At 55.1% G+C, this 53,772-nt stretch carries 64 protein-coding genes and 1 tRNA gene (2 of these 65 only partly in view); 34 read left to right on the forward strand and 31 right to left on the reverse strand.

All coding sequences use genetic code 11. The features are described from left to right. From TEU_RS10775 to TEU_RS10795, 5 genes are all read left to right on the forward strand, one after another. Nucleotides 1-240, forward strand: the end of a protein-coding gene (locus tag TEU_RS10775; RefSeq protein ID WP_050003781.1) for a DUF63 family protein. The gene continues 570 nt to the left of window position 1, outside the view; 240 of the gene's 810 nt are visible here — the last part of the coding sequence; the start codon falls outside the window, past its left edge; its stop codon occupies nt 238-240. Between the two features lie 5 nt (nt 241-245). Further along, nucleotides 246-1,016 (forward strand): bifunctional fructose-bisphosphatase/inositol-phosphate phosphatase, encoded by a 771-nt coding sequence (locus tag TEU_RS10780; protein WP_050003782.1) that lies wholly within the window; start codon nt 246-248, stop codon nt 1,014-1,016. Further along, on the forward strand, nt 1,006-1,620 hold the full coding sequence (locus TEU_RS10785) for a rhomboid family intramembrane serine protease (protein WP_050003783.1): 615 nt from the start codon (nt 1,006-1,008) through the stop codon (nt 1,618-1,620). Before TEU_RS10780 ends, TEU_RS10785 begins: the two co-directional genes overlap by 11 nt. Nucleotides 1,621-1,683: 63 nt before the next feature. Continuing rightward, nucleotides 1,684-1,791: transfer RNA gene (locus TEU_RS10790), tRNA-Met, on the forward strand. Nucleotides 1,792-2,320: 529 nt separating this feature from the next. Beyond that, complete coding sequence (locus tag TEU_RS10795) at nt 2,321-2,683, forward strand: hypothetical protein (RefSeq protein ID WP_050003784.1); 363 nt, start codon at nt 2,321-2,323, stop codon at nt 2,681-2,683. Here TEU_RS10795 and TEU_RS10800 read toward each other — a convergent pair. Further along, nucleotides 2,670-4,592, reverse strand: coding sequence for a helicase C-terminal domain-containing protein (locus TEU_RS10800; protein WP_050003785.1), 1,923 nt, complete (start codon nt 4,590-4,592; stop codon nt 2,670-2,672). The genes TEU_RS10795 and TEU_RS10800 overlap by 14 nt on opposite strands. A 46-nt stretch (nt 4,593-4,638) precedes the next feature. Here TEU_RS10800 and TEU_RS10805 point away from each other — a divergent pair, with 46 nt between their 5' ends. Next, the gene (locus TEU_RS10805) at nt 4,639-4,896 is read left to right on the forward strand and encodes a hypothetical protein (RefSeq protein WP_050003988.1); all 258 of its coding nucleotides are present in this window, start codon (nt 4,639-4,641) and stop codon (nt 4,894-4,896) included. On the opposite strand, the gene TEU_RS10810 is transcribed toward TEU_RS10805, so the two are convergent. Together TEU_RS10810 and TEU_RS10815 are read right to left on the reverse strand one after the other, a co-directional pair. After that, nucleotides 4,846-5,547, reverse strand: coding sequence for a hypothetical protein (locus tag TEU_RS10810; RefSeq protein WP_050003786.1), 702 nt, complete (start codon nt 5,545-5,547; stop codon nt 4,846-4,848). The two genes, TEU_RS10805 and TEU_RS10810, sit on opposite strands and share 51 nt — an antisense overlap. Nucleotides 5,548-5,628: 81 nt before the next feature. Further along, nucleotides 5,629-6,675, reverse strand: coding sequence for a M42 family metallopeptidase (locus TEU_RS10815; RefSeq protein ID WP_050003787.1), 1,047 nt, complete (start codon nt 6,673-6,675; stop codon nt 5,629-5,631). Nucleotides 6,676-6,784: 109 nt separating this feature from the next. Between TEU_RS10815 and sfsA the strand changes: the two genes are divergently transcribed. From sfsA to xerA, 3 genes are read left to right on the forward strand one after another with little or no spacing between them, the layout of a single operon-like run. Then, on the forward strand, nt 6,785-7,501 hold the full coding sequence (sfsA, locus tag TEU_RS10820; protein ID WP_050003989.1) for a DNA/RNA nuclease SfsA: 717 nt from the start codon (nt 6,785-6,787) through the stop codon (nt 7,499-7,501). Nucleotides 7,502-7,550: 49 nt separating this feature from the next. Beyond that, nucleotides 7,551-8,438, forward strand: a complete 888-nt coding sequence (locus tag TEU_RS10825; protein ID WP_050003788.1) for a toprim domain-containing protein — start codon at nt 7,551-7,553, stop codon at nt 8,436-8,438. Between the two features lie 10 nt (nt 8,439-8,448). Beyond that, nucleotides 8,449-9,288: a site-specific tyrosine recombinase/integron integrase gene (xerA, locus tag TEU_RS10830; RefSeq protein WP_050003789.1), complete on the forward strand. Its 840-nt coding sequence runs from the start codon at nt 8,449-8,451 to the stop codon at nt 9,286-9,288. On the opposite strand, the gene TEU_RS10835 is transcribed toward xerA, so the two are convergent. The 3 genes from TEU_RS10835 to TEU_RS10845 form a co-directional block, all read right to left on the reverse strand. Then, a complete protein-coding gene (locus TEU_RS10835) occupies nt 9,266-10,555 on the reverse strand; it encodes an ATP-binding protein (protein ID WP_050003790.1) in 1,290 nt (429 codons plus the stop codon). The genes xerA and TEU_RS10835 overlap by 23 nt on opposite strands. Before the next feature lie 87 nt (nt 10,556-10,642). Next, nucleotides 10,643-12,025: an ADP-specific phosphofructokinase gene (gene pfkC, locus TEU_RS10840; RefSeq protein ID WP_050003791.1), complete on the reverse strand. Its 1,383-nt coding sequence runs from the start codon at nt 12,023-12,025 to the stop codon at nt 10,643-10,645. Nucleotides 12,026-12,110: 85 nt separating this feature from the next. Then, nucleotides 12,111-12,824 (reverse strand): maleate cis-trans isomerase family protein, encoded by a 714-nt coding sequence (locus TEU_RS10845; protein WP_050003792.1) that lies wholly within the window; start codon nt 12,822-12,824, stop codon nt 12,111-12,113. A 98-nt stretch (nt 12,825-12,922) separates the two neighbouring features. Between TEU_RS10845 and TEU_RS10850 the strand changes: the two genes are divergently transcribed. From TEU_RS10850 to TEU_RS10885, 9 genes are all read left to right on the forward strand, one after another. Next, nucleotides 12,923-13,531 (forward strand): nitroreductase family protein, encoded by a 609-nt coding sequence (locus TEU_RS10850; RefSeq protein ID WP_050003793.1) that lies wholly within the window; start codon nt 12,923-12,925, stop codon nt 13,529-13,531. Between the two features lie 62 nt (nt 13,532-13,593). After that, nucleotides 13,594-13,917 carry a hypothetical protein gene (locus TEU_RS10855; protein WP_050003794.1) on the forward strand — a complete coding sequence of 108 codons (324 nt, stop codon included), beginning with the start codon at nt 13,594-13,596 and terminating at the stop codon, nt 13,915-13,917. A 4-nt stretch (nt 13,918-13,921) separates the two neighbouring features. Then, nucleotides 13,922-15,064, forward strand: coding sequence for a tRNA uracil 4-sulfurtransferase ThiI (gene thiI / locus TEU_RS10860; RefSeq protein ID WP_050003795.1), 1,143 nt, complete (start codon nt 13,922-13,924; stop codon nt 15,062-15,064). A gap of 9 nt (nt 15,065-15,073) precedes the next feature. Further along, nucleotides 15,074-15,625, forward strand: coding sequence for a DUF998 domain-containing protein (locus TEU_RS10865; RefSeq protein WP_050003796.1), 552 nt, complete (start codon nt 15,074-15,076; stop codon nt 15,623-15,625). Between the two features lie 78 nt (nt 15,626-15,703). After that, nucleotides 15,704-15,889, forward strand: coding sequence for a hypothetical protein (locus TEU_RS11670; protein ID WP_144244859.1), 186 nt, complete (start codon nt 15,704-15,706; stop codon nt 15,887-15,889). 42 nt (nt 15,890-15,931) lie between these two features. Next, nucleotides 15,932-16,522, forward strand: coding sequence for an adenine nucleotide alpha hydrolase family protein (locus TEU_RS10870; RefSeq protein WP_050003797.1), 591 nt, complete (start codon nt 15,932-15,934; stop codon nt 16,520-16,522). A gap of 159 nt (nt 16,523-16,681) precedes the next feature. Continuing rightward, the gene (locus TEU_RS10875; RefSeq protein ID WP_050003798.1) at nt 16,682-17,500 is read left to right on the forward strand and encodes a cysteine synthase family protein; all 819 of its coding nucleotides are present in this window, start codon (nt 16,682-16,684) and stop codon (nt 17,498-17,500) included. Then, entirely contained in the window at nt 17,497-17,823 is a 327-nt protein-coding gene (locus tag TEU_RS10880) for a hypothetical protein (RefSeq protein WP_050003799.1), read from the forward strand. Before TEU_RS10875 ends, TEU_RS10880 begins: the two co-directional genes overlap by 4 nt. A gap of 183 nt (nt 17,824-18,006) precedes the next feature. After that, nucleotides 18,007-18,981, forward strand: a complete 975-nt coding sequence (locus tag TEU_RS10885; RefSeq protein WP_050003800.1) for a Kelch repeat-containing protein — start codon at nt 18,007-18,009, stop codon at nt 18,979-18,981. Between the two features lie 131 nt (nt 18,982-19,112). On the opposite strand, the gene TEU_RS10890 is transcribed toward TEU_RS10885, so the two are convergent. The 4 genes from TEU_RS10890 to TEU_RS10905 all read right to left on the reverse strand — a co-directional run bounded on the left by TEU_RS10890 (nt 19,113) and on the right by TEU_RS10905 (nt 23,339). Beyond that, the gene (locus TEU_RS10890; protein ID WP_050003801.1) at nt 19,113-19,838 is read right to left on the reverse strand and encodes an acetate--CoA ligase family protein; all 726 of its coding nucleotides are present in this window, start codon (nt 19,836-19,838) and stop codon (nt 19,113-19,115) included. A gap of 28 nt (nt 19,839-19,866) precedes the next feature. Next, nucleotides 19,867-21,285 (reverse strand): acetate--CoA ligase family protein, encoded by a 1,419-nt coding sequence (locus TEU_RS10895; protein ID WP_050003802.1) that lies wholly within the window; start codon nt 21,283-21,285, stop codon nt 19,867-19,869. Nucleotides 21,286-21,375: 90 nt separating this feature from the next. Next, entirely contained in the window at nt 21,376-22,149 is a 774-nt protein-coding gene (locus TEU_RS10900) for a sugar phosphate isomerase/epimerase family protein (RefSeq protein WP_050003803.1), read from the reverse strand. Next, nucleotides 22,146-23,339, reverse strand: coding sequence for a magnesium transporter (locus TEU_RS10905; RefSeq protein WP_050003990.1), 1,194 nt, complete (start codon nt 23,337-23,339; stop codon nt 22,146-22,148). Before TEU_RS10905 ends, TEU_RS10900 begins: the two co-directional genes overlap by 4 nt. A 110-nt stretch (nt 23,340-23,449) precedes the next feature. Between TEU_RS10905 and TEU_RS10910 the strand changes: the two genes are divergently transcribed. Genes TEU_RS10910 through TEU_RS10920 form a run of 3 tightly spaced genes read left to right on the forward strand, consistent with a single transcriptional unit; the run spans nt 23,450 to nt 25,411 of the window. Beyond that, entirely contained in the window at nt 23,450-24,055 is a 606-nt protein-coding gene (locus TEU_RS10910; protein ID WP_050003804.1) for a potassium channel family protein, read from the forward strand. Next, nucleotides 24,048-24,629 (forward strand): potassium channel family protein, encoded by a 582-nt coding sequence (locus tag TEU_RS10915; protein ID WP_050003805.1) that lies wholly within the window; start codon nt 24,048-24,050, stop codon nt 24,627-24,629. Before TEU_RS10910 ends, TEU_RS10915 begins: the two co-directional genes overlap by 8 nt. Before the next feature lie 47 nt (nt 24,630-24,676). After that, complete coding sequence (locus TEU_RS10920; protein ID WP_144244860.1) at nt 24,677-25,411, forward strand: hypothetical protein; 735 nt, start codon at nt 24,677-24,679, stop codon at nt 25,409-25,411. Here the strand turns inward: TEU_RS10920 and TEU_RS10925 are convergent. Both TEU_RS10925 and TEU_RS10930 read right to left on the reverse strand, forming a co-directional pair. Next, nucleotides 25,408-26,133, reverse strand: coding sequence for an endonuclease III domain-containing protein (locus TEU_RS10925; RefSeq protein WP_050003807.1), 726 nt, complete (start codon nt 26,131-26,133; stop codon nt 25,408-25,410). The two genes, TEU_RS10920 and TEU_RS10925, sit on opposite strands and share 4 nt — an antisense overlap. Then, nucleotides 26,099-26,530, reverse strand: a complete 432-nt coding sequence (locus TEU_RS10930; protein ID WP_050003808.1) for a DUF6849 domain-containing protein — start codon at nt 26,528-26,530, stop codon at nt 26,099-26,101. The genes TEU_RS10925 and TEU_RS10930 overlap by 35 nt, the downstream gene beginning before the upstream one ends. A 95-nt stretch (nt 26,531-26,625) precedes the next feature. Here TEU_RS10930 and TEU_RS10935 point away from each other — a divergent pair, with 95 nt between their 5' ends. The 3 genes from TEU_RS10935 to TEU_RS10945 are packed head-to-tail and all read left to right on the forward strand — an operon-like array spanning nt 26,626 to nt 28,853. Continuing rightward, nucleotides 26,626-27,102: a PadR family transcriptional regulator gene (locus TEU_RS10935; protein WP_050003809.1), complete on the forward strand. Its 477-nt coding sequence runs from the start codon at nt 26,626-26,628 to the stop codon at nt 27,100-27,102. Continuing rightward, a complete protein-coding gene (locus TEU_RS10940; protein ID WP_050003810.1) occupies nt 27,095-28,078 on the forward strand; it encodes an ATP-binding cassette domain-containing protein in 984 nt (327 codons plus the stop codon). The genes TEU_RS10935 and TEU_RS10940 overlap by 8 nt, the downstream gene beginning before the upstream one ends. A gap of 4 nt (nt 28,079-28,082) precedes the next feature. Then, a complete protein-coding gene (locus TEU_RS10945) occupies nt 28,083-28,853 on the forward strand; it encodes an ABC transporter permease (RefSeq protein WP_050003811.1) in 771 nt (256 codons plus the stop codon). A gap of 44 nt (nt 28,854-28,897) precedes the next feature. On the opposite strand, the gene TEU_RS10950 is transcribed toward TEU_RS10945, so the two are convergent. Then, nucleotides 28,898-30,145: a phosphoglycerate kinase gene (locus tag TEU_RS10950; protein ID WP_050003812.1), complete on the reverse strand. Its 1,248-nt coding sequence runs from the start codon at nt 30,143-30,145 to the stop codon at nt 28,898-28,900. 124 nt (nt 30,146-30,269) lie between these two features. Between TEU_RS10950 and TEU_RS10955 the strand changes: the two genes are divergently transcribed. After that, nucleotides 30,270-32,393 carry a restriction endonuclease gene (locus TEU_RS10955; RefSeq protein WP_050003813.1) on the forward strand — a complete coding sequence of 708 codons (2,124 nt, stop codon included), beginning with the start codon at nt 30,270-30,272 and terminating at the stop codon, nt 32,391-32,393. On the opposite strand, the gene TEU_RS10960 is transcribed toward TEU_RS10955, so the two are convergent. From TEU_RS10960 to TEU_RS10980, 5 genes are all read right to left on the reverse strand, one after another. Continuing rightward, nucleotides 32,394-33,005, reverse strand: a complete 612-nt coding sequence (locus TEU_RS10960; RefSeq protein WP_050003814.1) for a hypothetical protein — start codon at nt 33,003-33,005, stop codon at nt 32,394-32,396. It lies immediately after the preceding gene. A 284-nt stretch (nt 33,006-33,289) separates the two neighbouring features. After that, nucleotides 33,290-35,434, reverse strand: coding sequence for a hypothetical protein (locus tag TEU_RS10965; protein WP_144244861.1), 2,145 nt, complete (start codon nt 35,432-35,434; stop codon nt 33,290-33,292). 4 nt (nt 35,435-35,438) lie between these two features. Beyond that, nucleotides 35,439-36,227, reverse strand: coding sequence for an ABC transporter permease (locus tag TEU_RS10970; protein WP_050003816.1), 789 nt, complete (start codon nt 36,225-36,227; stop codon nt 35,439-35,441). Beyond that, the gene (locus TEU_RS10975) at nt 36,224-37,156 is read right to left on the reverse strand and encodes an ABC transporter ATP-binding protein (RefSeq protein WP_050003817.1); all 933 of its coding nucleotides are present in this window, start codon (nt 37,154-37,156) and stop codon (nt 36,224-36,226) included. The genes TEU_RS10970 and TEU_RS10975 overlap by 4 nt, the downstream gene beginning before the upstream one ends. Nucleotides 37,157-37,266: 110 nt before the next feature. Then, complete coding sequence (locus tag TEU_RS10980) at nt 37,267-38,955, reverse strand: acyl-CoA mutase large subunit family protein (RefSeq protein WP_050003818.1); 1,689 nt, start codon at nt 38,953-38,955, stop codon at nt 37,267-37,269. 225 nt (nt 38,956-39,180) lie between these two features. On the opposite strand from TEU_RS10980, the gene TEU_RS10985 reads away from it, so the two are divergent. The 5 genes from TEU_RS10985 to TEU_RS11005 all read left to right on the forward strand — a co-directional run bounded on the left by TEU_RS10985 (nt 39,181) and on the right by TEU_RS11005 (nt 43,825). Beyond that, the gene (locus TEU_RS10985; RefSeq protein ID WP_050003819.1) at nt 39,181-39,468 is read left to right on the forward strand and encodes a hypothetical protein; all 288 of its coding nucleotides are present in this window, start codon (nt 39,181-39,183) and stop codon (nt 39,466-39,468) included. Between the two features lie 30 nt (nt 39,469-39,498). Continuing rightward, a complete protein-coding gene (locus TEU_RS10990) occupies nt 39,499-40,356 on the forward strand; it encodes an MBL fold metallo-hydrolase (RefSeq protein ID WP_050003820.1) in 858 nt (285 codons plus the stop codon). 93 nt (nt 40,357-40,449) lie between these two features. After that, on the forward strand, nt 40,450-40,935 hold the full coding sequence (locus TEU_RS10995; protein WP_050003821.1) for an Hsp20/alpha crystallin family protein: 486 nt from the start codon (nt 40,450-40,452) through the stop codon (nt 40,933-40,935). A 193-nt stretch (nt 40,936-41,128) separates the two neighbouring features. Beyond that, complete coding sequence (locus tag TEU_RS11000; protein ID WP_050003822.1) at nt 41,129-43,519, forward strand: CDC48 family AAA ATPase; 2,391 nt, start codon at nt 41,129-41,131, stop codon at nt 43,517-43,519. A gap of 60 nt (nt 43,520-43,579) precedes the next feature. Beyond that, nucleotides 43,580-43,825 carry a hypothetical protein gene (locus TEU_RS11005; protein ID WP_050003823.1) on the forward strand — a complete coding sequence of 82 codons (246 nt, stop codon included), beginning with the start codon at nt 43,580-43,582 and terminating at the stop codon, nt 43,823-43,825. Nucleotides 43,826-43,834: 9 nt separating this feature from the next. On the opposite strand, the gene TEU_RS11805 is transcribed toward TEU_RS11005, so the two are convergent. Together TEU_RS11805 and TEU_RS11810 are read right to left on the reverse strand one after the other, a co-directional pair. Next, nucleotides 43,835-43,984: a hypothetical protein gene (locus TEU_RS11805; RefSeq protein ID WP_169741394.1), complete on the reverse strand. Its 150-nt coding sequence runs from the start codon at nt 43,982-43,984 to the stop codon at nt 43,835-43,837. Nucleotides 43,985-44,167: 183 nt separating this feature from the next. After that, entirely contained in the window at nt 44,168-44,317 is a 150-nt protein-coding gene (locus tag TEU_RS11810; protein WP_169741395.1) for a hypothetical protein, read from the reverse strand. A 64-nt stretch (nt 44,318-44,381) separates the two neighbouring features. Here TEU_RS11810 and TEU_RS11010 point away from each other — a divergent pair, with 64 nt between their 5' ends. Next, nucleotides 44,382-44,918, forward strand: coding sequence for a M67 family metallopeptidase (locus tag TEU_RS11010; protein ID WP_081947247.1), 537 nt, complete (start codon nt 44,382-44,384; stop codon nt 44,916-44,918). Here TEU_RS11010 and mobB read toward each other — a convergent pair. Then, nucleotides 44,905-45,639, reverse strand: a complete 735-nt coding sequence (gene mobB, locus TEU_RS11015; RefSeq protein ID WP_050003824.1) for a molybdopterin-guanine dinucleotide biosynthesis protein B — start codon at nt 45,637-45,639, stop codon at nt 44,905-44,907. The two genes, TEU_RS11010 and mobB, sit on opposite strands and share 14 nt — an antisense overlap. A 9-nt stretch (nt 45,640-45,648) precedes the next feature. Next, the gene (locus tag TEU_RS11020; protein WP_081947248.1) at nt 45,649-45,870 is read right to left on the reverse strand and encodes an LSm family protein; all 222 of its coding nucleotides are present in this window, start codon (nt 45,868-45,870) and stop codon (nt 45,649-45,651) included. A gap of 218 nt (nt 45,871-46,088) precedes the next feature. Here TEU_RS11020 and TEU_RS11025 point away from each other — a divergent pair, with 218 nt between their 5' ends. Beyond that, a complete protein-coding gene (locus tag TEU_RS11025) occupies nt 46,089-46,916 on the forward strand; it encodes a hypothetical protein (RefSeq protein ID WP_050003826.1) in 828 nt (275 codons plus the stop codon). Here TEU_RS11025 and TEU_RS11030 read toward each other — a convergent pair. Beyond that, nucleotides 46,900-47,634 (reverse strand): 6-hydroxymethylpterin diphosphokinase MptE-like protein, encoded by a 735-nt coding sequence (locus TEU_RS11030; RefSeq protein WP_050003827.1) that lies wholly within the window; start codon nt 47,632-47,634, stop codon nt 46,900-46,902. The two genes, TEU_RS11025 and TEU_RS11030, sit on opposite strands and share 17 nt — an antisense overlap. A gap of 32 nt (nt 47,635-47,666) precedes the next feature. After that, nucleotides 47,667-48,128 (reverse strand): DUF5615 family PIN-like protein, encoded by a 462-nt coding sequence (locus TEU_RS11035; RefSeq protein WP_050003828.1) that lies wholly within the window; start codon nt 48,126-48,128, stop codon nt 47,667-47,669. Nucleotides 48,129-48,192: 64 nt separating this feature from the next. Between TEU_RS11035 and TEU_RS11040 the strand changes: the two genes are divergently transcribed. Beyond that, nucleotides 48,193-48,942 (forward strand): MBL fold metallo-hydrolase, encoded by a 750-nt coding sequence (locus TEU_RS11040; protein WP_050003829.1) that lies wholly within the window; start codon nt 48,193-48,195, stop codon nt 48,940-48,942. A 132-nt stretch (nt 48,943-49,074) separates the two neighbouring features. Here the strand turns inward: TEU_RS11040 and TEU_RS11815 are convergent, their stop codons facing one another. The 4 genes from TEU_RS11815 to TEU_RS11060 all read right to left on the reverse strand — a co-directional run bounded on the left by TEU_RS11815 (nt 49,075) and on the right by TEU_RS11060 (nt 51,872). After that, nucleotides 49,075-49,932: a hypothetical protein gene (locus TEU_RS11815; RefSeq protein ID WP_174412701.1), complete on the reverse strand. Its 858-nt coding sequence runs from the start codon at nt 49,930-49,932 to the stop codon at nt 49,075-49,077. Next, a complete protein-coding gene (locus TEU_RS11050; protein WP_050003830.1) occupies nt 49,922-50,716 on the reverse strand; it encodes a hypothetical protein in 795 nt (264 codons plus the stop codon). Before TEU_RS11050 ends, TEU_RS11815 begins: the two co-directional genes overlap by 11 nt. A gap of 39 nt (nt 50,717-50,755) precedes the next feature. After that, on the reverse strand, nt 50,756-51,100 hold the full coding sequence (locus TEU_RS11055; RefSeq protein ID WP_050003831.1) for a PDDEXK family nuclease: 345 nt from the start codon (nt 51,098-51,100) through the stop codon (nt 50,756-50,758). A 148-nt stretch (nt 51,101-51,248) separates the two neighbouring features. After that, the gene (locus TEU_RS11060) at nt 51,249-51,872 is read right to left on the reverse strand and encodes a hypothetical protein (protein ID WP_050003832.1); all 624 of its coding nucleotides are present in this window, start codon (nt 51,870-51,872) and stop codon (nt 51,249-51,251) included. Between the two features lie 182 nt (nt 51,873-52,054). Between TEU_RS11060 and TEU_RS11065 the strand changes: the two genes are divergently transcribed. After that, entirely contained in the window at nt 52,055-52,615 is a 561-nt protein-coding gene (locus tag TEU_RS11065) for a nitroreductase family protein (RefSeq protein ID WP_050003833.1), read from the forward strand. Here TEU_RS11065 and TEU_RS11070 read toward each other — a convergent pair. Then, nucleotides 52,602-53,054 carry a protein-tyrosine phosphatase family protein gene (locus TEU_RS11070; protein WP_050003834.1) on the reverse strand — a complete coding sequence of 151 codons (453 nt, stop codon included), beginning with the start codon at nt 53,052-53,054 and terminating at the stop codon, nt 52,602-52,604. The two genes, TEU_RS11065 and TEU_RS11070, sit on opposite strands and share 14 nt — an antisense overlap. Nucleotides 53,055-53,106: 52 nt before the next feature. Further along, nucleotides 53,107-53,772 (reverse strand): carbon-nitrogen hydrolase family protein, encoded by a 666-nt coding sequence (locus TEU_RS11075; RefSeq protein ID WP_050003835.1) that lies wholly within the window; start codon nt 53,770-53,772, stop codon nt 53,107-53,109. Then, nucleotides 53,769-53,772: the 3' portion of a class I SAM-dependent methyltransferase gene (locus tag TEU_RS11080; protein ID WP_050003836.1), read on the reverse strand. The gene runs 605 nt beyond the window's last position; only the last 4 of its 609 coding nucleotides appear in the window; its start codon lies beyond the right edge, outside the window — the gene reads right to left on this strand; the stop codon is at nt 53,769-53,771. The genes TEU_RS11075 and TEU_RS11080 overlap by 4 nt, the downstream gene beginning before the upstream one ends.

Below are 53,772 nucleotides of genomic sequence, written 5' to 3' on the forward strand. Positions count from 1 at the left end.
GGAATCCAGTTCTTCGGGTTCTGGGAACAGCACGTCCTCGCGAGGACCTTGATGAACCTGCTTGGAACGCCCGCCGTTATGTACCTGGAGAAGCTCGCCGTAATAACCATCGTCGTTTACGTCCTCGATAAATTTATGACTGACGAAGACCCCGAGCTTATTAACTTCGTCAAGCTGACAGTCTTCATTCTCGGGTTCGGGCCCGGGACGAGGAACGTGCTCATAACTCTCCTGGGGTGATACGTATGGAGTTTGCCTGGAACGAAATCGCATTTACTATGGCAAAGGACTTGGAGAAGACAATAATGCCGCTGTTCGGCACGAAAAAAGCGGGTGAAAACGTAGGAACCAACGTGAGCGGTGACGTGACCAAGTACATAGACAGGGTTGCGGAAGACATCATCATAAGGCACCTCAAGCCCCTCAGCGTTAACATAGTGAGCGAAGAAGTCGGCGAGATTGACAACGGGAGCGACTACACAGTGGTAGTTGACCCCCTGGACGGCTCCTACAACTTCTCAGTCGGCATTCCGATATTCGCGTTCAGCTTTGCGGTCTTCAAGGAAAAGGAGCCCGTCTATGGGGCGATCTACGAGTTCTTCCCAAAAGCATTCTACGAAGCGATTCCAAGAAAGGGGGCGTACCTTAACGGAAGACCAATCCACGTCAGCGACCCCCAACCAGGAAAGGAAGCGATAAGCTTCTACACGCGCGGTAGGGCCCTTGGGCTGGTAAATAAGGTCAAGAGAGTCCGAGTCCTGGGAGCAATAGCGGTGGAGATGGCCTACACGGCCAAAGGCTCTCTCGACGGCGTCTTTGACATCAGAAACTACGTGAGGCCGACGGACATAGCCGCCGGAGTAATGCTCGTGAGGGAAGCTGGGGGCATCGTGACGGACGAAGGTGGCAAGCCCCTTGAGCTTGAGCTGAGCGCAGAGGTGAACACGAACGTTATAGCCGCCGCAAACGAGAGAATACTCAGAATAATCCTGGAGGCGCTGGAGAATGAGCCTTGAGCACTACCTCCACCGCTACGGGCGGGCGACATTTACCCTCTTCCTGATAAACGTCGCGGTCTATGCAGTGGAGGCAGTTATGAGTAAAAATCCTTTCTGGATTAGTGGGGACGTCCTGGCTACACTAGGTCAGTGGAACTACGCCGTTCTTCACCTCGGGGCATGGTGGCAGCCGTTCACGGCGATGTTCGTCCACGTCAACATAATCCACGTCCTCTTCAACGCCTATTTCCTACTCTCACTGGGCAGCCAGCTCGAAAGACTCATTGGACCCAAGCGGGTCGTGATCGTTTACATTGTCTCGGGCCTGACTGGAAACCTGCTAACACTGTTCCTCACGCCACCCAACCTCGTCAGCGCAGGTGCCAGCGGGGCGCTGTTCGGTATCGCGGGGACGCTGATAGCAATAACCGGCGTCATTGGCGGGAACATGCAACTGGCCCTCTTGAACGCCTTCGTGCTCTTCCTCGTCAACAGCATCCTGCCAAGGGTCAACGCCATAGCCCACTTCGGCGGCATGGTAGTGGGCATCCTGATGGGCTACTACTACGGAAAGGCCATAAAGAGAAGGCTCACCTGGGCCTACACGTACGACTACTATTAGGCAACCACCAGCGAAAGATTTAAAAACGCCCACCGAAAGGTATAGGTCGAGCGCTCGGGTCGTGCCGGGGTAGCTTAGCCTGGTCAGAGCGCTCGGCTCATAGGGCCGCTCCCCTTCGGGGGAGCCTGAGAAACCGAGAGGTCCGGGGTTCAAAGCCCCGCCCCGGCACCATAAGAAACTTTTCTGGCGAAAAGTTTCATCAAAACCCGTAGCTCCTTCAAAAGGAATCACAAACTTTGATGAAACTTTGCCGGGCAAAGTTTCAGCGCTGGCGGAAGATTAAGTGCCTTTTGAATTGCTAAATTTTAGAATTTTAGAGTGAGTTTCTATTGGATTTGCTCTTTTGCAAGTATTTCACTATGAGAAGGCGCCCGGAGGGCGCCAGAGTAAGTTTGAAAGTGCTTGAAAGTGGATTTTTGAGGTTAAACTCACTTGAGAACTGCCAAACCAATTAGTGCACGACTGACTTTTACCCGTTGATACGAAAGGGAATTCTTTAGATCAAACAGATTAAACTTTTCTCAAAAGTTTGTTGCCAAGCAAAGGTTTCATCAAAGTTGACAGCTCATTCTTGAAAGTTCAATTTGAGCAAGTTTCCCGTTTGGATAAAAAAGCCTTCCCGAGCACACCCAGATATCGAAACCAGCCAAAACACCCCGCAACCGGAAAGTTTTTCTGGAAAAACGCCAAAATCGGCTTGATGAAGATAGTAAAAGTTCCCTCCAAGGACAGGGTTGGGATCATAAACGTCGGCGCACCACCGGAGGTCGAGCTCGACATCGACGTCAAGCCCCGGAAGGGAGAACTCGTCGTCTGGATAACGAACCCAAACACCTTCAAGGTCGAGACGGACAACGAGATTGAGCTCTACGAGTACGTCGGTTTCTGGCAGAGGCTTGACCCAGGGATAGTGTTTCTAAACCGCAAAATCGTCCTAATCCCCGGTGAAACGATAGAGCAAAAGTTACCGGTGGAGCTCACGCCAGGGAGATACAAGGTCGTCAAGGTGGCCTACGTGAACGGGGCCAAGGTTAGAGTTGAAAAGGAGTTCACAGTCCGCTGAGCCAGAAGCGTTTCAAGTAAAGCCTCATCCTCGCCAGGTCAACGGGCCTCATGGTTTCCACCATCCAGTCCGGAAAGTCCTTCCTGACGTTCCTCCAGAGAACGCGGTAGTCGAGGATTATTATCGAGCCCTTCTCCTCCGCCGAGCGGTGAACCCTTCCTGCCGCCTGAACCAGTTTCCTGTGAGCGGGGAGGTAGTAGCCGTAGTAACGGCCCTTCCCAGGAAACTTCCACTCGAAGTACCTTATCTGGGCCTGAACGCGCGGAGTTGGCCTCGCGTATGGAATCCCGACCAGGATGACCCCGTTCATCTCGTCGCCAGAGTAATCCTGTCCCTCACTGTTCCTCCCACCCATGACACCGAGCAGAACCGCCCCGTTGCCCTTTGCGTGGGCCTTAAAGCTCGCCACCATCGCGTCGTTCTCGGCCGAGCTTACTCCCTGCCTCTCGATGAAGACGGCCTTTCCGGTTCCCTCAAGTCTAACCTCAAGGTTGGCCGAGAGAAGGCCCTGGAGAACCTCATACGAGGCCGTAAACACGCCGACGTTCTTGGGGATTAGCTTGACCGCCTCAACTATGTAGTCCACCATCTTCCTGTAGACCTGGAGCGAGCGCTCCTCACCGCGCGTCGAGACGTCTTTGGCGACCAGAACCTGCGCGTTTTCACGCTTCACCATCCTCGGAAACTTCTTCAGCCTGGCATTCTCGATGCCCATGACGTCCCTGAAGGCCTCGAGGGGCGTAAGGGTTCCGGAAATGAAGAAGGCGCTGTGGACGTCACGCAGGAAGGTTAGAGCTTTCGACGGGTCAAGGGCAACTAGCTCAAGGCTCAAACCCTTCTCCCTGCTGAGCAGGAAGAGGTAGTCGTCCCTGCCGATGAGCGAGAACCATAGGAGCAGAAACTCGCCGACGCGGCCGATGTAGCTCCTCGGCGGCTTGCCCTTCTCGATTCGGTCTTCCCTAATTGCCTCGCCGATTGAGACCATCTCGTTCAGCGTTTTGACGAGCCAGCGCTCGCTTATCCCGAGTGTTCTCATCAGGTGAACGAAGACCAGCTCTGGCTGAATCGGCGTTTCCTGGATTTCCCTGTCGGCGAGCTTCTCACGGAAGAGCAACTCAAGGCCCCTGCCGAGTATGCTCAGGAAGTTGGCTATCTCGTTCTCCCTGTACTCGTCGGCCTCCTTGATGGCCCTGTTGAGGGTGTGTATGCTCAGCCTGTCGCTCAAAGCCGAGATGGCCTGGTCCGGCAAATTGTGGGCCTCGTCGAAGACGATTATCAGGTCTGAGTAATCCACGCCGAGCGAGCTTATCAGGCTCTCCCTTATGCTGGGGCTTATCGCGTAGAGGTAGCTGGCAACGATGACGTCCGCCTTCTCGGCTATTTTTTTCGTGAGGTCGTAGGGGCAGAGCTCGAGCGTCTCCGCGTAGCTCAGGATTTCAGAGGGGTGGGACGGACTCTCGAGGAAGAAGTTGATAAGCTCGTTGAACTCGGCCTTTTTCTTCTTCTCGTTCTCGTAGAAGGGGCACTTTCCAAGCTTCTTCAGGTTCTTGCAGACGACCATGGCGGTGTAGGCGTCGCTCGTGAACTGGGTGAGGTAGTTGTGGAGGCACAGCTCCTTCCTGCTCCTGAGCTCAACCCCGGAAACCCTTGCCTTCCTGTTTATCGCCTTGAGTTCCTCTATAACGCGGTCCATCTGCCTGTGCGTTCGGGCCAAGTAGAGAACCTTGAGGCCGAGCTCTTTGGCTATTGGAAGAACTCCCGCCAGAACGCTCACTGTCTTACCGAAGCCGGTAGGTGCCTCGATTATGGCGTTCTCTCCCCTCTCGGCAGTTTCGCGCACGAGCTCAATGAACTCCGCCTGATTGGGCCTGAGGGTGTCGTAGGGAAAGTACTGGAGGTCTGGTTGCATGGGAAGAGTTTTTAACGGGCCACTTTTAACCTTTCCCGTGGTGGAGATGGAGGAGCGAGAGAAGAAGCTGGTCGAATACGGCATCGAAGCCCTGATTGTAGCGTGGCTTGGCTACCTGTTCCTCTACCAGAACTACCTGCTCCACAAGTGGCACAGGGGGCTCCCACTGCCAGAGAAGTGGCCCTTTGCCCTGGGGGGAATCGCAATGGGGCTGGCTTTTCTGCTCTACGAGATGTGGAAGCTTGAGAAGAAGTCACCGACGGAGAACACTGAGGAAGTACTCTCCCCCGAGCTCGAGGCCTGAGAAGTCCTCCTCACCGACGTCAAGCAGGGGCTTATTAACCTCGACTATCGCGCTTCCACCCGAGCTCTCGTGCTCGAGGTTTTTAACCACGTCGTTCTCGACGGTTATCCTGAACTCCTCGCCCTCTCCACGTCCCGCGAGGGAAAAACTCCCGTTTCCAAGGCTGAAGCGGAGGTATCTGAGGAGGTGGGGGAGATCCTCAGAGGCCAAGTCCCGCACGTAGAACTCCCCCTTCCCCGTTGGAAGGATTTTTCCAACGATTCTCCGGTAGCTCTCAGAGAAGCGGCAGATGGACAGCCCAAACCCCTTTGCAAGCTCCTCAAGCTTCCGGCCGAGAAAGCGCTCGACGAGGTCGGCAGAGGCCCTTGACACAAGCCTGCCCTCCCCAGCAGAGATCGAGAGGATGAGGAGTCCCTTCGTGCCCTTCATTATGTAGGTGGCAGTCGAATCGGCGAAGGCAATGTTCATCTTTCCCCGGAACTCAAAGCTGAACAGCCGTTTTCTCAGGTGTATCCTGACATCGAAGGGTTCTTCCCCCGAAATCTCCGCCTCGAATGGCAGTGACAAGAAGAGCTCCCCCGATCGTGATACAACCCACTTCACGGCTTCCCAGTCCGCTGAGAAGGGCATCTCTGCCACTCTTGATTCCATCGCTGGACACCTTTGGGCGTCCGCTACCTGTAGAATATCCAAAATCCATTTTTAAAGTTGGCGGAAGAAAAGAGGTGAAAATCAGAGCTTGAGCTCCGGAATCTCTTCAAGAACCTTGACGGTCAGCTTGACCGCGGCATCGACGTCGCGCTCGTCAACGACCTCCGTGTTGGAGTGAATGTAGCGCGCCGGGATGCTTATTCCTCCGCTTGGGACGCCGGCCTTGTTGAGGTGTATGGCTCCTGCGTCCGTTCCTCCACCGGTAAGGATGTCCCACTGGTACGGAATCTCGTGCTTCTTGGCAAGCTCCTCCATCCACCTAACTATGGTCGGGTGGCAGATGACGGAGCGGTCCATTATCTTAATCGCGACGCCCTTTCCGAGCTGGGTTATCTGCTTGTGCTCCGGCGTTCCCGGAACGTCGGCGGCGATGGTAACGTCGAGGGCGAAGCCATAGTCGGGGTCAATGCCGAACGCTGAAACCTTTGCACCGCGGAGGCCGACCTCCTCCTGAACGGTCGCGACGAAGTAGACATCTGCGTCAGTCTCGGCCAACTGTCTCGCGGCCTCGACGAGGATGTAAACCGCTATCCTGTCGTCGTGGGCTATGCTGACGAGCCTGTGCTTTCCGAGCCTCTCAAGCCTTCCGTCCCAGGTGATGACGGTGCCTATCTTTACGCCCATCTCCTCGGCCTCTTCCTTGCTCTCGGCGCCTATGTCTATGAATACCTGCTCCCAGGTTGGAGCCTTGCTCCTCTCCTCTGGCTTCTGGATGTGTGGCGGGACGCTTCCACCGACACCGTAGATGAACTCGTTCGGGCCGACCCAGACCTTGAAGCGCTGGGCGATGAGCGTCCTCGGGTCAACACCTCCAACGGGCGCAACGCGGAGGAAGCCGTTCTTCTCGATGTGGGTCACCATGAGGCCAATCTGGTCCATGTGCCCCGCGAGCATGACCTTCGGGCCCTTACCCTTCTTGTGTGCTATAACGTTGCCGAGCTTGTCAACCTTAATCTCGTCGACGTAGGGCTTGAAAGCCTCGATTACAACGTCCCTGACGCCGAGGAACTCGTAGCCGGAAACACCAGGGGCCTCAACAATCTTCTTGAGCAGTTCAAAGTCCACCATCACAACCACCTCTTTCGTTAAGATTTTCATCTAAATGCTCATGGCTGGAATATTTAAGGTTTTAGGTCTCCTCCCAAAGGTTTTTAGCCTTCAGGGGACCGTTCCCATTATGGAGCTGCTTAAGCTTAACGTAGTCCCCTGCAGGTTCATAGAGAGGCTCAACCGCTTCGTGGCGCTGGTGGAAGTGGGCGGTGATGTTAGAAAGGCGCTAGTTACCAACACGGGACGGCTGGAGGAATTTATGATTCCTGGAAGGAAGGCCTTCTGCACGCCTAAGAACGGTGGGAAGACCGATTTCGTTCTTGTAGCCTTTGAAGACCTCAACGGAAAGGGAGCAATAATAGACACCCGAACCCAGGCAAGGGCGTTTGAGAGGGCCGTTGAGCTGAACCTTGTACCTTGGCTGAGAGACTGCAGGATAAAGAGGAAGGAAGTCCGCGTTGGGAACTCACGCCTCGACTACCTCCTTGAGTGCCCGAGCGGTGAAATCTACGCAGAGATGAAGAGCGCCGTCCTGCGCGGTGGGGATAAGGGCGAATACGCAATGTATCCAGACTGCCCGAGCGTCAGGGGACAGAGGCACATAAGGGAGCTCATCGAACTGGCCCGCTCCGGAAAGAGGGCAATGATATTCTTCATCGGCGCTATGCCGGGCGTTGAGAAGTTCAGCCCCTACGAGAAGGGAGACCCGGAGATAGCGCGCCTCCTGGCTGAAGCCAGAAAAACGGGTGTTGAAGTGCACGCGCTGAGCATCTCACTCCTGCCGGACGGCAGGGTGATTCTTGAGAGGCCGAGCCTTGAGGTCAAGCTTAGAGAGGATTTTTAAAGGCCTTGCCGTATTTCCAGAGGGGTAACGACCCCGTGAGGTGATGGGAATGGCCATAGTTGACGTTAGGATTCTTGTGGAAGGAGCGAGCGACGTTGAAGTTGTAAGCAAAGCCCTCCAAGGTTTGGCCTTGGGAAGCGAGTACAACATAACGATTTCCGCGATAATTCCGACAACCAACGTGGAGATAGCCAAGAGCGCCGCGGCCGGTGCAGACCTGCTCATCATAGCCACCGACGCCGACCGCGTTGGAAGGGAGCTGGCCGAGAGGCTCTTCAACGAGCTCGGCGAAATGGTCGGGCACATCGAGAGGATGAAGCTCCCCCTGGGCCACGACCTAGAGCACGTTGATGTCGAGCTCGTCAGGAAGGAGCTCAAGAACACCCTCGTCAGGGCAGGACTGAAGAGCCTGCAGGTTCTCCCTGAGTACATGGAGCTCAGAAAACAGCTCCTTGACGTGAAGGGGAAGTACGACCAGCTTGCGAACGAGTATGAGAGCCTTTACAAGGAGCACGAAGAGCTCAGGAAGAAGTACGAGGAGCTCCACTCCGAATACACCAGGATTAGGAACGAGAACGAGGGGCTGAAGGAGCTCCTCGGCAAGAAGAGCAAGCCCGTCAAGATCGAGGACGCCTGGACCAACCTGTTCCCGGCTGAGCCCGTCCCGGACGAGAGGGTTCTCGCAATAGCGGTTGAAAAGCTCGGCCTTGCCGGAAAAGTGGTCGTCGGCCAGGGATACGTCTTCGCAGAGGAGCAGGAGCTCGTGGAGGAGCTCATGAAGACCGTTTACCTAAGCCTCGCCATAAAAGAGGACATAGAGTCAAAGGCCGAAAACCCCGCCAATACTGGAGAGCAGAAAAAAGAAGGTGAAAAACCCGAATCCGGGGAAGACTTTGAAATCATAGACGCCGGATTAAAGCCAGACGAACTGCTCTAAGGGCTGAGCGATGAGCACCGAAGTCCTTGAAGAGTTCGAGACATACCTCGACCTGGAGGGCAAGAGCCCGAACACGGTTAGGATGTACTCCTACTACGTCAGGCGATACCTTGAGTGGGGTGGAGCCATCAACGCGCGCTCCGCCCTCCGCTTCTTGGCAAGGCTGAGGCGCGAGGGATACTCAAACAGGAGCCTGAACCTCGTCGTCCAGGCTTTGAGGGCCTACTTCCGCTTTGAGGGATACGATGATGAAGCCGAAAAGCTCAAGCCCCCAAAAGTGCCGAGGAGCCTGCCGAAGGCCCTAACCCGCGAGGAAGTCAAGCGACTGCTCTCCGTTATCCCGCCGACCCGGAAGAGGGACAGGCTCATCGTTCTCCTCCTCTACGGCGCAGGCCTCCGAGTCAGCGAGCTCTGCAACCTGAAGAAAGGAGATATAGACCTCGACAGGGGCATCATCGTCGTCCGCGGTGGAAAGGGAGCAAAGGACAGAGTCGTGCCCATTCCCGAGTTTCTGGCTAAGGAAATCCGCTCGTACCTCGAAACGCGCTCCGATTCGAGCGAGTACCTCCTCGTCGAGGAGCGGAGAAAGAACAAAGACCGGCTCTCACCAAAGACCGTCTGGTACCTACTGAGGAAATATGGGGAAAAAGCCGGGGTGGAGGTCACACCGCATAAGCTACGTCACAGCTTCGCAACGCACATGCTCGAGCGCGGGGTGGACATAAGGGCAATTCAGGAGCTGCTGGGACACTCAAACCTCTCAACGACGCAGATTTACACAAAAGTTACAGTCGAACACCTCAAGAAGGCGCAGGAGAAGGCAAGGCTCATGGAAGGGCTGGTGGAGTGAGTCCCAGCAGGAACTTCCAGAGGGGAACAACGTTTATCCTAAGGTTATCCCTTTCAATGGTTTCTTCTTCATCGAGAGTCACCACTGTGAGGTTCTTACAGCCGAGGTTCCTGCCTGCCTCGGTAAGGGAGGATAGCTCTCTTTCTTCGGCATCACTGAGGCTTAGGGTTACCTGAATAAGCTCCACGACTTTCCCTGATTCTGACACAACGAAATCAACTTCTTTTTCACCGGAGCCACCGTAGTAGCAGATGTTGAGGAGCGGGTTCTGGTAGTGCTTTCTTCTAAGAAGTTCAAGAAAGACGGCATTTTCCATATCTCGCGCAGGGTCTTTTCTTGAAAAGAGGGCAAAGCCGGTGTCAATAAGGTATACCTTTTTGGGGGCCCTGATAGATTCCTTTTCGGAACGGGCAAACTTCGGAAGGAAGAAGACAAAGAAAGAGTCTTCAAGTGCCCTGAGGTATTCAAGGGCGGTTGTTTTAGATGTCCCGAACTCCGACTGGAGGAAGCGGTGGATTGAGCTGTAGGAAGTGTATTTCGCGTAGTTCGATAGCAGAAGCTTAACAAGGGCCTCAATTAGGGCCACGTTCCGTATTCCGTGCCGCTCTACAACATCCTTTGTTATCATCACAGAGAAGTACTCTTCAAGGATTCTGACCTTATCGTCGAGCAAAACTACCTCAGGAAAGGCGCCGTACCGCAGATACTCCCCCAAGAGCTCCTTTATCCTGTGAACCTTTCTGCCATAGACGTCGTGCCGTTTAAGCTCAACTCCCTTAAACTGGAGGAACTCCCGGAACGAGAGCGGAAGGAGAGTGTAGGAAATTCCACGCCCCCTTAGCTGGGTGGCAACCTCCCTTGAGAGGAGCTTGGAAGAAGAGCCGGTAACGGCAACCATGAATCCCTCATCAAGGAGATACCGCACGCCTATCTCCCAGTCAGGGACGTTCTGAATTTCGTCGAGAAGGAAGAAGACTTCTTTTCCAACGTTCTCTGGATAGAGGTCAAAGTAAGCATCTACAACCCCTGGGAAGTCTCTGCCGGTTATCCCGAACAGAAGGGGATTCTCGAAGTTTAGGTACACATAGCGTTCCCGCTCTTCGCCGACCAGCGAATAGAGGAGATAAGTTTTCCCCGAGCGCCTAGGGCCAATTATTACCGTAGCTTTCCCAGGGTTCAAGGAAACCTCCCGCTCCCGCTTCAAAACTTCCGGAAGGTCTCTCTCATGAAAGAGGCGAATATAGCGTTTAACGTCATCAGACCGCATGGTACACTATACCGTACCAACCTTTAAAAATGTTTGGTACACTATACCGTACCAATTGGCAGGTCAAAATAAAAAAGATTCGAGTGTTCAAAGCGCCCCCTTCCTCCTGAGAAGGGCAAGGTAGCTCGTGAACGCTCCCGTTGAGATGGTATCTCCCAGCCCCACGGTCGAGACCGGGTTGCTGACGAGCCTCGTGGGGATTATCACGACCTTGTACTCCCTTGTCCTCAGGCGCCTCTTGGCCTCCTCAAAGCGGAGCTTGACGTACTCGCCGCGCTCGTTGTAGGGGACGCTCAGGCCGACCTTGAAGTCCTCCGGCGAGCGAATGTCTCCGAGAGATGCCCTCGCAGCGGCTAGGGTTGTTCCGAGCTCAAGGCTCTGCCTCAGCTCCTCCTCGCTCAGCGGGTTGTCCGCGTGGGTGATGTACATGAGGTAGTAAATCGTGTGGATTTGAAGCACTTCAAGGTTCATCTCGTCTATGAGGATTTTTCCACCCATGACGGTGTCCTCGATGCGGTTGTAGGTGAATATCCTCTCGGCGAGCTTGGAGTAGCCGAGGGCGTTAAGGACGTAGGCTATCTCGGACTCGTCCATGCCGACGCTGTCCACGAGCGGGAAGAGGTTGTAGATGACCTTCTTTCTGAGCTCGCGGTTCTGTATTGAAGCGAACTCAAGGTGCACCTTGACGTCCTTCTCACGCTTGAGGAGCATTATGTCCTTCTTGGCCTCGCGGAAGTAGTAGTTCGCGTCCTTTCCGTCGGAATAGCGGGGCCTTATGCCCTGGTAGCCGGAGAGGATTGCACCGTCAACCCCCAGGCCAATCTCAGGCAAAAACGGCTTGAGCTCTGGCTCGGTGTAAATCCTTATGCTCTCGAAGCGGGCCGATACGATGAAACGGCCCGAGTAAGGGACGGTAATCGTCTCGTTGCCCAGTTTAAAGGTCGTCCCGGCGCGGAACTCGAAGATGCGGTTCACCTTAATCGGGTCGTTCTCGCGGTAGGCCTCGCGGGGGTGCTTCAGAACGAGCTTCCCGTCCTCGACGACGGGGTAGAACAGATTAGGCTTGTTCACAAACATCTCGGCCTGCCTCTTGGCGAGGTGAGGAGTGTAAACGATTACCTTCCTGAAGTCGAGGTTGGCAAGGAGGTTGGCTATTATTCCCGCCTGGCCGCCCATCCTCTCCACATCGTACTTGAAGTGGGAGTCGAACCAGGCCTGGAGCTCTTCGTTCACAAGCGGGACGGCCATCGGCTTGCCGGTCTTGAGGGCGTGAACGAGCCTCGCGACGAAGTCCAGCGGCTCGTTTATCTCCCTCGGGTACTCTTCCATTCTCCTCTTGACTGCATCAGCCCCGAACTCGTCAATGAGCCTCTGGACTATCTCGCCGTTGAGATAGACTATCGCGTCAACGTTCGTGTTGTAAGCTGTGAAGATTGACAGCTCCCTTGCCTCGTCGAGAAGCCCTATCATAATGTATCACCCTCCGTGAGTAAAAGAGTCGAAATCTTAAAAGGGTTTCGTCCCGGAGCAAAAACAAAGAGCAGGGAAAAACGAGTCAGTACTCTGTGAAGAGTCTCCCAAGGCCAGGAATGCGCTCCATAACGTCCATTTCCCGGAGGGCAAGCCACAGAGAAGCCTGGTTGCTCGTGACAACGGGGACACCGAGGTCGTTTTCGAGGGCCTCGATGATTTCAAAAGTCCTCCAGTTGGTGCAGCTGATGAAAATCGCCTCCGCTTCGTCCATGAAGCTCGCCTTGGCGAGGCGGTAGGCGGAATATGGCTCAAGTTTGCCTATGTCCTGGTTGTCCTCAATGCCGAGGCCCCTGATGTCGAGAACCGTGAAGTCGTTGGCCTCGAGGAACTCCTTCTCCCTCACGTTAATCTCGTCGGTGTAGGGGGTTATGACTATTATCTCCCTTGCATCGAGCATCTTGAGGGCCTCTATCACGGCGGTGCTGGTGCTTATTACCGGGACGTTCACTTCCTCCTCTATCTCCATCTCAAGCTTTTTCTCGTAGTCCTTTCCGCCGATCAGCGAGCCGCTCGTGCACCCGTAGAGAATCAGCTCGACACCGGCATCGCGGAGGAGCTTGGCCCCCTCAACGGCCAGTGTGTTCATCTTTACAAGCTCCTCTTCCGTGACGTTCTTCAGCGAAATCCTCGTTGTGTGGAGCGAAACGCCCTCGGGCAGGTAATCGTGAAGCTCCATCTCCATCGTCGTGTTTGAGGAGGGAACTATAAGGCCGAGCCTTCCTCTCCATCCGTACATGGTTTCACCCTTAGAGGTTTCTATTTGGGCTCTATTAAACCTTTGGTTTGGGAAAGGATTAACAAATAACCCATGTGAAGAGATTAAGGGGTGAAAACATGGAGCTTGATGATGCCATCATGAAGAGGAGTTCCGTGCGCTACTTTTTGGAGAAGCCCATACCGGAGGAAGACATCAAAAAGCTCATCGAGGCCGCTATAAGGGCCCCGACCGCGAGCGGGCTTGAGAACTGGAAGTTCGTGGTCTTCGTGAGCGAAGACGCGAGGGAAAAGATATACGACCTGATAGGAGAGGGCATGGTTCAGTACTACCGCGCCGTGAACCTTCCGGAAGACAAGATAGAGAAGCTCAAGAAGCGCATCTACGAGATGGGTATGTACAAGGCACCGGTTTACATAGCCGTTTTCATTGACAAACGCATCCGCTTCCTCAAGGGGGCGGAGTACGACGAGCCTGAGTTCATCTGGAGCGTCGAGAGCGCCGCGATTGCCATTCAGAACCTCATGCTCAAGGCAGTTGAGCTCGGCCTTGGGACGGTCTACATAGGCGTCACGAACTTCAGGGGCATAGAGGAGAAGGTGCGTGAGCTTGCGGGCCTCGACAAGAACCACTACCTCGTTGGGGTCATTCCGGTGGGCTACCCCAGGGACGAGCCCAGGCCATCGAAAAGGAAGAAGGGCGTCGAGGACGTCACCAAGTTTATTTAATCCAAATTCAGTTATCCATCTAAACTTTTTTATTCCCTTTGTCTGAACCAGGGACGATAGGTATGATAGAGTTTGTAATCCTGCTCGGTCTCATCGGCGGCTGGCTCGTGATGACGTCAACGCTGTTCCTCATGCTGGCCTTCGGGAAAATGTGGGGCCTGTTAGGGGTTATCTTCCTCGTGGGGTTCATCGTGATTAACCAGCGCTGGAAGGTCAGGTACATGAGGGCCATCATGGACGCGACCCCGAGGGCCAAAGAGCTGGCGAGGCACATCTTTGAAATGAACGAGTTAATCCTGCTGTCGTCCTACATAATGTCCCCCATCCTCTACACGGTCATCCAGAAGTACATTGAGATTGTTGTTAAGTTCCCAGCGGTGGGGTGATTGAATGAACGTTGTCATCGTAAGATACGGCGAGATAGGAACTAAGTCCAGGCAGACGAGGAGATGGTTTGAGAACATCCTCATGAACAACATCCGCGAGGCCCTCGTTAGCGAGGGAATTGAGTTCAAGAAGGTCGAGACAAAGCACGGCAGAGTCCTCGTAAGGACGAACAAGGCCAAGGAGGCCGTTGAAGTCCTCACGCGCGTCTTTGGAATAGTCTCGCTCTCACCGGCGATGGAAGTTGATGCCGACCTCGAAAAAATCAACAAGACTGCCCTCAAGCTCTTCAGGAGAAAAAAGAGGGAACTCCGCCTTGAAAAGCCGAAGTTCCGCGTCACCGCGAGGAGAATCACCAAGGAGTTCCCCCTGAAGAGTCCGGAGCTCCAGGCGAAGGTCGGAGAGTACATCCTTGAGAACGAGGAGAGCGAGGTAGACCTGCAGGACTACGACATCGAGGTCGGCGTCGAGCTGATGGAAGGGAAAGCCTACATTTTCGTTGACAAAATCCGCGCCTGGGGAGGGCTCCCCATTGGCACTCAGGGCAAAGTTGTTGCGCTCCTCAGCGGCGGCATAGACTCGCCCGTGGCCGCTTTCCTAATGATGAAGCGCGGTGTGGAGGTAGTTCCCGTCCACATCTACATGGGCGAGAAGACCCTTGAAAAGGTGCGCAAAATCTGGAACCAGCTGAAGAAGTACCACTACGGCGGGAAGGCCGAGCTGATAGTCGTCAAGCCGAAGGAGAGGGAGAAAATCCTTGAAAAGCTCCGCGAGATGAAGAAGGAGAAATACACCTGCATATTCTGCAAGTTCATGATGGTAAAGCACGCCGACAAGTTAGCTAAAGAGTTCGGGGCGAAGGGCATCGTCATGGGCGACTCCCTCGGCCAGGTAGCTTCACAGACCCTTGAAAACATGTACATCGTCAGCCAGGCGAGCGACCTGCCGATTTACAGACCGCTCATAGGCCTCGACAAGGAGGAAATAGTGGGCATAGCCAAGAGGATAGGCACCTTCGAGCTCTCCACCCTCCCAGAGGACGAGATTCCATTCATCCCGAAGCACCCTGTGATAAGGGGCTCATGGGAGGAGTTCAAGAAGCTCTACAGGGCAGTCTTTGGAGAAGAGCCGAAGAAGAGGGAGTGCTGAGGTGGTGGCATGGAATTCGGGCGCCTTGGGGCCTACGTCGCCCTTTCCCTACCAGTTATTTTCATAATAGGCCTGAGCATAGTCGTCCACGCCAACCCATGGTTTTCCTTCACAGACAACGCCCTGAGCGACATGGGTTCGCTCCACAACCCCAACCGCTGGCTCTTCAACGGTTTCTTGATGGTTTTCGCGGCAATTGTAATGATTCCTTCTGTAGTCGCAGTCAAGAACGGGCTTTCCTATCTCATGCCCCTCGCAACGGTCTTCCTCTTCCTCGTTGGAGTGTTTCCGGAGGAGCTCCCCTATCACAGCCCTTCAGCAATTCTGTTTTACGTCCTCGCTTTAGCCGATATAGCGCTCGTCGGAATAAAGCTCGCCAGAAGAGGAGTTTCCGCCGGCTACATCTGGAGCGCCTTGGCAGTCGTGACATTTGTCCTGATGGTCTACCTCGTTAAAGCCAAGGTGTTTAAAGGGATCGCGATTCCGGAGCTCATCGGTGCGGCAACGATACTGGCGTGGTTCGTCTACATCGGCCTGCTCCAGCTCAGGGCTGTTCCATAGATAACAACAAGCGGGACATTTGCTGGCTTTTGTTTTCCGTAATTTTTATTATAGCCTTGTGGGGTAGTTTTCAGTGATGTGGTAGTCTCCGGTATGTGGGAGTTTTGTAAGCCCGAATGGAGACTGCTGAAACTCCCGAAGATGTGGGGAGTCCCCGTTCCCCCCGAAAGCCCCACAATGAAGATGGGAGTGGGGAAGGTTATCCGCTACGATGGTCTCGCATGTCCAAAAGTAGCGGGTAACCAGAACGGTTTCAAACTCTAAGTTGAGGAAAGCTTCATATACGGCCCTTTCCTTCTCCCAACCATGAAAGCCGTTGCACTGCTCAGCTCAGGCATAGACTCACCGGTCGCGATTTATTTGATGCTCACGAAGGGCGTTGAAGTGACCCCCGTGCACTTCAGGCAGAGCGACAAAAAGGAGTCCAAAGTCCGGGAGCTCTACGAAGTCCTTAACAAGTACGGAAAGCTGAACGAGCCTGTAATCGTTGATGCCTATGAGGAGCAGGCCCCAGTCTTCTCGAAACTGGCGGAGATAGGAAAAGGGAAGTGGACGTGCCTCTTCTGCAAGTGGACGATGATAAGGAAGGCCTGCAGGATAGGACACGAAATCGGGGCGAGGGCATTAATCACGGGCGACAGCCTCGGCCAGGTTGCAAGCCAGACCCTCGACAACCTTCTCGTGATAAGCACCGCCAGCGATTTACCGATTCTGCGGCCGCTGATAGGCCTCGACAAGGAAGAGATAGTGAGAATAGCGAAGGAGATAGGAACTTTCGAGATAAGCATCGAGCCTGAAGAGCCGTGCCCCTTCGTGCCGAAGTACCCGATAGTCAGAGGCTCCCTCGGCGAGTTCGAGAAGATAAAGGAAGCGCTGATTAGGGAAGGCGTTCTTTGATTACCCAATTTTGTCCCCAACTGTACGCTCTAGGAAAGTTTTTAAGGCCTTCTCCGGATTCCTTTCCGGTGACGGCAATGAACGTGTTTAAGGGCACTCTCGAACTGTTCGAGAAGTACAAGCCGACCCCCCTGGTCAGGCTCTCGGCCGAGCGGGGGGATGTCTTTTGCCAAGTTAGAGTTCTTTAACCCGTTCAGCAGGAGCATAAAGGACAGAACCGTTTTTAACATGCTTACGAAGGCCAGGGAGCGCGGGGAGATCAACGACACCGCCCTTTTTGAGGCGACCTCCGGCAACGTCGGAATCGCCATGGCGGCCCTGAGCAACGTTTTTGGCATCAGGTTCAGAGCATACCTGCCAAAGCCGACCCCGAGGGCCACGCAGGTTCTCTTAAAGGTTCTCGGTGCAGAGGTCGTCAGGACGGACTTCGAGACGATAGACCAGACCATGGTGCGCTTTGTGCAGAAGGAGGCCAGAAAAGCCGGTGCGGTGAACCTCAACCAGTACGAAAACGACGATAACTTTGAGGCGCACTACCGCTCCACGGCCAGAGAAATCGAGGAACAGCTGAGGAGCATAGGCAAGAAGCCGGACGTGCTGATAGCGGGCATAGGGACTTCGGGCCACATAGCGGGCATAGCGAGCTACCTGAAGGAGCGCTACGACACGGAGGTCATCGGCGTTGTCCCAGCGAAGGGAGAGAAGATACCGGGAATCAAGAGGCTGGAAACGAAGCCCAAGTGGTACTTCCAGACAGAGATAGACCGCGTGGTGGAAATAACGAGGAACGAGGCCATAGAGGGGGCAATCCGCGTCGCCAGAAGGGACGGCCTTCTCATAGGCCTCAGCTCGGGGGCAGTGTTCAGGGCGTACGAGAAGCTCGCGGAAGAGCTCGGCGAGAAGACCTACGTCCTCATATTCCCAGACGATGGGTTTAAATACGTCGAGGCCTTTGAGGGCTACCTGGGGATAACATGAAGAGACTTGCCCTCGCCACTCTCCTTCTTTCGGTCAACGGAATAATGCTCCTGTACTACGCCTACGCCCTGAGCTCGCCCGTTTACCTGACATTCGCCCTCCTGAGCCTTCTGCTCGCCTACGGCGTTGGACTCGAGAACAGAACCGCGATAAAGGTCGCCCTCATCTACGCCGCGGCGGAGTTCTTCTTTGCATTGCTGTTCCTGATGGCAGGCAACGTATTCTCTGCCGTCGATGCCGCAGTGAGCTTCTTCATACTGCACGACATCATGGGGTACATCAAGGAAGTTGCGGGCGAAGAAGAGACCGAAGACGTTGATTAAACGCCCCCTGCAGTATCTGGAGCACACCTTAAACCACAACAACGAACAAACCGGCCGTTTTGAATTTCCGGGCCTTTGCAGGTGTCGGGAAGGCATCAGAAAATTCCTCCTTTCAATAGGGACATGTTTATAAGGGTAAATTGTCCAATAGATAACAAACAGCGGTAGCCAGGAGGACGAAGAATGAAGAAGTCTCTCCTAGTTCTTCCAGTTCTGGCCGTCATTCTGGTTGGCATCGCGGTTATCGGGTTTTCGGAGAATGGCACTCTCAAAGAAGCCCAAAAAATAGATGACAGCGTTTCTCTCAACGTGCGCTTTGCAGTGTGGACTGGGAAAGAAATTATCGTTGGGGCAGTTCTTTTCGTGGAGGAAGAAGATGCCTATGAGTTCCGGATTTACAGAATCTCAGGGGATAAGAAAGAGGTCGCTTTGAGGATCCCAATCGGAGATATGCCAGTTCCCGGCGACACTGCCGTTTGGACTGGAAAGGAAATCCTGATTTTCGGAGGGACTGAAAATGAAGGAACCGCGTATCAAACGCCCGATGTGTATTCATACAGTCCGGACACGAATCAGCTCAGGCTTTTGAACGCTTCAATACCTTACCCAAATTCTGGCAAAGCGGCCCTGTGGGACGGGAGATATGGTTATCTCTTCATACAACCTGACAGGTCGGAGGAAAAGTTCGTTTACAGGTTTGAGCCGGAAACGGGGAGGTTTGAAAAGTTAAACGTCACGTATCCGGAGGGATTCGGCAACCCCGGGACATGTCTCTACTCGGCGGTGTGGTATAAGGGCCTCGGCTATCTGGTCTTCCGGGATAAAATTGCAGTGTTTGACCCCCGTTCACTCTCGTTTAGGTGGTTCAACACAACCCTGCCCACGGAGTACTATGCCCGCAGTGCTGTGGCCACGGAGGAGGGCATTTTCATATTCGGCGGCTTCCTCACGTGGGACGACTTCAGCAGGGAGATCTTCAAATTCGTTCCAGAGAAGGGTTTAGTGGAGAAAATGAAGAGTGAGCTCCCATTCGGCGTTGCTCAGGCCCCCGCCGTTTGGGACGGAAAGCGCGTGTACATAATAGGCGGCTACAGTAACGGCAGAGATGTTAATGCCATAATCCCGTACGATTATAGGGCGGACAGGGTTGGAGGGTAGCTTTATCGGGCCCAACGGCTAGTGGAGACAAAGAATTGGTCACAAAAGGTCATTGCCACAAGAGCACTAAAATTGCAGAAAACAGTGAAAAACAAAAGGCGCCGATTAGCAGTCAGTTCCGAGGAACTGCTTCAGTTTTCCTTCTTCGGCTCCTTGAGGATTATCCTGGCGTCGACGACAACGGCGCCCTTGCCCTTCTCGTAGACGAAGACCGGGTTGAGGTCCATCTCCTTGATGTAGTCCCTGAGGTCGTCAACAAGCTCGCTGACCTTGAGGAGCATGCTGACTATTGCGTCTATGTCCGCTGGTTCTTCACCGCGGGCGCCGGCCAGAATCGGGTAGCCCTTTATCTCCCGAACCATCTTCCTGGCGTCGCGCTCGGTTATCGGGATTATGCGGAAGGTGACGTCCTTGAGGACTTCGACGAAGATTCCTCCGAGACCGAACATTATAGCGTGGCCGAACTGCGGGTCTTCGGTAACACCGATGATAATCTCCCTGCCTGGCTTCAGCATCGGGGCAACGAGAACACCGAGGATTTCCGCGTCCGGGCGGTACCTGCGCGCGTTCTCGTGTATCTCCTCCCACTTCTGCTTGAGCTCCTCCGGGCTCTTGATGTTGAGAAGTACAACTTTCGCGTCGCTCTTGTGGAGGATTTGGGGCGACATCAGCTTCAGGGCAACGGGGTAGCCGATTTCCTCGGCGTACTTGAGTGCCTCGTCAAGGGTCTTGGCGAGCTTTTCCTCTGGGACGGGGAGGCCGTAGGCTTTAAGAACCTGCTTTGCCTCGTACTCAACCATAGCCGTCCTGCCCTGGGACAGGACGGACTCAATAACTTTAAGGGCTTCCTCCTTCATGGTACCACCACCCGAAAAATTAAGGGGGTCACGCCCCCTTTCTCAGATATTCAGCGTACTTAACAAGGCCTGCCATGGCCCTAACTCCCCTCTCGGGGGTCGGATAAACGGGAACGCCCCTCTCTTCGAGCATTCTGGCGTAGCGCTCGGTCTTCTCACCACCCATTGCAACGGCAACAATAGGCTTGTCGCTCTTCTTCTGGTACTCTGCAAGGATTTCGATTATCTTTTCCTCCTCAAGGAGCGGAACCTGGAAGAGGACTATGACGACTATCGCGTCGACGTTCGGGTCGTTCACGAAGCCCTCAATGGCTATCCTGTACCTCTCGGCGTCGGTGTCGCCTACGACGTCAGTCGGGTTTCCTGCCACGGCGTGCGGCGGGAAGTTCTCCTTCAGGTACCTGAGGGTCTCCTCGCTGAGGTCGGCCATCTTGAGGCCGAACCTTGCGACGGCATCACTAGCCATAACTCCAGCACCACCGCCGTCGGTGATTATTCCTATTCTGTCGCCCTTCGGGAGCTTGTCCTTGAGGGCGGCGAAGGCCTTGGCGAGGTCGAACATGTGCTCGAAGTCCTCGGCACGTATGATTCCGGTCTGCTTGAAGACGGCGTCGTAGATTGTATCGGCACCGGCAAGAGAACCGGTGTGAGAGGATGCCGCCTTTGCTCCGTACTCGCTCCTTCCGCTCTTGAGAGCAATGACCGGCTTGACCTTGGTTATCTTCTTCGCGGCCTCCATGAACTTCCTTCCGTCCTTCACACCCTCAATGTAGAAGGTGACGACGTTTATGCCCTCATCGTGGATGAAGTACTCCATAAGGTCCGCATCATCAACGTCGAGCTTGTTGCCGTAGCTGACCATCTTTCCTATTCCTATGCCAGCGCCGGCCGCCCAGTCGAGCATCGCAGCGGCAAAGGCACCGCTCTGGCTGACGAACGCTATGGGCCCGCTCTTCGGCCTGTCCATTTTCTCCTCTGGCAGGAAGACCGTGTCAACACCGGTGTCGGGGACGTAAACACCGACACAGTTCGGGCCGATGACCCTTATTCCGTTCTCCCTGGCTATCTCAAGGATTTCGCGCTCCATCTTCTTGCCTTCCTCACCGAGCTCACCAAAACCGCCCGTAATGATGATAACCGCCTTGATGCCCTTCTTCGCTATCTGCCTCATCGTGTCCGGCACGAAGGGGGCTGGGATAGATATGACCGCCAGCTCGGTGTCGTCCGGGAGCTCCTCGACGCTGTGATAGACCTTGTAGCCGTCAATCTCGTCGAGCTTGGGGTTCACCGGGTAGATATTGCCCTTGAAAATCCCGCGCTCCTTGTTCGTTTTGAAGTTCTCAAAAATGACGTTGCCGACCTTTCCCTTCTTGTTCGTTGCACCGATGATAGCAACAGCCTTCGGGTCGAAAAACGGCCTGAGTTCTTCAACTATTTTTTCCACCATCGCTGTCCCTCCAGAAATCTTAATTTCAGTTAAAGTTTCCCTGAGATGTATAAAAGGGTTGCGTTTTGTAAAAACGAGCTTTAATGGACTTCAAAGTTCACCAATGTCCCTGAGAAAGGCCAGACTAGCGCGCGCATCGTCAAGGCTCGATACCTCAAGGGCCATCGTAACGTCCCCGATACGGGAAAGAACTTCCCGCCAGGGAACCGTGCCGGCACCCAGAGGGAGGTGTTCGTCCCTCCCGCCGTTGTTGTCGTGCAGGTGGGCGTGGACTATCCTTTTGCCCAGCAACTCAAAGAACCGCTCAAACGGGAAGCCGACCGTGTTGAGGTGGCCGACATCGAGGGTAACTCCCAGCCGGGTTCCTTCGAGCAACTCGCTCAGCCTCTCCGGTGTCTGGGCGTCAAGGATTGGAAACCTTGGCATGTTCTCGACGCCTACCTTAATTCCAAACTCCTCAGAACAGCGCTCCAGTTCCCGTAGAGAGGCCTTGTGAACCCGGTTGTAGTCGTCGTGGAATCTCCTGCTCGCGGGGGAGCAGTGGCCGGGGTGAACGGTTACAACGAGGGCATTCAAGTGAGATGCAACCTCCAGAGCCTCCCTCAGGACTTCAAGGGAAGCCCCCCTGATTCTCTCGTTTAGAGAGCCGATGTTCACGTCGCTGAAGGGAGCGTGGAGTGTAACCTTGAGCCTGAAGCTATCAAGGACGTCCGCGTAAGATTTCCAGGTCTCTCTCGTGAAGAAGTTCGGCCACTCGCTCACGAGCTCCACGAAGTCAAAGCCGAGGCTTTCAACGTTCCCAAGCCACCTTTCGAAGTCCCCAGGCGTTCTCCCATTGTAAGATGTCATGGAAAGCCCTATCATGCTCCCACCATCAGCTTGGCCATTAATACGACGTAGAGGGTTCCAAATATGTCGCTGTTGTTCGAGATGAGAGGAATCGCCACGCTGTCGGGGTCAATGTTATGGCGGAACAGCAGGTAGGAGAGGGAGTACGAGTAGAGCATTATGAAGAGCGCCATGAACGGGTAAGTGAGGGCTATTACCCACACGGAGCCGGGAACCCCCATACCTGTTGTCAGGCCCACAAGTGCTATACCTATTAGGAGCTTCACGGCACCGACAACGGGGGTCGTGGTGAAGAGGGCCAGGATATCAGTGAACGCCTTGGGGCAGATAAAGCCCTCAATCTCACCGAGGTGGAGCTTCGTCGAGGTTTTTGCCGCCACTATTGAACCGTAGTTTCCGAACGAGCTTAAGATAGCGGGGTAGATGAAGCCCAGTATGACCGAGGCCTGGATTATCCCGCTGAACCTGGCGAGGAGCGAGCCGGATACCGTTGAGAGGAGCGCTAAAGCAGTCACCGTTACGAACACCTGTTTGAGCTCGGCGAGCTCTTTGAGCCGCACCCTGCTGAGGGCAGTCACGAACAGGAAGAGCGCAATCGTGGCGTAGTTGAAGGCCCTGAACCCCTCGGGCGAGCGCTCGATGAGGAGGATGAAGAGAACCAGCGACGGAACTGTGAGGAAGTCCCCCATCGAGGCCACGAGGGGGGCCGCAACGCTGTCCGGGTCGATGCCCCTGCGGAAGGAGAGGATTGTAACCGCGGAAGTGAAGTACCCGAGGATAAACGAGACGAGTATCGTGGAGGTTATCACGATTAACAGGACTTCGAAGGCGTTCTTCTTGATGCCGGTCAGCACACCGACCGCCCAGAGCAGAAAGACAGGGATTAGGGAGAGGAGCATCCTTAGGACTATCTCCTTGAGGACTTTCCTGTCCCTGACCGACGGGCTGAGCTCACCGAGGTAGAGCATCGTGGAGAAGCGGGACGCCATTGACCCGAAAACGTTCCCGCGAAGCCCCATTATGCCCGGCAGAACCACAAGGAGACCGGGGAGCTGGGTTCTTATCGACTCAAAGTACTTACCCAGAAAAGTGCCCCCGAAGAGCCCAAACACCTCAGAGGTTAGCAGAGACGGTAGCGTAACCCGATAGGCTTCTCTGACTTTCTTTCCCAGCTCTCTTCCGACTTCCCTGCCGATCACTGGTATCACTCTCCATCATTTCACCCCCCAAGGCGTTGGCGTCTTTGGTATTAAACCTTTTTCTTTTGCGAAAACTAAATAAGAGTTTTCCCCCTTCCCCCTTCGGTGAGAGAGGAGTGGAAGAATGGGACGAGATAGACGTTCCGAATAACGTTAAGGACATCTTCATAGAAATGAAAAACACCGCGGAGCTCATGGTTGACCTCGCGTATTCCTCCCTCCTGTTCCAGGAAAAGGAGATAGCTGAGGAGGTCCTTGAGCTTGAGGAATACCTCGACCTGCTCAACTACCACCTGATGGTCAAGGCAGTCCTCGCGGCAAGAAGTCCAAAAGAGGCCGAGCAGATAACGGCTATTCTGCAGATGGGGAGGGCAATAGACGAGATATCCAACGCCGCGGCAGACCTCGCCAAGATGGTTCTTGAGGAGAAGCTCCACCCAGTGGTAAGGGACGTCATCCTTGAGAGCGAGGAGACAATAGGCAAGGTTGAAGTGTCCCCTGACTCAATCCTCGTCGGCAAGACCCTCGAAGAGCTCGACCTGGCCACGAACACCGGCGTCTGGGTGTCGGCCATAAGGAGGGGCAAGCGCTGGATATTCGACCCTGACGAGGACACCAAAATCATGCCCGGAGACATAATCATCGGCAGGGGCACGAGGACGGCCCTCGACTACCTGAAGGAGATAGCGCGTGGAATCCTTAAGGTGATGCGGAATGAGTGAGCTCGACGAAATCAGGAACTGCCTGGTTGAGATGAAGGACGTATCGGCGCTCATGGTAGACCTCGCGTTTTCATCGGTTCTCTACAACAGCGAGGACATAGCGGAGGAGGTATACCTCCTTGAAGAGAAGATGGACGATTTAACTCTCAAGGTCAAGAAGCTCGCCCTCCGCGCGGCGAAGACCGAGGAGGACCCCGAGAGTCTTCTCAGCATAATAGACCTGGCCGACATCAACGAGCGCATCAGCGATGCGGCCTACGCCATAGCAGACATAATCCTCCGCGATATCGAACCCCACCCGATAATCCAGAAGATTATGGAGGACACCGAGGAAGAACTCGGCAGGGTAACCGTCCGGCCGGGCTCAGTCCTCATCGGAAAGAGCCTCAAGCAGCTCAAGCTCCCGAGCAAGATAGGGACGCGCATCCTTGCCATAAAGCGCGGGAGCAGGTACATCTACAACCCGGGCAAGGACGACGTCATAGAGGAGGGCGACGTGCTCATAGCGGTAAGTCCCGACCTTGACAAGCTCAGGAAGCTCGCCGGGGAAGAAGTTGAGGAAGAGGAGAACTGACTCCTGCCGCTCGAAAACTTTTTATCCTTTTGAATGTTCTTAGTTTGATGCCAACTCGGAGAGATAAAGCATTCCTGTACGGGATACTAATCGCGGTGCTTCTTGCCTATTCGGCATCTTGGCTCCATGAGAGGACTGTCTCCTTCCCGGGACAGACAAATGAAAGCACGTTAGGCCCCTGGACTTTCGATGTCAACGCAAGCGACCTCTCCTGCATTATGGGACACTGGAAGCTCCTCGGCGTCTACTCTTTCAAAAACCAGAGCGACGTTTTCATAAGGATGTCCTACTCCCCGGAGGGCATGAGAAACGTTGGGTGCAACTATTTCATGATAACAGGCCGCTTTCGTCTGTACCTTCGACCGGTTAACGATTCGGTCGCAATAAGGGAAGTCCTCTTCGTGGTGGAGAACCTGAGTGAGGTTTCCGTTGACCCGATATTTCCCAACCAGGAAGGAGTCATGTACTTCAAAACTCCGGACGGCAATTTTGAGGTCACTGAAGCTCGCGTGCCGGGCCTCGAAGTATGGCAGGCAATCCGGGCCAAGGCCCTGAGACCAGCGTGGGGAGAGCCCCTCGAGCTAACGCCCATTATCCCACTCGACATCGATAGGAAAAATGACGGAGCCACTATCGAGGCAAAGGTGAGGTTTAGAATAGAAGTTGAGTACCTCGTGAGGACTGGCCCCTTCAGGTCGGAGAAAAGAAAGCTCAGAATAGAGATACCTGCCGTTTACCGCCTGTATGGGTTTGAGGACTGCCCCTACGAGTGCGAGCCCTAAGCCTTCCCCTTTATATCCTCATCTGTCACCAGCCCCTTCGCATAGGGGCAGAGCTCCCCCAGCGGGCACTCGTTACATTTAGGTCTTATAGGTTTGCATATTGTTCTTCCGTGGTCGACCATCGCGTGGTTAACGTAAATCCACCTGTCCTTCGGAATCAGCTCCATCAGGTACTCCTCGACTTTCTCCGGGGGAACCCTCGGCGGAGCGAGGCCGAGGCGCTTGCTTATCCTGTTCACGTGAGTATCTACTGGAATAGCCTGCCTGCCGAAACCGTAAGCCAAGACAATGTTGGCACACTTCCTCCCGATGCCGGGGAGCTTCATCAGCTCGTTTACCTCGTCCGGAACCTTTCCGCCATACTTCTCAAGGATTATCCGGGAGGCCTTGACAATCCACTCGCCCTTCGTCTTCCAGAGGCCGACGCCGTTCTCCCGGAGGAATGCCTGCATCTCTTCAACCGGCGTGCTGGCTATCGTCTTGATGTCCTTATACTTCTCAAAGAGCTTTTCCCAGACCTTGTATGTCACCTCGTCGCGCATCCTCTGGGATATTATGCAGTGGATCAGCGTCCTGTAGGGGTCACCTATGAGGAGCTTCTCCCTCGGGTGGGTCTTCATGAGGATTTCAACTATTTTCTCTGCCCTCTTCCTCTTTTCCTCCAAGCTCTCCTTGAAAGTGAAGCCCTCAAGGCTTAACGAGCCTGAGCTTGTTTTTGTCATGGACTATCACCACTGCCCCTTTGGAAGCCCTAACTTCGTTAAGCTCCTCGAACTCATTGCTATAAACTTTTTGCCCGTCGTGGTTCAGAATCAGAACCTCCTTGTTGAGCACGACGACGAACCCCTTCTCGAAGGGGAGTACTTCTTTCACCGGCTCATCAAACTCAAAATCGAGAACCTCAATCTCACCGTGAGAGAACTCTACTCTCGTTTCCTTTCCAACTTCCAGCGGTGACGGCTCGGCCAGAACGACCTTGAAGCGTAGCGGTTTTCCAAGTATCTCAATACCTATTTCCTCGCCCGTGCGGACTTCCTTTCCCATGAGCTTGTTTTTTATGACCTCGCTGAAGTCAGGAGGAAGCTCGGCCTCGAAGAGGGGCTTTAGAACCACCCTCATCTTACCACCCAGTTCCCTTTCTCGGGCAGAGTAATTAAGCCTTCCCACCGCAACCCTTTTAAGCTGATATATCGCTCGATATATTGGTGGTGAATTTGGAGAGGCCGAAGTATAAGGGACACCTCAAACTCCTCGTCCTCAAGATACTGTCGGAGAAGCCGATGCACGGCTACGGCATAATGGCCGAGCTGGAGCGCTCTTACGGCATACCCCACCCCAGCCCCGGAACGATTTACCCGATACTCTCATCTCTAAAGCGCAGTGGTTTGATAGAGACCGTCGGCGAAGGAAAGAGGGACAAACGCCTTTACCGGGCGACGGAGAGGGGCAAACAGTACCTTGAAGAACACGCGGAGGAGCTGGAAGAGGTACTCCGCATGGCGGCCCTCTTCAGGGAGTTCGCGAGGCTCGGTGGAAAGGAGCTCGCGGCACTTCTTAAGGAGGTCTTCCTCTCGCTTGACAGGCTGAGCGACGAGCAGAAAACCGCGCTCGCGAGGGAGTTCTCCGAGTTCACGAAGAGGGTCAGGCTGATTCTCCTCGGCGAAATACCCAGAGGGGATGGAAATGAGTGAGGCAATCCTCGTTGAGAACCTCGTGAAGAGGTATGGGGACTTTGAGGCAGTCAAGGGAGTATCATTCAAGGTGAAGCGGGGCGAGATATTCGCCTTCCTCGGGCCGAACGGAGCCGGAAAGACCACCACGGTTCACATGCTCACCACTCTGCTGAGGCCGACCTCAGGCAGGGCGGTAGTTGCGGGCCACGACATCGTCGAGGAGCCGGTGGAAGTGAGGAAGCGGATAGGCATCGTGTTTCAGGACCCGAGCCTCGACAGGGAGCTGACCGCCTACGAGAACATGCTCATCCACGGGAGGATATACGGGCTGAAGGGAAGCGAGCTGAAAGAGAAGATAGAGCACCTCCTCAAGTTCGTTGAGTTATGGGAGTTCAAAGATAAGCCCGTCAAAACGTTCTCGGGCGGTATGCAGAGGAGGCTTGAGATAGCGCGCTCCCTCCTCCACGAGCCGGAGGTGCTTTTCCTCGACGAGCCGACGATAGGCCTCGACCCGCAGACGAGGGCGCACATCTGGGACTACATAAAGGCGATGAAGGAGGAGCACAACATGACCATCTTCCTCACGACGCACTACATGGACGAGGCGGAGCAGTTAGCGGACAGGATAGCGATAATAGACCACGGGAAAATAATCGCCGAGGGGACGGCGGAGGAGCTGAAAAAGCTCGTGGGCAACGATGTGATTTACCTCAAGCTCGAAGCCCCCGAAGAGCTGAGGTGCATCAAGGCCGAGTTCATAAGGGAGTGCAAAATCCTCGCGGACGGTAGGGTAGCTTTAGAAGTCGAGAACGCCGCGGAGGCCCTCCCGAGGCTCTTCGAGCTGGTCGCTGAGAAGGGCATCAAAATCCTTGAAGTGACGTACCACAGGCCGACGCTCAACGACGTCCTCCTCCACCTGACGGGGAGGGAGATAAGGGACGAGGGCGCTGAGAACCCGATGGCTGCCTTCGTGAGAATGAGGATGAGGAGGTGACGGCATGGAGGCGCTTACCACTATGGCATACAGGCAGCTGAAAAGGTTCACAAGGGCGAAGTCGAGGGTCGCGGGCATGATAATCAACCCTCTCCTCTGGCTCGTCTTCTTCGGAATGGGCTGGAGCAAGGTCTTCGACAACCCCATGGCGAGGACGGTCTTTGGGGGCGTTGACTACCTCACGTTCCTGGCCCCGGGTATCTTCGCTATGACCGTCTTCAACCAGAGCTTCGTTGCGGGAGTAAGCGTCATCTGGGACAAGCAGTTCGGCTTCCTCAAGGAGGTTCTTGTAGCACCGGCGTCGAGGAAGGAGACCATCTTGGGGCGCATAATCGGGGACTCACTCGTCACGCTCACGCAGGGCGCCATAATCCTCGCGCTAACCTTCCTCCTCGCGGAGAACCTGAAGCTCAGCGGCTTCCTCCCGGCGCTTGGGGTGGGCTTTCTCCTAGCTATGGCCTTCTCCGGCTTCGGCGTCAGCCTCGCCCTGAGGATGGAGAGCATGGAGGGCTTCCAGATGATAATGATGGTTCTAATGCTCCCGCTGACCTTCCTGAGCGGCGCAATCTATCCAATAGAGACAATGCCGGGGTGGATGAAGGCGCTCGCCTACGTGAACCCGCTCACATACGCGGTGGACGGGGCGAGGCACTTCCTTGTGGGGGCGAGCGTGGCAAGGTTCTCTCTTGGGGTCGACCTCGGCGTGCTTGCCGTTTTGGCTGCCATACTCGTCGGGCTGGCGATGGTCGAGTTCGAGAGGGCCACAATTGGATAAAGGACAGAGAAGCGAAAAAATCAGAAAATCCCGCGAGAAAGGCATCATTGAGCTTTCTCTTCTTTTACTCTATCTTTGAAGGTCTCATAGCTTATTCTGAACGCCTCAAGAACAGGGAGCTTCTCGCCCGCGAAGAAGCTCAGCATCGCACCGCCGCCGGTGGATACGTGGCTTATGCCCGTTATACCGTAGCGGTAGATGCTCGCTATCGAGTGGCCCCCTCCCACGACGCTGAAGGCAGGGCTCTCGCCTATCGCCCTAAAAACGCCGACAGTTCCTACGGCAAACTCTTCGCGCTCGAAGACGCCCATCGGCCCGTTGGCGACTATAATTTTCGCCCCCAGAAGGATTTCACGGTACTTCTCCACCGTCCTGGAGCCGATGTCGAGAATTGGGTAGCGGTCAAAGAGCCACTTCTCATCGCTGAGGAGGTCAACCTCCATCCTCTTCCCGTCCCGGTCAACGGCAAAGTCCACAGGGGTTCTCACGTAGGGGTAGAACTCGTCGAGAATTTTTTCGGCCCAGTCCACGAGGTCAAGCAGACCCTTTCGCCCCATGAACTCGATGTTAGCATCGCCGAGGTTGAAGCCCTTGGCGAGCGTGAAGACCTGGCCCACGAGGCCGCCAGTGAGAATGAGGTCGGTCTTCCCCTTCTTCAAGACGTTCTCGGCGACCCTCAGCGAGTCGTCAACTTTTGAACCCCCAAGGACGTAGACCCTCGGCCTCTCGTCGCTCTCGTAGGCACTGCTCAGGGCCGTGACCTCGTTCTCCATCAAATAGCCCATCACCATAGGCTTCAGTCTCGCGAACCCCACGAGCGAGGGCTGGCTCCTGTGGGCGGCGGCGAAGGCGTCGTTGACAACGTAATCGATTACCGGGGCGAGCTTCCTCACGAAAAACGTTTTCTCGCACTCTTCAAGCGGCTTGTAGAAGACTTCCTCGGCTGAGAAGCGGAGGTTTTCGAGCATAAGGACTTCGCCCGGTTCCAGGGACTTTATTCTGTCCCTCGCAAGCTTCCCAAAGATGTCCTCGACGTATTCAACCTCCTGGCCGAGGAGCTCACCGAGAATCTGAGCGTGCTGCTCGGTGGTTATGTAGTCGCCCTTGTAGGGCCTGCTCTGGTGGGTGCCGACGACCACCTTTGCCCCGTCCTCGACGAGGTGCCTAACCGTCGGCAGAACTGCCCTGAAGCGCGCGTCGCTCGTAATCCGCCCGTCCTCCACCGGGGAGTTCAGGTCAGCCCTCAGAAACACGGTTTTTCCGTGAAAGTTGAAATCGGTGAGCCTGAACATTCCATCACCGGGAAAGTGTTAAATATGGCCATTAATAAAGCTTATTTGGACACTCTCAGTGAATAATCGGGCTCAAGTAAGTTCTTAAGGGGAAGTGAAAACATTCCCTCGGAAGGTGGACGGCATGAAGTGGACACCTGAGCTCGCGAGAAAGCTCCCCCGCGAGACGCTCATCGATTACATCATAGAGGCCCTTGGGAGGATGGGGTTTAAGAACTACGAGCGCGTCAGCGACCAAAACCGGTGGGGAATAGATATCGTTGCAATAAGGGACGACCCGATAGCGGGGATGGAAAAGCTCGTTATAAAAATCCACACTGACTCGCTCGCCTCGTCCAAGGACATAAGCGTCTTTGGCGACCTTCTTGACAAGTACAAGGCCGACAGGGGAATTTTAATCGCCCCGATAGGCTTTACAAAGGACGCAAGAACCACGGTGGCAAGGGAGTACCGCGGAAGGATAGTGATGTGGGACGCCGAGAAGCTTGCCCAGACGTTCCTGAACTACGGCATTGAGGCCCCTGAGATAGAGGAGAAGACAGATGAGGAAAAGGAAGAAAAAAGCCCCCTCAACGAGTTCGAGCTTGATGCACCACTGCTCCACGACTTCTCGCCGGAAGAGGTAATGAGGTTAATCTCCAAGAAGGCCAGCGGCCGGTACCCGATAAAACCCGACGAGATGAAGATAAAGTCCATGAAAGTTTCCCTCACGGGTGCATACATCCTCTCCTGGAGCGTTGAGGAAAAGAACGAACGCGACAGGGCTGTGGTGTTCTCGAAGGAGGAAATCGTTCCAAAGGCGTCATCCAGCGAGCTCTCCACCCAGGTCAAGAAGGCCCTCCTCAACGACAGCGCCGTGATAAAGGCCACCGAGCGGGAAGTCATCAACAAGATAAGCCCCAGCGAGGCGGTTGTGATACTCAAAGAGAGGCTCGCAAGAGAGCTCGGCGTCCCCGAGGGCCAGGTCAGGATACAGGACAGAAAAAAGGTGTATATCCCAGAGACAGTCGAAGTCGAGCTCCAGGTCGGGAAAAACGAGGGCAAAGCGAGAGTAAACCCGATAACCGGCGACGTCGAGTTCGAGATTGAGCCCCTGCCCGAGGAGTTCTTCAGGGAAAAGGTGCAGGAAATCGTGAAAAAGCGCATTGGAGAAGAGCCAGAGACAATTGAGTTCTCGGAGAAGGACGGGAAGGTAAAGATAACCGGGAAAACGAAGCGGTTCACGTTCACGTTCAAGTTCAACGCATACACCGGAAAAATCCTGCTCGCGGAGACAACTATGACAGATGAGGCCCTAAAGGAGCTCCTCCAGGGGACTTACCCCGATGGCGAAGTCCTCAGCCTTGAAAAGGGCAAGAAGGTCGCGGTCGCCGACGTCAGGCTGGAGGACGGGGTAGCGGTCGTCGAGGTAAACCTCGAAAACGGCGAGCTCAAGGAGGTCAGGAGGCTCCCATCGCCCGAAGAAGCCCTCGAGAACGCGAAGAGGGTCATAGAGGAGAACTTCCCGCTGAAAGGCCTGAAGGTGACGGAAAGCAGGGTCATAGAGCACAAGTTCCTGGAGCTTGACCTTGAGGGAGAAGGCGGAAAAGCGGTAGTGAAGATTGACGGTGCGACGAGGGACGTCCTGGACTACGCGGTCGAGATAACGCCCGAAAAGGCCGTGGAGCTTGTAAAAGAGAAGTACCCGGACTTCAACGTCAGGGACGTGAAGGAGAACGAGGCCTCATACAACATCACCGCGGAGAACGACAGGCATGCCGTGAAAATCAAGGTCACCAAGGACGGCAAGATGATTGAGGAAACGGAGAGGGTTCTGCGCGAGGACGTAGCGCGCGAGATTGCCGTGAAAAGGATAAAAGAGATAGACGAGACCGCCGAGCTCAGGTCGCTGAAGCTTGAAGATGACTGGGTTGCGGAGTTCCAGGGAGGGACTAAAGTCGGGAAGCTCGTGCTCGACAGGGTAACTGGAGAGGTCAAGGAGGAGGACGTCCTCTTCACGGAGGTTGCGCTTGAGAACAGCTTCCACGAGCACATAAGGAAGGTCTACGGCGAAACGGAGCTAAGAACCGAGAAGCTTACCCACTACAAAGACCAGAACTACATCCACATAAAGGTGGCAGGAAAGGATTACTTCTACTACGCCAGGATTGACACGAGAACCGGAAAAATAATAAGCCAGGACAGGGCCCCGATGAGGGGCCTGACGGCGAAGCTCAAACAGCTCCAGCTGGAGAACAAGTACAAGTGACTACGCCATGAGCATGTTCTCTATCATCTTTATTGCTTCCACTATCTTTCTCTCGGGCTTGTCCTCGTTGCGCGGTATCTCGAGGTTTATGACGAGCCTCTCTTCCTTGCCGTCGTCGAAGTCGTAGATTTCAAGCTCCTCGACCTCGACGTCCTCGAAGATGCTCTCGAGCTCCGGGCTGAGGACTTTGCCCTCGTTGCCGTAGACCTCGACGCGGACGACGTCGTCAGTAGTCGATGCGACAACCACAATCTCGTAGGGGCCGACCTTCTTGACGAACCTGAGGGCGCTACCGTAGCCCTCGACGCTCTCCTTGAACCCTAGCTGGAGCATCGTAGAGCGTATCGCCTCGGTCTTGCTCCTTATCCTGTTGAGTATCCTCTCGCGGAGCTTGTAGCTCTCCTCAAGGGCCTTCTTTATGCCTTCACCGGCCTCCTCAACCGGCCCCTCCCATATGGCGATAATCTTTATACCAGATGAAGTCGGCTTGAGCTCAATCTTGAGGGAATCAACGTCAAAGTCTCTCAGGTCATCAATCTTAAGCTCGCCAAGGGTGAGTATATCGAACTCAATTCTCACGACGTTTCCGAACGCCTTGCCTTTGAACTTCACCCTCATCACCAAGGGACGCTCAAAGCAACGGTTTAAAAACCCTTCCATTCAGGTCGGACGAGCACAGTCCTACCCGAAGGTTTTTCGAAAGATGTTGATGAAGCATGAGTATTAAAAAGTCGAATTCCAACAGATTCTTTCCAAAAATAAAGAGGTCGAGACGGACATCAGAAGACAAGCGGAGACAATACAATGTCCCAGTCCCAGGCTCTTCCCGGTAACCTGTCCTGCGCCTCCTGCCACTCAAGTTGTCCACAAAAAATTAAGATAGGCAAACCGCCCACTCACCCCAGCCTCTTTTCAAGGAAGACGGCCAGGACGAGGAGAAGTCCGAGCCCCAGAACGGCCAGGTAGGGCCAGCGCGTCGTGACTTCAGAGGCGCTTACACCCGTTCCGCCGACCTCGAAAGACAGGTCAGCGCGCCCCTCGCCCCTGACGACTACCGCCACGAAGTCCTCGTCGCTCCTGACGGCCATCGTCCCTGAGACGTTGTCGCCTTTCACAGTAAAGACCGCCTTCCCGGTTCCGAGGGGGTCGAAGTCCTCCCTCTCGCTGTTGAGCGTGAAGTGGTAGGCTTTTAGCTCCAGGTTTTTGCCGCTGGCTTTTATAGTCAGTTTCTTTCCGCGGAGGGAGGTGGCGTTGATTATTACCACCTCAAGCCCCTCACCGAAGGGTTTCCTCTCCAGCTCAAGCGTGACGTTCTCCGGTTCCTCCATGTAGCGCGCAACGAGCAGGACCGAGTCAAAGAAGCCCTTTCCTTCAACCATGAGCATGAACTCGCTCTCGTTGAAGATAACGAAGTCGGGCCTCCCCTCTGGAGATGAAGAAGTGTGGAGTATATCACCGTAGGGGCTGAGGACGTGGAGCTTCAAGTCCTCCCCCTGGCGGACGTAGCGCCCGTAGAGAAAGGCTATCTTTTCCCCGGTGACGTTTTCGAAGATGTAAGGGGGCGTCACGTCGCGCCAGACCACGTGGTAGGGGAGTCCTAAGTAGTGAACCTCAGACGTGAAGTTGCTCTTGGCGAGCCAGTTGTCCCCGTAAACCGGGAGCCTCCCCGCCCCGCTGACCTCCAGCGTGAGTGAATAGCCCTCGCCGTTTACCGTGGCGTTGAACTTCAGCGGGGCCTCCACGCGGAAGCCCGAGGGGAAGCTCGGCAGCGAGACGACGAGGGTCAGCTGGACGCTCCCTTCAACGTTGAGGGTCCTGACCTCGTTCTGGCCGTAATAGAAGGCGTACCTAACCGAATCCGGCAGTCCGGCAACACCGAGCTCTACCCTTCCTTTTCCCGTGACCACAAGGCTGTATGTAGCAGACCCGCCGAGGTATGTTCTCGCGTAGTCGTTGACGAACCGCACGCCCAGGCCCCTTTCGAGCATGAGGGGCACGCTTGTCGTGAAATCGGCCGAGGAGATAACGACGGTGGCGTAATCCACATCCTCGGTCAGGTTGAAGGCCACCTCCCTCTCCTCGCCCTCGCGGAGGCTGATGTCGAGGTAGAGGGGCGAGCCGACAATAACCGAGTTGCTCATGACGCTGACCTTTCCGTGGAAGTGGCCGCCGTCGTTTTTGAGTCTTATTCTCAGCGTTTCCCCGTCGAAGGAGTACGAGACGAGCGAGATATCGGGTGGCTGGAAGTAGAAGGTCTCCTGGGCAACGGCACCGTAATCAACGACCACCGCACCCTGAAGGGGGTTTCTATCAAAGGTTACCTCCTTTTGCTCGCCCCTTTCGAGGTGAACCTCCTTTTTCTCCAGGGTGAGCCCTCCGGCCGTGAGCATAACGGTCGCGTTAACATCATCTCCGTGGTTGAGGAGCGTTACGTGCAGTTTCTCATCACGCCTTATGGAGGTTATCTCAACCTGCTTTTCAATATCCTCAATGACAACGTTCTTGGTGAGCTCCCCAATGGACAGCACCAAAATGCCGGAAGGAGGGGTTTTAACCTTAAAGCTCACCTCGTCCCCCCGTTTAAGGCTCACGGAGAGCTCCTTCACGAGGAGGCCGTTTGAATACACCCTAAGCGTGTCGTTTATGCCGTAGTAGCCGTCCCACCTCACGCTGAGCCTTGTGTACGTGTCAAATGACTCAACAACCCTCACCGAAAAGTCCTCTTTCTTGACTATCTCCAGCCTCGAATAGTTCCCGCTGAGGTGGAGGACGAGCTTCTTAGTGGTCGGGTCGAAGCGCCCGACTGTGTAGTTAACCCCGTTGAAAAAGAGGCTCTCCCCAAAGCCAAGCACGCTTGAGTTTGACCCTGTGGGGCCCTCAACGCGCAGGTATATCCTGTCTCCCGAGGGGGAGGGGTCGAAGGTGACAACGCTGTCGTCAACGAGCAGAACCTCGTCGAGCCCAAGCTCGACCGGATACGCGAGGACGTTTCCAGCAAAGATGAGGAGGATTAGAGGTATCAGGACTTTTCTCATCGCCATCACCTCAGTCAGGGTACTCCTTGCGGTAGATGCCCAGCAGTGTGAAGAGCAGGGCCGCGATTATGCTCCCTATGAAGAACAGCGCCGTCATTCTGGGCTCGCCCTTGTAGGCATCGAGGCCGGCGTGGAGAGTGAAGTGGCTCTTGAGGAGCACCCCCACCTGGTAGTTGAGCGTGAAGCGCTCCGGGTTGTCAAAGAACGGCAGCTGGGGCAGTATGAACTGCGCAACGAAGACTAGGGCGAAGGCCGAGAGTGAAGCGTAGAGGGGGCGCGAGACGACCACCGACAGGAGCACAGCCAGCGCACCCAGCGCCCCGAGGAGCAGGAGTGTAACGCCGAGGGCGTAGAGTGCCTCATCGAAAGTCGCCCTAAAGCCTTCAAGGCCCGCCTTGTAGAGCAGAACCCCGTATATCTGGAGGACAAGATACGGGACTCCAAAGAGTACCGCTATGCCGGTCATTCCGGCTAAAAACTTACCGAAGACTATCTCGCTCTTTCGTATGGGCTTCGTTAGGAGAAGCCTTATGGTGCCCCTGTCTATCTCGCTCGCGAGGAGGTCGCTCATGAGGATTATGGCCACGAGCTGGCCGATAACGCCGAGCCAGAAGTTCACCATGAACTCGGAGGTGACTATCTGAAAGGACCGCTCAAGGGCCTTTGCTCCATACTCCGTTATCTCCTCGTGGGTGAAGAAGTAGACCACCACGGGCAGGAGCATGGCAGCGAGCATGACCTTGAACCGCCTCGCCCTAAGTATCCTCGAGACCTCGCTTGAGTAGAGGACGCCTATCACCCTTCCACCTCCAGGCTGAACTTCTCCATGAGGATTCTTTCGAGGGGGCTCGTGTGGGGCTTGAAGAGTTTGAGCCTTATCCCGTTCGAGCTGAGGTACTTCGGGAACGCCAGGAAGAACTCGTCGAGGAACTTCGGCTCCACGATGACCCTGATGACATTGTCCTCCTCCCACGCCTCCCGGATGTAGGGCTTCTCGCGCAGAAACTCCATCGCCCTGTCGTTATCGGAGGTCACCACATCGTACTCGTTTTCCTCTATCTGCGTCAGGTCGCTTATCTTCCCCTGGGCTATCATCCGGCCCTGGTTGATTATCCCCACGTAGTTGCACATCTTCTCTATCTCGCTGACTATGTGAGAGCTCACGAAAATCGTCTTGCCCTTCTTGGAGAGCTCAACAACCCTGCCGATGAACTCTATCCTGCCGAGGGGGTCGAGGTTTGCGGTCGGCTCGTCTAGGATTAAAAGCTCTGGGTCGGGCATGAGCGCCATTGCGAACATGACCCTCTGCTTCTGCCCGCTCGAAAGCTCCTTCATCTTGTTGAGCGCTATCCTCCCCACACCGACGTACGCCATCAGTTCCTTCGCCCTCTCCCTGGCTTCTTCTTTCTTCATTCCGGAGAGGCGCCCCATGTAGGTTAGGAACTCGAAGATTGTCATGTTCTCGTAAGCGATGGGCTTCTCGGGCATGTAGCCGACCCTCTTCATTATCTCCACTCTTTCCCTCGGCATGTTCATCCCGAAAATCTCAATCTCGCCGTAGGTGGGCCTCAGCGCCCCCGTGAGCATTTTGATAGTAGTCGTTTTGCCCGCTCCGTTCGGCCCGAGGAAGCCGTAAACAACACCCTCCGGAACCCTTAAATCGAGGTTGTACACCACGTTGCGCTTTCCGAAAAACTTTGTTAACTTTTCAGTCCTGATGAGCTCCATAAGGGGACACCCTAATGACGTTTTGTCCGTTAATACCATAATCTCAACGATTTAAAAGCATTCCCATGGAGTTATAAGCCACCAGAGGAGAATCAAAAAGAGAGAAGGCATCAGAAGACGAGCGGAGCGCGGTACTCACCCCAGACCTCTCTGAGGACGTCGGTGACCTCACCGAGCGTTGCGAGGTGCCTGTGCGCCTCGATGATGTACGGCATGAGGTTCTCGTCCTCGTTCTCGGCCGCGTTCCGGAGCTTGTCAAGGGTCTCCTCGACCTTCTTGTTGTCCCTCTCCGAGCGGAGCTTCTTGAGCCTCTCAATCTGCTTCTCCCTGATGCTCGGGTCGACCTTGAGGATTTCGACCTCGATGGGCTCGTCGGTCTGGAACTTGTTGACGCCGACGATTATCCTCTTTCCTTCCTCGATCTCCTTCTGGTATTTGTAGGCACTCTCGGCAATCTCCTTCTGGATGTAACCGCGCTCGATGGCGCGCATCATGCCGCCCATCTTCTGAATTTTCTCGATGTACTTCAAAGCTTCTTCGTAGATGTGGTCGGTGAGCCACTCGATGTAGTAGGCTCCGCCGAGCGGGTCAACGGTGTCAGCGACACCGCTCTCGTAGGCGATAATCTGCTGTGTCCTGAGGGCTATCCTGACGCTCTTCTCGGTCGGAAGGCTCAGCGCTTCGTCGTAGGAGTTTGTGTGGAGGCTCTGCGTTCCACCGAGGACGGCCGCGAGCGCCTGAATGGCGACGCGGATTATGTTGTTCTCGGGCTGTTGTGCCGTGAGGGTTGAACCAGCTGTTTGAGTGTGGAAGCGGAGCATCATGGAGCGCGGGTTCTTGGCGTTGAACCACTCCTTCATTATGTAGGCCCAGAGCCTTCTCGCGGCCCTGAACTTGGCTATCTCCTCAAGGAAGTTGTTGTGGGCGTTGAAGAAGAAGCTCAGCCTCGGAGCGAACTTGTCAACGTCCATGCCCCTCTCTATGACTGCCTTGACGTACTCTATACCGTCGGCAAGGGTGAAAGCGACTTCCTGGACGGCGTTGGCACCGGCCTCACGGATGTGGTAGCCGCTTATGCTTATCGGGTTCCACTTGGGAACGTTCTCGGCACAGTACATGATGATGTCAGTGGTGAGCCTCATGCTCGGCTGCGGCGGGAAGATGTAGGTTCCCCTCGCTATGTACTCCTTGAGGATATCGTTCTGAACCGTACCGCGGAGCTTCTCCTGGGGGACTCCCTGCTCCTCGGCAACGAGTATGTACATAGCCAGGAGGTTGGCCGCAGTCGAGTTGATGGTCATGCTCGTTGAGACCCTGTCGAGCGGGATTCCGTCGAAGAGAATCCTCATATCCCAGAGGGAGTCGATTGCCACACCGACCTTTCCGACCTCGCCCTCGGCCATCGGGTGGTTGGAGTCGTAACCGAGCTGGGTCGGAAGGTCGAAGGCAACGCTTAAACCCGTCTGGCCCTGCTCAAGGAGGTACTTGTAGCGCTTGTTGCTCTCCTCCGCTGTTGCATAACCGGCGTACTGCCTCATGGTCCAGAAGCGGCCGCGGTACATGGTCGCGTAAACGCCACGGGTGAACGGGTACTCTCCGGGGAAGCCGAGCTTCTCAAGGTAGTCCCAGTCCTCGCCAAGGTCTGCGGGGGTGTAAAGGCGCTTGATTTCAAAACCGTCGTCCGTCATGAACTTTTCCTTTCTCTCGGGGGCCTTCTGGAGGAACTTCGTGACTGTAGTTTCTTCCCAGCGCTTTTCCTCCTCGCGAATCTTGGAGAGCTTCTCCTTATCGAAGGTCATACCAACCACCGCTTAGGGTTGGGCGGTGGAACTATAAAAACCTTTTACATAGCGAAAGGTCGCCTTTGTCATTGGATAAAAAGTCCAGTTTGAGCGGTTCGAAAACCTGACAGAACTTCGAGTAGAGAAGGGCATTGTTTTGAACATTGTTCCAAATTAGAGCAAAAATCCTAATAAATCAGGAAGTCCTAAATAAGAAACCGAAAACTTTGCGGAGGTGGTGGCGTGCAGACCGTGACAAGGAGGGCCAGCTCCAAATGGGTAACCGGGCTGAGGCCCAGGCTGGAGGAAGCCTTTTCGCGCGGGGCCTTCGAGGGAACCCTTATCGGAAAGGCCGAGCTCAAGGGACTTGATATGCTGGAGGTCGTTGAGATAAAGCTCGTTCCCGGGAAGCCCGAGGGACCGTCCTTCGAGGTCTCTGGTAGAATCGTGACGTTCAAGTTCCCCGTGGAGAAGGGGGAGAGCCTTGACGACGTCTACTACCCCCTGATGGGCATGCTCAACAGGGTCTAAAGCTTTAAGCCTCACCCCCAAGTTTTTGTGATGCTCGTCAAAGGTATCGGCCTCGACAGCTCGGCAAGGCTTACCTTCCAGAGCCACGCCCACAGCGACCACTTCGTTAGCGGGGAGCTCATCTTCGCGACCAGGGCGACCAAGTTCCTCAGCCACCTCAGGAAGGGCGGGTTCTACCGCGAGGTCAGGTTCGGGAAGACCTTCTACATTGGCGACTTCAAGGCCAGGCTCTACCCAGCAGGCCACATGCTCGGTTCGGCCGGAATAAAGCTCTGGCTCGAAAACGGCACACTCTTCTACACCGGGGACACCAAGTGGTTCAAGCTTAGAACCGCCGAGAAGAGCCGTTTTCCTAGGGCGGACTTCCTGATAATCGAGGCAACCTTTGGAGTTCCACACTTTACGTTCCCCACGCCGAGGGAAACGGAGAAAAAACTGATAGCCTTCGTAGAGGAAGCGCTCGACAGGGGGAAGAGGCCCGCCCTCTACGTCAACCAGATGGGAAAGGCCCAGGAGGTCATGAAGATACTCGACGTCCACGGGATAACGGTTAAGCCCTCGCGGGAGATGCTCAAGGTCGCCAGGGTGTACTCAAAGTTCGGCGTCAGGTTCCGCAACGTGGAGAGGGACGGAGAGGTCGTCCTGCGCCCCTACCGCTCGCCCAGGGTTGAAAACTCTCTATCCCCCTGGGAACTGACCGTTTCGGGCTTTGGGAGGCTGAGGCTCAGCAACCACGCCGACTTCTGGGAGCTGATCAGGATAGTGGAGAAGGTAAGACCCGAGAGGGTGTTCACCGTTTACGGCTTCGCAAGGGAGTTTGCGGGTATTTTGAGGGGACTTGGCTACGATTCTGAACCCGTGACCCCCGATGCACAGATGGATATTTAGTAACATATGGGGACTAAAATCGAAAAGTTTATAAAGGATTCCTTTTTAGTAACTACTAGTAACCAAAAACAAAGACCATTGGGGGTGGTGCCGATGGTCTGGAGGAGGGACCGCTACTGGGACCCCTTCGACATAATGAGGGAAATACAGGAGGAGATTGACGCCATATTCCGCGACTTCATGCGCGGTCCAAGGCTCTGGAGCTACCGCGAGCCCGGGGAGAGCGTCAGCATCAGCGAGACCTGGCGCGAGCCCTTCGTGGACATCTTCGACCGCGGTGACAGGTTCATCATCACCGTCGAGCTCCCCGGAGTCAGGAAGGAGGACATCAAGCTCCGCGTTACAGAGGACACCGTTTACATCGAGGCCCAGATAAGGCGCGAGAAGGAGCTCGAAAAGGAGGGCGCAGTGAGGATCGAGCGCTACTACAGCGGCTACAGGAGGGTCATCAGGCTTCCTGAGGAGGTCGTTCCCGAGAAGGCAAAGGCAAGGTACAACAACGGCGTCCTCGAAATCGAGCTCCCCAAGAAGGCCCCGAAGAAGGCCGAGGGAGAGGGCTTCGAGGTCAAGATTGAGTGAGAGGGAAGACAAGGGGGACACCCCCTTATCTTCCTCTACCATCAAACCCCCGTAGTGGGGCTTCGCCCCACACCCCGCTTTAACTTTAACACCGGAGGGGGCTCCGCCCCCTACAACCCCCGATAAATGACTCGGCAATTCCCGATAAAATAAAACTCTAACAATCATCGCTCACAAAACGGAGGTGGTGTATATGAGCGAGAGGAAGGAAATCAAGCTTAAGGTCGCGTCCGCTTATCAGAGGGACGTTGGAAGGGGAATTGTGAGAATTGATAGGAAGGCAATGCGCGAGCTCGGCGTCCAGTCAGGAGACATAGTCGAGATTATCGGAACCAAGAACACCGCCGCCGTCGTCTGGCCCGCCTACCCTGAGGACGAGGGACTCGGAATCATCAGAATGGACGGAACCATCAGGAAGAACGCCGGCGTCGGGCTTGGTGACGAGGTCACTGTGAGGAGGGCCGAGGTCAAGGAGGCAAGGAAGGTCATAGTAGCCCCGACCGAACCAATCCGCTTTGGCCGCGACTTCGTCGAGTGGCTCCACAGCAGGCTCGTCGGCAGGCCGGTAGTCAGGGGAGACTACATCAAGGTCGGCATCCTCGGTCAGGAGCTCACCTTCGTCGTCACCGCGACTACTCCAGCTGGAATCGTCCAGATAACCGAGTTCACTGACTTCCAGATCAGCGAGAAGCCCGTTAAGGAGGTCGCCAAGACGGCCACGCTCGGTGTCACCTACGAGGACATAGGTGGCCTAAAGGACGTCATCCAGAAGGTCAGGGAGATGATTGAGCTCCCGCTCAAGCACCCGGAGATATTCGAGAAGCTCGGCATCGAGCCGCCCAAGGGAGTGCTCCTCTACGGTCCGCCCGGAACCGGTAAGACTCTCTTAGCGAAGGCCGTCGCTAACGAGGCCAACGCCCACTTCATAGCCATCAACGGCCCCGAGATAATGAGCAAGTACTACGGTGAGAGCGAGGAGAGACTTAGAGAGGTCTTCAAGGAGGCCGAAGAGAACGCGCCGGCGATAATCTTCATCGATGAGATTGACAGCATTGCCCCGAAGAGGGAAGAGACCCACGGTGAGGTCGAGAAGAGGGTTGTTTCACAGCTCCTCACGCTCATGGACGGCCTCAAGAGCAGGGGCAAGGTCATCGTCATCGGTGCCACCAACAGGCCTGACGCCATAGACCCTGCCCTCAGGAGGCCAGGAAGGTTTGACAGGGAGATTGAAGTCGGCGTTCCCGACAAGCAGGGTAGAAAGGAGATACTCCAGATACACACCAGAGGAATGCCAATTGAGCCCGACTTCAGGAAGGACAAGGTAATTGAGATACTGGAGAAGCTCCGCGGTGACGAGCGCTTCAGGAGCGTTATAGAGGGAGCCATCGAGAAGGTAGAGAAGGCGAAGGACGAGGAGGAGATAAAGAGGGCCCTCAGGGAGTTCGACGAGAGGCTCTACGACGAGGTCAAGGCGAGGCTCATCGATGCCCTGCTGGAGGAGCTGGCCGAGGTCACCCACGGCTTCGTCGGTGCTGACCTCGCCGCCCTTGCGAGAGAGGCCGCTATGGCGGCGCTCAGGAGGCTCATCAAGGAGGGCAAGATTGACTTCGAGGCCGAGCACATACCGAGGGAGGTCCTTGAAGAGCTGAAAGTGACGAGGAGGGACTTCTACGAGGCGCTCAAGATGGTCGAGCCGTCGGCACTCAGGGAGGTCCTCCTCGAGGTTCCGAACGTCCGCTGGGACGACATAGGTGGATTAGAAGACGTCAAGCAGGAGCTCAGAGAAGCCGTCGAGTGGCCACTCAAGTACCCGGAGGCCTTTATGGGACTCGGCATAACCCCACCAAAGGGAATCCTGCTCTACGGCCCGCCCGGAACTGGTAAAACGCTCCTCGCGAAGGCGGTGGCGAACGAGAGCGAGGCCAACTTCATAGCCATCAAGGGTCCAGAGGTGCTCAGCAAGTGGGTCGGTGAGAGCGAGAAGAACATCAGGGAGATATTCAGGAAGGCCAGGCAGGCGGCTCCGACGGTGATATTCATCGACGAGATTGACGCCATCGCACCGCGCAGGGGCACCGACGTGAACCGCGTCACCGACAGGCTCATCAACCAGTTACTCACCGAAATGGACGGAATCCAGGAGAACAGCGGCGTGGTCGTCATAGCCGCAACAAACAGGCCGGACATCATCGACCCGGCCCTGCTCAGGCCAGGAAGGTTCGACAGGCTCATACTCGTGCCGGCACCCGACGAGAAGGCCAGGCTGGAGATATTCAAGGTGCACACCAGGAAGGTTCCGCTGGCTGAGGATGTCAACCTCGAGGAGCTCGCCAAGAGAACCGAGGGCTACACCGGTGCCGACATCGAGGCGGTGGTCAGAGAGGCCGCGATGCTCGCCATGAGGAGGGCGCTCCAGGAGGGCATCATCAGGCCTGGAATGAAGGCCGACGAAATCAGGAGGAAGGTCAAGGTCACCATGAAGGACTTCGAGGAGGCCCTCAAGAAGATCGGGCCGTCGGTGAGCAAGGAGACGATGGAGTACTACAGGAAGATACAGGAGCAGTTCAAACAGGCCAGAGGGTGAAGGCAGAGCCTGGGGGCGCTTGTCCCTTTGAAATTTCTCTTTTTCTCGGAGGTGACGGAGATGATTTATGGAGTGCTTCTGAGCATACCTGAAAAGTTCGTGGCGAAGTACGAGGACGAGGTCAGAAAGGCGATAGGCTACGGCATAGCGAGGGGAGACATAATAAGCTTCACCGAGGCCAGATACAAAGGGGACGTAGCCTTCGTAATGCTCGCCCGCTCAAACAGGGCCGCTGAGAGGGTCGCAAGTGAGCTGAAGGAACTGCCGATACACGTCAAAGTCATAGAAATTGAGGGAGAGGGCTGAGCCAGTTGCTCAGGCTACCCACTCAAGCTCATAGCCCCTTGCCCTGAGCTTTGTCATTTCTTCCTGCGCTATTCTTTCCGCCTTCTTGATGTCGTTTGTGACGACTATTTTTTCCTTCGGAAGGGTGTTGTTCATGTAGTAGACAATCCTCACGAGCATGGGCCATCACCCCGTATATCACCAGTGGTGAAAAGACAGCCGTGAGGGCTTTAAAAACATTATTGGACAGAATAGTACACCAAAGCACAGAAAATTGTGGGCAGAATAGCGTATTATAGCCCACTACTGGACACGAGAACAGACGTGTGCCCACCTGGGGGCGATGAAGAATGAGAAAGGGAGTCACTCAAGCTTCTCAAGCTCGTAGACCATGGCGTCCTTCCGCCTGAGCTCCTGCACGGCTATCAGCCTTGCCTCATCAGCTGTTTCGGCCTCAAACACGATTGTCTTTCCGCTCTCCTCTCCACCGTGGAGGGTGAGGGCCCACTTCATACCATCACCGCGGTGTTTGACATATTGCCAAACTTTATAAATTTTGTTGGGTCAGATTTGTCACATGAGGCTCATCATAAGGTGTGGAATTATCAAAATGCTCATTGAGAACGCACGGCGTTCTGACGTTGAAGTGTGCGGGTTTCTCTTAGGTAGAAGGGAAGGCGATACCTTTAGGGTTCTGGAAGTAAGGACGGTAAAGAACAGGCTCAACTCTCCGGAAGCCTTTGAGATGGAGCCTGAGGAAATGGTGAAGGTTCTCGACGAGGCCGAGAGGAGGGATCTTGATGTCGTCGGGATTTTTCACTCGCACCCCCACTATCCCCCCGTGCCCAGCGAGAGGGACGTGGAGGGGATGAAGAACTGGCGGGTCCCCTGGCTCATCATCACGCCGGAAGGGGAAGCTGGGGCATGGGTTCTAAGAGAAGGAGAGGTGGAGGAGGTCAAAATCGTAGATGAAGCTAATGACGCCAGAGAGGGTATAAAGGCACTCGCCAAGACAGTCCGAAGGGGAACCTTCGGCGAGGGAGGAACGAACGAGGAATTCAGAAAACTAAGACTTGAGGCACTCACACAGAGGGACTCGATTAATCTCCCCTAATAACTATCTCTATCCTCCTGCCCTCGCGGTAGCCCTTCATCGCCGAGAGCATACCCTTTATCGTCTTCTCTACCAGCTCCTGCACCCAGTCCTTCATCGGGAGGACCTGGCCGTCTATCTTGACGGTGACCTTTGGCTTCGAACTCAGGACGACGCAGTCGTTGGGGGTCTTTTCACCCTTGACGATAAGTCTGGCCATCTCGGCGCAGTTGAAGCCGCAGAGGCCGCAGTCTATGTTGGGGAGCATGAAGGCCCTTTTCTCGACGAGGTCTGCGAGCCTCTCTGGCTCCTTCGTCGCATCAATAACCGGGAGGCCATCAACTTCCTCCACGCCGGTTGAAGCTATAACCCCGCTCACCGCTATGGCGAGGCCGTCGTTGAGCTCCCTAACATCGGCTTCGCTCCTCGCACAAATTACCTTGGGGACGTGCCGGGCTGACTTAAAGCCCTCCAGCAGGAGGAAATCCGCCGATACCATTGAGAAGAGCGCGTTTATGTCCTTGGCCTTGAAGAGCACCGCGTCGGTGTCGTGCGCCCTGACTACGACCTCATCGGCGACCTTTGAGAACCTCCAGGTGTCACTCCCTTCCCTGTCAAAGTCCGCGTGCATGCTCTTGGCTATCGCAACGCGGTAGCCACGCTCTTTGAGAACCCTCGCAACCGCTTCAACCGTCGTCGTCTTCCCGCTCTTCTTGAAGCCAACGAAGGCAACGGCCTTCATTTTCTCACCTCACAGCAGGGTTATCCAGTTGAGGTCGTCTATCTTGACTATCAGCTCTTTGGCCCTGTTGCCCGCGTAGTCGGTAACTTCCCTGAGAAGGATTACCTCCTCGTCGAAGTCCTCAAGGACTCCCGAAAAGCTGGTCTCACTTCCAATGCCCACCGCAACCATCTTGCCCTTCCAGCGCTCAAGCGTCTTGTCAAGGAGGTACTGTTTCTCGCTCATACTCATCCCCCGCCGTTGCTATACCCCAAGTTTTTAATACTTTCTCGGCCACATCTGTGTGAGCACCAACGAACAAAAACGTGCAGAAAAGTTTATTAACTATTAACCTTGCCCCCCAGTATCACTATAAGTGATATCCATCTGGACACACCACCACCCGCCTCTCTTTTCCTTTTCTCCACAAAGCCTATAAGCGCCAACCGTTTTCCCCCTCAGGTGGTAGCATGAGGCTCGTCACGAAAAACGAAGCCGTCAAGCGTGCGCTCATTGAGGAGCTCAGAAAAGAGGGAGTCCGCTTCGAAGTCCGCTCCAGGGAGGGCTACGAGGCCTTTGTGGGGTACGCCATCGAGGGGACGCTGAAGGAGATTGAAGAGAAGATTGAAAGCCTTGAGGGTGCGGACGTAGAGGCCATCAAGGAAGGCTTCCTCTCATTCAGGGAGAGCCTCAACCACGTCCTTGAGCACCTGAAGGCGGGGGAAAAGGCGGACGAACTGCTCAAGGAGGGCCTTTGGGCGGCTGAGCTTCTCGACCAGCTCTACCGCAACGGGGCGATAGAGTACGATGGTACCAATGTCAAGCTCAAAGAGGGGACCAACATAGAGGAGCTCCGCTTCGAGTTCAAGTTCCCGTTCAACCTCGTCCACGACCCGGGAAAGGTCGAGGAGAAGGCCAAGCAGTTTGCCTTTGTGGATCTCGTCACGGAGCACGAGTTCGAGATCCTTGAGCTGAACATAGCAAAGGTCAATGCCCTTGGAAAGGTGGCCAGCAAGTACTTCCCCGAGGACTACCTGCTGAAGGTCTACTTTGCCCTCGTCGGCAGGGCAATAGTGGCAGAGGAAATCCTGAAGGCGCTCGGTGACAGGAAAGTCCCGGAGGAAGAGCTCATAAAAGGCTTCCTCAGGGCCGCACCCATAGTCGTGCCAACCCCGAAGGGAACTCTCGTGATAAACTACTCGCGCAGTTCGTTTGAGGAGACGCTCAAGCTCCTCAAGAGGCTCGGCTACGTGGAGATAAAGGGCGGAAAGGTCAGAAAGCTCAAGGAGTTGGCCTGATTAATTCTTTCTCCCTTTTGAGGGTCAGGTACTCAACCCTCGCCCTCCCGTTTTTCTCCAGCCATTCAAGGAGCTCCCTTGCAAACTCGAACTTCTTCCGCTTGGTCTCCCACACGGGCGAGTGCTCCCTCAGCGATGGCTTGCTCCACCTGCCAACAATTTCGCCAAAGTCGAACCCCACCAGAACTATCTCCCTCGCCCCCAGCTCCTCGGCCAGAAAAGCGGCCCTGTCCCCGTCGGTAAAGCCCCCGAAGTTGTAGACGACGTCCAGGGGCTCCGTCTGGGTCGTGCCAAGAATTCTGGAGAATAAAGGCAAGTAGGCGGTCAGCTTGTCAATGTTGTCCCCGTGGGCGTGGACTACCAGAAAAGCGCCCCGGTCATTAGCAATCTTTATGTCCGGAACCCGGCCGTCGAGGTCCGTCACTATTATGTCCGGCACGAGCCCGGTTTCGAGGAGGGCCGAGGTCGCCCCGTCGGCCGCTATAAGCGTCCCGTCAGAGAAGTCGTGCTCTTTAAGGGCTACCTCAAGGCTCGGCCCGGCGCCGAATACATACGCCTTTTTTTCGACAACCGAGGCCAGCTCGTCTTTTAAGATGTACTCATCTCCCTCAAGAAGGAGGGCCCTCAGCACCCGCGCGGCCTCGCGGTCTTTCTCGATGGAGTAGCCCATCTCCCTGGCGATGCGGAGGTAGAAAGGCTCCCAGTCTTTCCACTTCATCGGCTCACCAACAGGGGTTGGAGCGGAGGTTTTTAAACTCTCCTCAGCCTTTCGTCGATTTTCAGCATCTCCCTCCACTGTCTCCCGGGCCAGTAAACCTGGCCGCAGTCCTCGCAGACGTAGAACTCGTCGTAGCTCTCGTAAACCTTCGAGGGAACTCTGTCCTTAACTTCTTCCTTCGAAACGGGCCGTATAGACCCGTTGCACTTTGGACAGCGGGCGTTCGGTGGAAAAAGCTCCTGGAACTCAACGCCGAAGCGCTTGAGCTCTCTCACCTGCCCCTCAAGGGAGTTCGAGCCCAGCAGGATTACATTGAGGCCGAACTTTCTCGCCCTCTCGGCGAGTCCGGAATCGCGGGTGAGGATTACCCTGCCTTCTCGCCTGGCAATTTCGATTATCTCGTCGTCGTCCTCAACGCCGTAGAGCGTGTCGTAGCCGTAGAGCCTGAGCCACCTCGCGAGCCGGCCGAGCATCATGTCGGCGATGAACTTCATGTTCCGAAGTTGGAGACAACCCTTATAAGGGGACTATTTCACAGCCATAAAATAGGTGGTGGGCTTGATAGTCTACTTCATAGGCACAGGGGGAAGCGAGGGAATCCCGGCGCACCTCTGCACCTGCCAGACCTGCAACGAGGCGAGGAAGTTTGGCTTCGCCCGAAGGCTGCCTTCAACGGTGGCCGTAATCACGGAGAACAAGAAAGCCGTCCTCTTCGACGTCGGGACGGACATAAGGGATGCTCTCCAAGTCCCGCTTGAAGCGATTTTCCTGACCCACTGGCACCACGACCACATCTACGGCCTCTACAAGCTCCGCTGGATGGCGCTGGAAACGCCGCTCTACGCGCCGGAGGGCCAAGCTGACGCGCTGATTCTAAACGAGCCCAAGAACCTCCGCCCGAAGACGATAAAGCCGGGCGACACCGTTGAAATAGACACCCTTAAAATCACGGCGCTCCACCTGAACCACCAAGTCGAGACCCTAGGCTACCTCATCGAGGAGGACGGAAAGAGTGTCGCCCTGCTCTACGACACCAAGGGCCTCCCTGAAGAGACGTGGAAGCTCCTTGAGGAAAAGGCACCCTTAAGGCTGGCGATAGTCGACGCGACTTATCCCCCGGGCGTTAACGACCCCTATCATAACAACGTGGACGAGGCCGCGGAAATTGGCCTCAAGCTCGCCGAGAGGACAGTTCTCAGCCACATCTCCCACAAAAACCTGCCCTTCCTCCAGCTGACCGAGTACGTGAGGAAGAAGTGGAAAAACAAAGTACTAGTGGCCTACGACGGCATGGTGTTCTACGTTTAGCCATCCCCCGAAAATCCGAGAAAGGCTATCGCTGTCATGGAAGTTGTCCCGATAGGGTCTCCGGCGGGAATTATCCTTTCCTCATTGACCTCGTAGCCCGTCACAGTCCCGCCGTCCTTAGACTGGAGCGCGTCATCTTTCCCACCATCTTTCTCCACAGGGTAGAAGGTCGTAGTTCCCGACAACGTGGGCGCGGAAGGTTTTCCTGACGAGGGAAACCAACTCATCATCATGGACGGGCTCAAGCTCCCTCAGCGGAAGTAAAGAGGCCCCTGTTAAATCGAGTGCGAGCTCCATCCCCTCACCAAAGGCGTCGCAGACCTCTTCTGGGTCGCGGAAGTCCACGGCTCCGGCAACCCATGCGGCGGTGTAGCCGTTGAACGGCTCCACGAGGATGTAACCGTAGCGCTCCTTCTCCGGGAGGAATAGCCTGTAGAGGCCGTAGCCGATGTCCAGAAGGCCCTCTTTTGCCAGCGTGAGGGAGGAAGGAACAACGGGCAGGCTCCTGAGGGCAGTCCACTCTGCGAGCCGGGCAACGAAGAGTTCCATATTGTCGAGCCCGAGTGCCTCTCGGAGGTCCGTCCAGTCGTTCAGGCCGGCAATCAGGAGGACGTCCCATTTGAAAAACTGCCTCAGGAATGCAATCACCTCGTGGCTGTAGGCGTCCCACCACCAGCTCCTCGGGTTTGGGTGAAGCTCAAGGACCGAAAGCCAGCCGACCCGATAAATCGAGAAGTCCATGTCTCCTATTTCCTTTCCTTCAACCGTTTTGATTCGATGGTTTGGGAAGAGCACCCCGGAGTAGACCCTCACCGGCTCCGGTACTCGTATCCTGTACCTGTACCACTCCCGGACGAGCCACTGCCTTATCTTCTCCTCAAACTCCCAGTCAACGGGTTTAAAGGTTACCCTGCCGAGCTTATTGAGGATATTGACAACTTCGTCCAGCATCTTGTCAAAGAAGAAATAAACGTAGTGGTCAACGCCCATATTCTCCCACCTGTGCCTGGAAGAACTCTTCGGCCCTTTTGAGTAGGGGTTCGTTCTCGACCTTCCGGCCGATGGGTTTGAAGACGAGACTGGTGATTTTTGAGCTGAACCAGTCCCCATACTCGAGCACTTCCCTGTAAAGGTCATCGTCCAATAACCCCTCCCCAACTGTGAGGAGCACTTTGTATCCCTCCACGCCCAGGTCCCTGACAAAAACGTACAAGCCGGGCTCGCCGACCAGCTCGTAGAGACCATCCTCCAGCCCAAGAATGTCTTCCCTGATAACGGTTAAGTCCGAGGGGAGGACTTCGAGCCTTTTCCTCCTCACTATCTCAGCCAACCGCTCGTACAGGAGGAACTGGTTGTAGTCACCGAACACGTCCCTAAGCTTTTCATGCCCGTAGACGTAACCGCAAATGAGAACTGCCCCTGTCCTCGCCAGTTTCTTGAGGAACTTCATCAGTTCGGAACTCTGGACAAAATCAAACCCACTCGTCCACACCTCAATCTGGATGAGTGTTATGCTTCCCCTCGAGTACATTTCAACGCTGGCCAGGGCTATTAACCTTCCTCCCCACTCCCGCGTGGTCTTCATTCCATAATCAATGTCCCCAACTTCCACCAGCCGGAATCCCCTCGTATCATAAAACTTGAACCACTCCTTATTCCCCTCATCGCCCTCGTACCGCTTCTCGTCAGTGTACTCGAACTCCTCCTTAAGCCTCTTCAACACTTCCTCCCATGGTTTATCGAACACCGCAACGATGCTCTTACAATCCCCCACACGACCACCCCCTGCGGTTCAAAAAATATGGGGAAAGGTTTAATTAAACTCCGAAGTCAACTGAACCAGCTCAACGTCCACTCCAAACTTGGACTTCGCATTTCGTATAGCTTCCATGACCCTGTAGTGCTGTCCCGGACTGAAGACATCCTCTGAGTAGTACATGTAAATTTTCCTGACACCCTTACTCTTAGCATACTCCGCCTGTGTCAATATCTGCTTGGGCTTTATATCACCAAAGCTCCTCTTGCACTCGATATAAACCGTCCTCCCGTTCTTTTCGGCGATTATGTCAATCTCTGTGAGCTGTTGCCCATTGGGTTTGTAAACGTTCTTCTCGACTTCCCTTATCGTCCACCCACTCCTCTTGAGATGACTGACCACCTCAGCCTCGTAGAGGGGACCTAAATCTACCAGTTCCAGCTTGAACTCACCGTCTTGAAAACCTTTCCGAATGCCTTTTTTGACATTTGTGAAGAGTCTGTCTCCACCTGGAACACCCTTTATGTCACTGATGACCCTTTCGAGCTTCTTAACGTCCCAGCCTTTTTGAATTATAATCTCTCTGCAATATTACACTTCTAATGCCGAGACTCTCAAGCCCCTGCATTGCTCCTACCACGTTGTCGAAGTCTTCTCCCTTCTTCAATCCCCCACTCTTGACCACGTATTTTTCGACTATCTTTGAGATGTACTCCTTCCCGAGCTTGTTCGCCACCCATTCAGCCGCCTCTTTAGAGGCGTACGTGATTTCCTTGACAACTTTGTTGTCCTTGAACAGACCGATTAGCACTTTATTGCGGCTGATCACTTTAATTCCGAGTTCTGCTCCCTTGATTCCAAGTTTCTCTGCAATCTTCTCGGGGTCGATGAACATCGTGACTGCATCGTAGACTGCCGCAACTTTTGGCGAAACATAGTGCTCAAGGAACCAGTGAGCGGCCTGGTCGAGTATTATAATGCCAATTGGAATCCACGCAAATTGCGGTTTGATGTTGTTTCCCTGCTTTCTCTCTACGCTGAAATTCTGCGGAACCTTTACTGTATCGTTTACCGTGCTGTTGTTCACAAGGTTCGCAGTCGCACTCGCACCGCTGACGGTCAGGCCGAGGATTAACAGGCCGAATAGTAAGGCCGCTAAAGGCCTCCACCTCAAGCTAACACCTCCTAAGTGTTGTCACCATAAGATACATGAAGAACCTTAAAAGTTTTTCTATTGTAAATAGTAAATTGTACACTCTACAAAAAAACATTACAACCCTGCAAACACGTTTGTCCGCGGCGTTAGAGGGGCCAAAACCCCTAAAACCTCCCCCGCCTATTTAAACCGGTGGTCTCATGCGCGTCCTTGAGCTGGCGAAGCGGAGGAAGACGGTCAGAAAGTTTCTTCCGGAGAGGCCCCCGAAGGAGGATATCCTAAAGGCAATCAAGGTCGCCAAGGAAGCGCCGAGCGGCATGAACGCCCAGCCCTGGAAGTTCGTAATCATCGACGACGACTGGCTGAAGGGGAAGATACGGGAGCTCTGCGAGAGCGAAGAGGAGAAGTTCTACTCAAAGACGAAGGGCGACCTGATGGCCTGGCTTAACACCAAGGGCTTTAAGCCCGAGAAGCCCTTTCTCAGCGAGGCCCCGTATCTGATCCTCGTCTTCGGACACACAAAGGCCCCGTACTGGCTCCAATCAACGTGGATAGCCGTCGGCTACCTGCTTCTTGCACTCGAAGAGCTCGGCCTCGGAACGGTAACCTACACCCCTCCGAATCCGAAAATCGAGGAGCTGTTGAACGCACCAAAGGACTACAAGCTCCAGACGATACTGCCGGTTGGCTATCCCGCAGACCCGAAGCCGAAGTACGAGAGGAGAAGGCTCGAAGAGGTGGTGAGCTTCAACGGCTTCTGAGGAGCCTTTCCAGCTCTTTCAAGACTTCCATCTGGTCCCAGACCTCAACCGCACCGGGCCGTACCCCACGAACCCTTTTTAGGGCTTCCCTTAGGGGGAGCCTCTTGGAGTACATCACCCAGGCAACGGCAACCGTCCCGCTCCTTCCGAGCCCGCCCATGCAGTGGATTAGAACCTTCTTGCCTTCCGTCACTTTCCCCTCTATCCAGCGGAGGATTTCAAGGAGCTGTTCTACAGACGGGGCAGAGAAGTCCCTGACAGGGCTGTGGAGGACCTCAACGCCCCGCTTTTTCCACTCGTCCAGGCTGTAGGGCAGCTCAAACTCCTCCACGAGGACAACAACCGCATCGAAGCTCTTAGCCACCTCACCTATTTCACCCACCGTCGGCATCCTCGAAAAGGCGACGTTATTATCTATGAACTTCGCCGAGCGCCACATTCTACCACCTCGTCCCATCAGAAGTTTAACGTTTGAGGTTTATAGGGTTTCGTCAGACATCCACAACCAGAATCTCATCACCCCTTGATGACGCCAGAAGCTTTCCATCGGAGTCGAAGGCCCACGCACCCCCGGGCGGGTGGCTGTTGGCTATGAAGGCCCCCGCTCCAAGGAGCCCGACCCTCTCGGCCATGGCCGCGACGTCTTCTTCGTTCGGCTCACCGTAATCCGGGGAGTATTCCATGGGCACGAAGAGGAAGTCCGGCCTCTTCCTCCGCACCCACTTGGCTATGCGCTTGTTGTAGAGGTCGCCGCAGATGATTATCGCGGCCTTCCCGAACTCCGTTCTGGCCGTTCTCACCGTGTTGCCGGTGCAGAACTTCATCGGCTCCTGGAACTTGCGGTGCTTGAGGAGAACCCCACCGTTCCGGCCGATGAGCAGGGCGGAGTTGTAGACACAGTTCTTGTAGGGCTCAAGGAGGCCGAAGACGACGTAAACGCCCGCCTCTCGGGCGAGTGCGCTAACCCTCTTCACAATTTCACCGTAGAGTCCCGCCCCGCTGAAGTCCCACTCCTCAAAGCCCGTCAGACAGTACTCCGGGAAGACGAGGAAGTCCGGTTCGTGCTTCAAGGCCTCGTTAAAGCGCTTCTCGAACTCCCTCCAGTTGGCCTCGAAGTTTCCAGCCTCAACGTGCATAGGGATTAGGGCGACCTTCAT

Origin of the sequence: Thermococcus eurythermalis, assembly GCF_000769655.1 — an archaeon.
Classification (GTDB): domain Archaea; phylum Methanobacteriota_B; class Thermococci; order Thermococcales; family Thermococcaceae; genus Thermococcus; species Thermococcus eurythermalis.

Excerpts from the sequence above, each read along its gene's own strand:
- TEU_RS10780 (WP_050003782.1), top strand. The coding sequence starts at position 246 with ATGGAGTTTGCCTGGAACGAAATCGCATTTACTATGGCAAAGGACTTG.
- TEU_RS10785 (WP_050003783.1), top strand. The coding sequence starts at position 1,006 with ATGAGCCTTGAGCACTACCTCCACCGCTACGGGCGGGCGACATTTACC.
- TEU_RS10795 (WP_050003784.1), top strand. The coding sequence starts at position 2,321 with ATGAAGATAGTAAAAGTTCCCTCCAAGGACAGGGTTGGGATCATAAAC.
- TEU_RS10800 (WP_050003785.1), bottom strand. The coding sequence starts at position 4,592 with ATGCAACCAGACCTCCAGTACTTTCCCTACGACACCCTCAGGCCCAAT.
- TEU_RS10805 (WP_050003988.1), top strand. The coding sequence starts at position 4,639 with ATGGAGGAGCGAGAGAAGAAGCTGGTCGAATACGGCATCGAAGCCCTG.
- TEU_RS10810 (WP_050003786.1), bottom strand. The coding sequence starts at position 5,547 with ATGGAATCAAGAGTGGCAGAGATGCCCTTCTCAGCGGACTGGGAAGCC.
- TEU_RS10815 (WP_050003787.1), bottom strand. The coding sequence starts at position 6,675 with ATGGTGGACTTTGAACTGCTCAAGAAGATTGTTGAGGCCCCTGGTGTT.
- sfsA (WP_050003989.1), top strand. The coding sequence starts at position 6,785 with ATGGAGCTGCTTAAGCTTAACGTAGTCCCCTGCAGGTTCATAGAGAGG.
- TEU_RS10825 (WP_050003788.1), top strand. The coding sequence starts at position 7,551 with ATGGCCATAGTTGACGTTAGGATTCTTGTGGAAGGAGCGAGCGACGTT.
- xerA (WP_050003789.1), top strand. The coding sequence starts at position 8,449 with ATGAGCACCGAAGTCCTTGAAGAGTTCGAGACATACCTCGACCTGGAG.
- TEU_RS10835 (WP_050003790.1), bottom strand. The coding sequence starts at position 10,555 with ATGCGGTCTGATGACGTTAAACGCTATATTCGCCTCTTTCATGAGAGA.
- pfkC (WP_050003791.1), bottom strand. The coding sequence starts at position 12,025 with ATGATAGGGCTTCTCGACGAGGCAAGGGAGCTGTCAATCTTCACAGCT.
- TEU_RS10845 (WP_050003792.1), bottom strand. The coding sequence starts at position 12,824 with ATGTACGGATGGAGAGGAAGGCTCGGCCTTATAGTTCCCTCCTCAAAC.
- TEU_RS10850 (WP_050003793.1), top strand. The coding sequence starts at position 12,923 with ATGGAGCTTGATGATGCCATCATGAAGAGGAGTTCCGTGCGCTACTTT.
- TEU_RS10855 (WP_050003794.1), top strand. The coding sequence starts at position 13,594 with ATGATAGAGTTTGTAATCCTGCTCGGTCTCATCGGCGGCTGGCTCGTG.
- thiI (WP_050003795.1), top strand. The coding sequence starts at position 13,922 with ATGAACGTTGTCATCGTAAGATACGGCGAGATAGGAACTAAGTCCAGG.
- TEU_RS10865 (WP_050003796.1), top strand. The coding sequence starts at position 15,074 with ATGGAATTCGGGCGCCTTGGGGCCTACGTCGCCCTTTCCCTACCAGTT.
- TEU_RS10870 (WP_050003797.1), top strand. The coding sequence starts at position 15,932 with ATGAAAGCCGTTGCACTGCTCAGCTCAGGCATAGACTCACCGGTCGCG.
- TEU_RS10875 (WP_050003798.1), top strand. The coding sequence starts at position 16,682 with ATGTCTTTTGCCAAGTTAGAGTTCTTTAACCCGTTCAGCAGGAGCATA.
- TEU_RS10880 (WP_050003799.1), top strand. The coding sequence starts at position 17,497 with ATGAAGAGACTTGCCCTCGCCACTCTCCTTCTTTCGGTCAACGGAATA.
- TEU_RS10885 (WP_050003800.1), top strand. The coding sequence starts at position 18,007 with ATGAAGAAGTCTCTCCTAGTTCTTCCAGTTCTGGCCGTCATTCTGGTT.
- TEU_RS10890 (WP_050003801.1), bottom strand. The coding sequence starts at position 19,838 with ATGAAGGAGGAAGCCCTTAAAGTTATTGAGTCCGTCCTGTCCCAGGGC.
- TEU_RS10895 (WP_050003802.1), bottom strand. The coding sequence starts at position 21,285 with ATGGTGGAAAAAATAGTTGAAGAACTCAGGCCGTTTTTCGACCCGAAG.
- TEU_RS10900 (WP_050003803.1), bottom strand. The coding sequence starts at position 22,149 with ATGATAGGGCTTTCCATGACATCTTACAATGGGAGAACGCCTGGGGAC.
- TEU_RS10915 (WP_050003805.1), top strand. The coding sequence starts at position 24,048 with ATGAGTGAGCTCGACGAAATCAGGAACTGCCTGGTTGAGATGAAGGAC.
- TEU_RS10920 (WP_144244860.1), top strand. The coding sequence starts at position 24,677 with ATGCCAACTCGGAGAGATAAAGCATTCCTGTACGGGATACTAATCGCG.
- TEU_RS10925 (WP_050003807.1), bottom strand. The coding sequence starts at position 26,133 with ATGACAAAAACAAGCTCAGGCTCGTTAAGCCTTGAGGGCTTCACTTTC.
- TEU_RS10930 (WP_050003808.1), bottom strand. The coding sequence starts at position 26,530 with ATGAGGGTGGTTCTAAAGCCCCTCTTCGAGGCCGAGCTTCCTCCTGAC.
- TEU_RS10940 (WP_050003810.1), top strand. The coding sequence starts at position 27,095 with ATGAGTGAGGCAATCCTCGTTGAGAACCTCGTGAAGAGGTATGGGGAC.
- TEU_RS10945 (WP_050003811.1), top strand. The coding sequence starts at position 28,083 with ATGGAGGCGCTTACCACTATGGCATACAGGCAGCTGAAAAGGTTCACA.
- TEU_RS10950 (WP_050003812.1), bottom strand. The coding sequence starts at position 30,145 with ATGTTCAGGCTCACCGATTTCAACTTTCACGGAAAAACCGTGTTTCTG.
- TEU_RS10955 (WP_050003813.1), top strand. The coding sequence starts at position 30,270 with ATGAAGTGGACACCTGAGCTCGCGAGAAAGCTCCCCCGCGAGACGCTC.
- TEU_RS10965 (WP_144244861.1), bottom strand. The coding sequence starts at position 35,434 with ATGGCGATGAGAAAAGTCCTGATACCTCTAATCCTCCTCATCTTTGCT.
- TEU_RS10975 (WP_050003817.1), bottom strand. The coding sequence starts at position 37,156 with ATGGAGCTCATCAGGACTGAAAAGTTAACAAAGTTTTTCGGAAAGCGC.
- TEU_RS10980 (WP_050003818.1), bottom strand. The coding sequence starts at position 38,955 with ATGACCTTCGATAAGGAGAAGCTCTCCAAGATTCGCGAGGAGGAAAAG.
- TEU_RS10990 (WP_050003820.1), top strand. The coding sequence starts at position 39,499 with ATGCTCGTCAAAGGTATCGGCCTCGACAGCTCGGCAAGGCTTACCTTC.
- TEU_RS10995 (WP_050003821.1), top strand. The coding sequence starts at position 40,450 with ATGGTCTGGAGGAGGGACCGCTACTGGGACCCCTTCGACATAATGAGG.
- TEU_RS11000 (WP_050003822.1), top strand. The coding sequence starts at position 41,129 with ATGAGCGAGAGGAAGGAAATCAAGCTTAAGGTCGCGTCCGCTTATCAG.
- TEU_RS11005 (WP_050003823.1), top strand. The coding sequence starts at position 43,580 with ATGATTTATGGAGTGCTTCTGAGCATACCTGAAAAGTTCGTGGCGAAG.
- TEU_RS11805 (WP_169741394.1), bottom strand. The coding sequence starts at position 43,984 with ATGCTCGTGAGGATTGTCTACTACATGAACAACACCCTTCCGAAGGAA.
- TEU_RS11810 (WP_169741395.1), bottom strand. The coding sequence starts at position 44,317 with ATGAAGTGGGCCCTCACCCTCCACGGTGGAGAGGAGAGCGGAAAGACA.
- TEU_RS11010 (WP_081947247.1), top strand. The coding sequence starts at position 44,382 with ATGAGGCTCATCATAAGGTGTGGAATTATCAAAATGCTCATTGAGAAC.
- mobB (WP_050003824.1), bottom strand. The coding sequence starts at position 45,639 with ATGAAGGCCGTTGCCTTCGTTGGCTTCAAGAAGAGCGGGAAGACGACG.
- TEU_RS11020 (WP_081947248.1), bottom strand. The coding sequence starts at position 45,870 with ATGAGTATGAGCGAGAAACAGTACCTCCTTGACAAGACGCTTGAGCGC.
- TEU_RS11025 (WP_050003826.1), top strand. The coding sequence starts at position 46,089 with ATGAGGCTCGTCACGAAAAACGAAGCCGTCAAGCGTGCGCTCATTGAG.
- TEU_RS11030 (WP_050003827.1), bottom strand. The coding sequence starts at position 47,634 with ATGAAGTGGAAAGACTGGGAGCCTTTCTACCTCCGCATCGCCAGGGAG.
- TEU_RS11035 (WP_050003828.1), bottom strand. The coding sequence starts at position 48,128 with ATGAAGTTCATCGCCGACATGATGCTCGGCCGGCTCGCGAGGTGGCTC.
- TEU_RS11815 (WP_174412701.1), bottom strand. The coding sequence starts at position 49,932 with ATGGGCGTTGACCACTACGTTTATTTCTTCTTTGACAAGATGCTGGAC.
- TEU_RS11065 (WP_050003833.1), top strand. The coding sequence starts at position 52,055 with ATGCGCGTCCTTGAGCTGGCGAAGCGGAGGAAGACGGTCAGAAAGTTT.
- TEU_RS11070 (WP_050003834.1), bottom strand. The coding sequence starts at position 53,054 with ATGTGGCGCTCGGCGAAGTTCATAGATAATAACGTCGCCTTTTCGAGG.
- TEU_RS11075 (WP_050003835.1), bottom strand. The coding sequence starts at position 53,772 with ATGAAGGTCGCCCTAATCCCTATGCACGTTGAGGCTGGAAACTTCGAG.